A 56,966-nucleotide genomic window follows, 5' to 3' on the forward strand; every position below is an offset into this window, starting at 1 on the left:
GTAACGCGGCCTTGTACTGGGCATCCGCCTGCATGCCCCGGCTCAGCGCGGCGCGGGACTGGATCTTGGCCTGCTCAAGGGTCTGCATGTAGGCGATAAGCGCCCTGCCGCAGCTTTCGTGAGCCGGACCCAGACCGGCGGCCTGCTGCGGGAGGCGCGCAAGCCGCTGCTGGAACAGCGGAGCGTAGTCGCCCTGCATGCGCAGGTCCACGCTGTTGGTGGCGACCTGGGTCAGTCGGCTGGCGTGCTGCTCTGCGTACTGCGCCTCCCGCTGCAGTCGCGCCGCCAGGGTCTGGATGAGGGCGGGGTCGCCCGGGACCGGGTCCCGCGCCAGGTCGAGAACGCTCCAGTCCTCCATGGTCAGGCGCCCCGGCCGGTCAGCTGCCCGCGCCGCCCGCCAGTCGTGCGTCGAGTTCCTGGTGGCTGCGTACGACGTCGTTGAGGAACGCCGCCATTCCTTCGAGCCCCTGAATCATGTTGTGGGTGCCCGTCGTCCACTGTTGGTACGACTGCTGGAACTTGGACGACGCCATCTGGGTGCGGAACTCGCTGGCCACCAGCTGGTCGATCATGCCCTTGAGGGCCTGGAGCTTTTCGCTTATCTCGGTCTGCCCGCTGACCAGCCGTGACGCCGCCTGCTGCACACCGTCATAGCCGACACTGACATCCGCCATCGGTCTCTCCTCATATCTCCAGGGCTTGGTCGGCGAGGACCTGGTCGAGGTCGAGCGTGCCTTCCGCCAGGCCCGCGAAGAGTCCTGCGGCCATATCGACCGACGCTACGAGCTCGGTCCGGGCTGTGGTGACGGCGTTGAGGAATTCAGCGAGTGCTTCCGCGACCGGGCCGGCCACCGTACTCACGGCATTCGCCAAGGGCTGTGGAGCCGAGAGCCGGAGGTCGGAGCGCATGCGGGTCAACTCCCGCGCGACTAAATCCGCTTCCTGTGGATCGCAGGCGAATTTTTGAGCCATCGGCTCGGATCTCCCCCGTGAGACCTCAACTGCGCGTCAACAGTGGCTAATCTGCTGTCAGGTTAGCGTACGGGGCGCCGACCGGTAAGCGATCCGACAGGAGCGCGGTGGTGACGGGGACGGACTCCTCTCAGGGGCCGAGATTGGTCGCGGGGCGCTACCGGCTGGCGGAGGTGCTCGGGCGGGGTGGCATGGGGATCGTCTGGCGGGCCACCGACGAACTGATCGGCCGCACCGTCGCGGTCAAAGAACTCCGCCTTCCGCATGGGCTGTCCGCGCGGGAGCGGGCTGCGTTCGGTGAGCGGACACTGCGCGAGGCCCGGACCGCCGGGCGGGTCCGTCATCCCGGAGTCATCGCCATCCACGACCTCATACCGAGCACGGCACAGAGCGACGCCGCCTATGTCGTCATGGAGTTGGTGGAAGCGCCCTCCCTGGCAGCGGTGCTGGACCAGGACGGCGCCCTGCCCGAGCTACGCCTGGCTCGTCTGGGACTGCGATTATTGGAAGCACTGGACGCCGCACACTCCATCGGCTTGATACACCGGGACGTCAAGCCCAGCAACGTCCTGGTCCTGCCCGACAGCAAGGTGAAACTGGTCGACTTCGGCATCGCCCACGCCGTCGACGACACCCGCCTCACCCGGACCGGTGTCGCCGGCTCCACCGGTTACATCGCACCCGAACTGTTCGAGGGCCACTCCCCCACCCCCGCGGCCGACCTGTGGTCCCTCGGTGTCACGCTCCACCACGCGGCCACCGGCCGCAGCCCCTTCGAACGCGGCTCCACCGCGGCCACCATCCGCGCCGTCCTCCACGACGACCCTCCGCCGCTGGACCACCATCCCTTCCTCGCCCCGGTGATCGAGGGCCTCCTCGCCCGGGACCCGGAGAGGCGCATGGAGGGCGGCGCGGCGGCGGTGCTCCTCCGCGCCGCGATCACCTCGACCCGGGACGGGGACGCTGCCCCGGTCCGGCAGAGCATCCCACCGGACGAACCGGCCGACCGGCCGAGCACATGGCAGAACCGGCCCACCGGGGTCCCCACCAGCCCGCCCGGCACCGGGAGGTCAAGAGCTGCGGCGAGTACGACGGGACGGGTGCCCGCGAACCGACGGGCGGCCACCGGGCCAGCGGGGGAGCCCAACCCTGCTGCCGCCCCCCGTCGTCCGCAGGGACAGCCTGACGGTGGTGACAGCCGACCGGTGTCATGGGAGGACCGGCCTACCTCCGTCCGGAACACGGCACCACAGAGCAGGTCCATGGCACGATCACGGCCGGATGGACAGACGGCGACCTCCGCGGCGGATGATGACGCCGGACGCTACTTGGTCCATCCAGCGAAGGCTACGGAACGGATCGACCATTGGACGCTCGTCGTCCTGTGCGGGCTGGTCGTGTGGATCGGCTGGCGGCTGAACCAAGTCCTGGGGTGGGTGTGGCTCTTCGTCTTCCTCACTACGGGTGTGTCGGTCGTGTCGGTAGCCGCGACGGCCACCCTGTCCCCTCTGTGGTTCTTCAGTCTCGGCGCCGAGGGCATCAGGTTTCTCCGGGCCGGGCGCAGTACGTCACCGGACTCCCAGGTCGCCGTTGCATGGGAACACATCGATGAAGTCGTCCTCGTCCCCTGGCGCCATACCAGTCGGACCAGCCGGACCGCCATCACGATGCTCATGGCCGAGTCCACACCGACCGAGGTCAGGTGCAAACTCTTCCCGCCCGGCATCGGTCGCACCAGCAGCGGCTTTTTCCGGTGGCGTGTCGGCGAAGTACGCCAGTCGGTGGAGGAGCTGAACGTGGCGTTCCGTGTCGCCGCGCCACTCCGCACGATCATCAGGACCCCGTCCGAGCCTGACGCCGAGGACCTGAAGTATCACCGCCCTCGCCGCGTCCGGCAGACGGTGTTGTTCCTCGCGCTCGCGGGAATCCTCCTGGCGACGTACCTGTTTCACCCAGAGGGAGGACCGGTCCGTCTCACAGATACCGGATGGGGCGACGAGCTGGAATTCAGCCCCGACGGGATCACTGTGGCGAGCAGCGACTACAACGAGAGCATTCAGTTGTGGGACGTCGCCACCCGCGAGCAAACCGCCACTCTTGCCGGCCATACCGGCAAGATCCTGGCAATGCGGTTCTCTCCTGACGGGCGCCTGCTGACCACGGCGGCCGACGAAATCGGCGACAACACCATCAAGGTGTGGGACTTGAGCACGCACACCGAGCGTAGGACTCTGGCCCTGGGCGGAGAGGCGAGAGTGGTGTCGCTGGCCTTCAGTCCGGACGGTCGTGCCCTTGCCAGTGTGGACGACGACGGCACGATTGTGGTGTGGGACGTCCGATCCGGTCGGAGGACCGTGACCATACACGAGAGGACGACCGGTGCCTTCCCCGTCCGATTCGATGGGACCGGCCGTCTTCTGGGTGGCCTAGACAGCAAGAACCAGCCACATGAGTGGGATGTCGGCACCGGGAGCCGTGCGTCCACCACTACCGACGGAGTGTGGGCCCGAATCTCGGGCTCCGTCGTCTACATACTGGACGGTTCCGGGGCGCACAAGCGCGTGCTGACCGGCGGTGGCAGCGACATCAACGACCTCGACTGGGCGGGCGACATGCCCGAACGGACCGGGCTGCTGGCCACTGGCAGCGCGGACGGTGCGATCCGCGTCTGGCACACCGACAGCGGCCAGATCGCCCGCGAGCTGACCCTGGATTACGGCAATGGCAGCGCGGCCGAAGCCCTCGCCCTCAGCCCGGACGGGAAGACACTCGTCTACAAGAGCGGCTCGGATCTGTGGCTGTGGAAGACGGGGAACGATGCTTAGTCCGCCCCGTCTTATGGTCGTCCCCCATAGGTGTGCTGCAACGAGTTGACCGGCCATTCGCCGGCCGTCACGAACGTCCGCCGAGCGGGCCGGTGGGGACCGTCGTGCTGGTTGGCCTTCTCGCCGGGTAGGCCATCGGCCTGTGCTGTGCTTTGTAACAAATCCACGACCGTTCTTGAAGGCGCCACAGCCGACGGGGATGGACGACGGCATGGGGAGGTAGCGCGTGTTTCTCCGGTTGACCGTTCAGGACCCCGACGTGGGTACCCTTCAGGACGTCGAGGTGGTCGCCGGTCCGGACAGCAGTACGGCCGCACTGCTCGCGGCGTTACCGGTGGCAGTGCGTGGCAGGCGATGTTTCGTCGGAACGGTCCCGCTGGATCCCGGGGACAGCCTGGCCGACAGCCCTTTGACGCCGGGAGCGGTGATCAGCGTGGGGGCGCCGGGGCCCTCTTACCGCCTCGCGTCGGGTGACGGGGTCGGCATGCTGCGGGTGGCGGCCGGTCCGGACGCCGGGCTCATGGTGGCGTTGGCTCCCGGGACCCATATCGTGGCCAGGAACTCGACGGCCGCGGTCTGTCTGCGGGATCCGGACGTCTCCCGCCGCGAGCACGCCCGCCTCGAAGTCTCGCCGGACGGCCGGGTCTTCGTCGTGGACCGGGGATCCACCAACGGGACGTACGTCAACGGCCGCCGGGTCAACGACCGGACCGCGCTCGCTCCGGGCATGACCCTCCAGGTGGGCGCCGACGAACTGCAGTGGACGCCCACGCCCGCGGGAACCCAGCGGGCCACGCGCAGTGCGGACGGGCGACTGGACTTCGACCGGGTCTTCAGCCCCGCCCCGGCAGTCCCCCGTACCGAGGTGACCCTGCCGGTGCAGCAGACCGGGACGGACAACGCGGGACTGACCGAGTTGGCGACGCTTCTGCCGGCACTCGGCGCCGCGATCGTGGCCTGGACGACGCACCGGCCACAGCTGATGTGGCTCGCGATCCTGGGCCTGCTGGCCTCGCTGCTGATGAACCACAACCGGGACAAGCAGCGTGAACAACGCGGGGCTGCCCACGCGGCAGCGGTCAAGGCCGCCCAGGAGAAGATCGACGCCCACGTCGCCGAAGAACTGTGCGTGCGGCTGCTCCTGGCCCCTGATCCCGGCGAGATCTCCGACATGGCCACAGGTGCCCGCCCGGACCTGTGGTCGCGCAGAGCGGACTCGCCGCACGGCCTGACACTGCGCGTGGGGACCGCCGATCAGGCGGCGTTGGTGGATCTGCGCGGCGAACCGTGGGAGGGCTTCGAGTCCCCGCTGCTGCGGCAGGCGCCGGTCACACTGGACCTGCGATCCACCGGCGTGCTGGGAGTGATCGGCTCTCGTCGGCAGGTACAGGCGCTGACGGGCTGGCTGGTGATGCAACTGGCCGCCCTGCGGGGACCGGACGATCTACGCATCGTGGTGATCGCGGCCGACGGGCACGAGGGACTGGCCTGGACCCGGTGGCTGCCGCACGTGGACGCCGGGTCGGCGGCCGATGTTCCGTGCGTCATCGGCAACACCGGGACGACGCGCGCCGCGCGTGTCAAGGAGTTGCGGCAGCTCGTCGGCGCGCGCCGCGAGCAGCGCACCCGGGACTCGCGCACGCGGTTCGGTGACGAGGTCGTGGTCGTCCTGGACGGAGCACTGGCCCTGCGCGAACTGCCCGGCATGGACGAGGTGCTGCGGGACGGGCCGTCGGTCGGTGTCTACCTCGTCTGCGCCGACCGGCGCGGCATGAACGAGTGCCGCGGGCTGTGCGAGATGACCGGGAACACCCTCCGGCTCACCCGCACGCCCGAAGAGCACGCCCTCACCGTCACACCGCACACCCTGGACGAAGCCGCCGCCGAGCCGCTCGCCCGGGCCCTCGCCCCCATGCGGGACCGGCTCACCCTCGGCTCGTCGAGCAACGCTGTACCCGACTACGTGCGCTTCCTCGATCTGCTCGGCCTCGGCACACCGACGGCCCACGACATCCTCGCCCTGTGGGGGCACGGACAGGGACCACGCACCCGGGTGGTGCTCGGCGCGGACGCCGGGGGCCCGGTGACCGTGGATCTGGCCGGGCAGGGACCGCACACCATGCTCGGTGGCGCCACCGGAGCGGGAAAGAGCATTCTGCTCCAGACCCTGGTGACCTCGCTGCTGCTGGCCAACCGGCCCGACGAACTCAATCTGGTGCTCGTGGACTTCAAGGGGGGCAGCGCCTTCCTGCCCTTCCAGCACTGTCCCCATGTGGTCGCCCTGATCCGCTCCACCGGGGAGACCCCCGCCGACGTCTTCGACGCCACCGCCGCGGCCCGGGTGCTGGCCTCCGTACGCGCCGAGGTCAGCCGCCGCGAGTCCCTGCTCGCCCGGTACGACGGTGAGATCGACCGGTACTGGAGGAAGCGCGGCACCGACGCCTCACTGCCTCCGCTTCCGCGCCTGGTGATGGTGTTCGACGAGTTCGCCCGCGTCCTGGAGACCTCGCCGGACTTCCTCAAGGAACTGGTCAACGTCGCCGCCAAGGGCCGTTCGCTCGGCATGCACCTGGTCCTGGCCACCCAGTCCCTGCAGGGGAAGCTGTCACCGGAACTGAAGAACAACATCTCGCTCCGCGTCAGCCTGCGGCAGAACGAAGCCGCCGACAGCACCGAGGTGCTCGGTGTGCCCGACGCCGCCGCGATCCCCGGCTCGCTGCGCGGACGCGGCCTGATCCTGTGCACCACCGACGAGGCGCGCGTCCCGCAGGTCTTCCAGTCCGGATACCTGGGCTCCCCGCCGCCCTCCGGAGCGGCGCAGCCCGTCACCGTCCGCGTTCTGCGGTGGCACCAGCTCGGCGGTCCGCGTCCGGCCGGGCACCTGCCCCGCGTGGAGGCGCCCACCGACCAGGAGCTGGCGGTCACCGCCATCGAGGAGGCAGCCCGGCGCCGGGGACTCGTCGCTCCCTTCCGGCCGCTGCTGCCGCCCCTGCCCGTGGCGTTGACGCCGGGGGAACTCGCCGGTCGCCAGACCGCCGCGGCGCCCGACACGGCCGTGCCCTTCGGTCTGGCGGACGAGCCCGCGGAGCAGGCCCAGCCCGCCCAGTACCTCGATCTGGCCGGTACGGACCGGCTCATGGTCGCGGGCGGTCCCCAGTCGGGCCGCACCACGTTCGCCCGGACGCTCATCACCGGCCTCGTCACCCGGTTCCGGCCCGATCAGGCCCACCTCTACGTCATCGAGCACCACCCTGCCGGACTGACGGACTACGCCGAACTGCCGCACTGCGGCGGCGTGTTCTCACCCGCGGAACCGGACCGCATCCGGCGCCTGGTCACCTGGCTGGACGAAGAAGTCCACCGCCGCTCCACAGGCGGCCCCGCCCAGCAGGCGGACCGGCCGCGCATCGTGGTGATCGTCGACGGCTGGGAGCACTTCGAGGACCACGGCGACCCCGCCTTCACGGAGACCTCACTGCTGACCACGCTGCGCGGCATCGTCGCGGCCGGTGCCCCGCTCGGCGTGCACATCGTGCCGCTCGGCGGTCACGACATGCTCAACCACAAACTCCCCACCTATTACACCCACCGCCTGCTGCTGCCCTTCCCCAAGGAGGAGACCCGCCGAGCCCACCTGACCTCCCGCATGGCCAGTCCCCCCGCACTGCCCGGTCGCGCGATCGACGCCTCGACCGGGCGTCACGTGCAGATCTGCCGACCGGACGCGCTCCCCGCCGATCTGCCGTCCCGCTTCACCGATGCCGACCCCGCCCGTCTGCCCAGGCGGTTCCCGGCGTTGCCCACCCGGATCACGCTCACCGAGCTGCCGCTGCCCACACCGCCAGCCTCCCCCACCTGGATCCCCCTGGGTGTCGGCGGACCCGACCACGGCACGGTGGGCGTCGACCTCTTCGAGAGCGCCCACCTGCTGCTCCTGTCCGGTCCGCCCGGCTCGGGCCGCACCACCGCGACGGCCGCACTCGCCCACTCGCTACGCCGAGCCGGCATCGGCGTGCTCGCCGTCGCCCCGCCCCGCTCCCCCCTGCCCGGCCTGCTCCCCGACGACCCGGGCGTACGCATCCTCACCGGCATCTCGCACAAGGACACCGACCTCCGCGAGGCCGCCCAGGTCTTCGGTGACGACCCCTATGCCCTGGTGCTCGACGACGCGGACCACATCACGGTGCTCCCCACCCAGGAAGGATTCACCGACGCGCCCACCCTGCTCGACGACATCGCCCGCCCCTCGGCACGAGGCCGCCACGCCCTCGTCCTCAGCGCCGACGCGACGCCCGTCCTGACCGGCTTTCCGAGCCCCCTGACTCGCCTGATCAACACCGTCCTGGCGACGGGCCACCGGCTCCTGCTCACCCCCGCCGGACGCCCCGCCGCCGTGGCGCACAGCATCACGCTGGAACCGGACCAGTACTTCGCCGCGCCACCCGGACGGGGATATCTCTTCTCGGGCCGGGCACCGATTCTGCTCCAGCTGGCCGTGCCCCCCGACGTCTGAAGGACGCAATCGGCGTCCTCCGCAGCGCGCTCACCCAGCACCCACCGATCGTGCCGTTCCTGGGACACGGCGCTGGCGCAATGCTCGGCTGGGGCTCGACAACCGGCCGCGCGATCGCCATGACGCTCCGTCAGGGCCGGCGTCGAACGAGCGTCAAGGCGTTTCCCCAACCGCCCCTCACGCATGCCCGGCAGAGCGCTCCCGCGTTGCATCCCGCTAGCCGAAGCCGCAGGCGAGACACGGAGCGGGCAGCTCGGCGTAGGCGGTGTGCCAGGGCAGGTAGTTGGAGGTGCGCTGTTCGCCCCCGGTACGCCACAGCAGGTCGACATCCGGCATGTCGGGGTGGGGCAGGTGGCGGGCGAAGTCCCTTTCGCTGATGTGGTCGGGGTCGAGTTGTCCGTCGTGTACGTGGCGAGCGAGCGCGGCGGTGGTGCGGGTGATCTCGTCGCGGCCGCCGTAGTTGATGCACATGGTCAGCGTCAGGCTGATGCGGCCGCGGGTGGTGCGTTGGCGGCGGAGCAGGCCGACGACGTCGGTGGGGGGCTTGCCGGTGCGGCCGTGCCAGCGCCCATGATCACGGCGACGTGGACGGGCATCTGCTCGGCCGGGATTCGCGGGGGAGGGTACCCGGCGGGGTGGGGAGGTGGTGCGCTGAACGTACCGTTTCGCCCTGCCCGCGCGGCGGGCGGAGAACTGGAAACGCGACGCCGAGGAAGTCGACGCCATCCGGCTACCGGCCCGACCTGCACGACCTGGTCGGGTCCCTGGGCGTGCTCGACGGGGCCGGGCATCCCCTCGCCGCAGGGGCACGGAGCCATCCTGAAGCCCCGCGCCTGTACTTCGCCGGATACACCAATCCCCTCACGGGTGTCCTTCGCCAGGCGCCCCGCCCCGGTAGCCGTCATCGTCGACATTGTTCCTGCGGGCGATATCCATGATCGGGAGTCTCTCAGACATAGCCGGATAGTTCTATTGCGCCCAGAATCATCTACTTTCGTCCGGCGTCTTTATCGGCCGGCTTCGGCAACCGCCCACCTCGACGGCAGCGCGGTCGCCCGGTTCTGGCCGACGTCCATCGGCCGACTTTGCGGACCTGGCGTCGCTTTCGCCGGTGGCCTCAGCGCTGGGTGAGCATGCCTTCACGCAGGCGGCCCAGGGTCCGTGACAGGAGTCGGGAGACGTGCATCTGGGACACGCCCAGGTGTTCGCCGATCTGGGCCTGGGTGAGTTCCTCCACGAACCGCATGTGGATGATCTGCCGGTCTCGCTCGTCGAGTTCGGCGAGGAGCGGGGCGAGGGTGTGGAAGTCCTCCACCAGTTCCAGCGCCTGGTCTTCGGCGCCGATGAAGTCCTGCAGAGCGCTCTCGCCGTCCTCGCTGCCGCCGATCGCGGCGTCCAGGGAGGAGGAGTTGTAGCCGTTGGCGGCAAGTCGGGCTTCCCGTACCTCGTCCTCGGGCAGGCTCATCAGCTCCGACAGTTCCTTGACCGTGGGGGTGCGGCCGAGCCGGCTGCGCAGTTCCTCGGTGGCGCGGGCGAGCTGGACGCGGGCTTCCTGCAGCCGGCGCGGCACATGTACGGCCCAGGTGGTGTCGCGGAAGAACCGCTTGATCTCGCCCACGATGTAGGGGATCGCGAAGGAGGTGAACTCCACTTCGCGCGTCAGCTCGAACCGGTCGATGGCCTTGATCAGGCCGATCATGCCGACCTGGACGATGTCCTCCATCTCCTCCGCGCCACGGCTGCGGAAACGGCCGGCCGCGTACCGGACCAGGGACATGTTCATCTCGATCAGTGTGCTGCGGGCGTAGCTGTACTCGGGCGTGCCCTCTTCCAGGACCGTGAGCTGTTCGAAGAACAGCTTGGAGAGCTGGCGAGCGTCTTGGGGCGCAACCCGGGAGGGGTCGGCGACCTCCGGCAGCTCGCTCGTTCGTGCGTCCAGTGCCGCCGGAATGCTCATGAGCGCCATGCTGTGCCCCTCCCAAAGTTCGAGCCGACCGCTACCGCCTGCAAAACCGGCCGACGGCGCAGCGCCTACCCCGTCTTCCCGCACCTATACCTGTGCTGTGTTGAGCAGCCTCGCTACGTGGTCGTGGTCAGCCGGGCAGGTAGCAGCGAATGGTGGTGCCGTCGGGGCCGGTATGGACACGGACGAGGTCGGCGAGTTGGTGGACCAGCAGGAGTCCGCGGCCGCCGGGCTGCGTGGGATTCGGCGGGCGACGGCCGGCCAGCGGATCGGTCAACTGTCCGCCGTCGTGGACCTCGCAGACGATGCGGTCGCTCTCGGCCCAGATCCGCAGTGTCCCCGAGCCGGCGCCGTGGACGACGCTGTTGGTGGTCAGCTCCGCCACCACGAGTTCCAGGTCGCCCAGGCTCACACCGGACACGCCCAGGGCCCGCGCCCGGGACACGGCGAAGTCGCGAGTCTCGGGCAGTGTCGATGCGGCGAAGGTACAGGCCGCAGCATCGAGTGGAGCGAGCAGGGGCTCGTTGTAGCGAGCAATGATCTCTTCGGGGCTGTAGGCGGTGGATTGCCTCTCACCGTCGGCGTCGATGACGACCGGGTGGGTCGCCAGGGCGTCACAGAGCGCCTGCTGCCTTAGTTGCCCAGCGTCGTAGGGACAGAGGATGGTCACCGCGCGCCCGGTGAAAGCGGCATTGATCAGCGCTTCGTGCTGGACGCACGCCGGGTACTCGTCGGCGGAACGGCCCTGCCAGATCGGCTCGCCGATGATACGGACCCGGCGGGCGCCGGGTTGGGCGTCGGCGAACTTGCGCAGCACGTTGGCGATGATGCGGCCCGGGTTGCGGCCGGCCTGGGTCATGTCGATGAAACGGACCTGTGCCGCTCGCTCACCGAGCCCCTCGCGGATCAGCTTCAAACGATCCGGCGGAGCTGCGACGGCTGCGGGCTCACCGGCGTCCAGCCCTTCCCGCAGGAAGGGAACCGTTCCCGCGACGTACTGGTCGGTCCCCTCGTAGAAGAGCGCCGGGTGCACGAACGGCTCGTGCGAGGGCACTGTGGTCATCACGCAGCCACCTCGATCACGGTAAGCCCGGGCCAGAAGAGTTCGAGGATGCGCGGCAGCTGCGCCGGAGGTCGGTGAAGTACGATCCGCTGTCCCTCGGGGAGGCGCTGGGCGGTGACCGCAAGGTCCGTCACGCCGGCCACATCCACGAAGCAGACCCGGGACAGATCCACGTGATGCACGTCCGTGCCACGCTCGACCAGTTGCTGCAGCGCCTGCTGCCAGACCGTCCGTGTGTTCATGCTGATCTCCCCGATCGCCCCCAGCCCCGAACTGTCGGGCAACGGATTGATCTGCAGTACCGCCTCACGTGGCGGCGCGGCGGAGGGCCCGCCCACGCCAGGTGCGACATCCACGCTTTTGCCCCCAGTTCCCCGGGCTCGGCCGCACGGCGGCTCGTATCGATCGCCTTGCACGATACCCGGTCAGGCACGGCGGACGCCCAGTCCGGTCACGCGAGAGAATCGGGCCGGGCCTGACCTGCGCGGGTCCCGATGACGTGAGCGGGTGGAGCTCATGCGACCGAGTACGTGTCCTCCTGTAGTGGCGCCCATGCCAACTCGGGCTTGACGGGAGGGCGAGCTCAGGGAGCGAGGCTGAGTTCCGCCCAGACCGTTTTGCCGGGATGGCGCGGGGTGACGCCCCAGCGGTGCGCGAGCCGTTCGAGGATCTGCATGCCGAAGCCGCCGGGCTCGGTGTTCTTGGTGGCACGCATGCGCGGCCAGCGGTCGCTGTCATCGCTGACCGCGATGCGCAGCAGCCGGCCGTTCCAGGTGAGCCGGATCAGGGGTGGGCCGACGCCGTGGCGGATGGCATTGGTGATCAGTTCCGAGACGAGCAGTTCGGCGGTCTGGATCATCCGGTGCCGGTGCAGCGGACCGCCGAAACCTTCCACGCAGTCGCGGACCCAGTGCCGGGCGGCCGCGATGCTCGCCGTAACAGCGGGGAAACGCGACTCGCAGGATGGGATGGTCGGTTCGCCGTTCACGAGGTTCCTCCAGCCTTGGTGACGGCCCTGCTCTGCCGCCGGCTGGCGCTGCGTACAGCCGGTCGTAGTCGTCTGTCGGGTTACCCCTGCCTGCCTGGTGAACCATCTGTGTCCGTCGGGTGACGGGCTGATCCTGTGAAGGGTTGATCGCCCCTGTCGACGGGACTGGTGGTGGCGGGCTGGAGTGCGCTGGCAGAATCATTCCCGCACACGACATGAGGCCACGCCGGTCGCGCTGCCACCGGGGCCCGAGGACGAGGGAGCCGGCATGGAACGGATTTCGGATGTGGAGATTCCGCTGGACCGTGATGTGTTCCTGCGCACTCTGGTGCGTGAGTTGGCGACGTCGCTGGAGTCGGTGATCGGTCTGGAGGAGGCGTCCGGCTACGTCAGCCTGGTGGGGCAGGCCGTCGGCACGCAGATCGACGAGATGTACCTCAAGGCACTGGGAACCGACCGGCTCACGGGTGAGCAGGTCGCCGAGGCGCTGGTGGACCTCAAGCGCCGTATCAAGGGTGACTTCCACGTCATCGAGCACGACGAGACGAAGATCGTGCTGGGCAACCGGGTGTGCCCGTTCGCGGAGAAGGTGGTGGGCCGGGAGTCGATGTGCATGATGACGTCCAACGTCTTCGGCACTGTCGCCGCCCGCAATCTGGGCTACGCGCGGGTGGAACTGGAGGAGACCATCGCGCGCGGCGACGCGGGCTGCCGGGTGGTGGTGCACCTGGTGCCGGACGTGGATGTCGAGACGGTGAGTGGCCGTGAGTACTTCGGTGACCGGGCTGTGGCCCCATGACCCTTGGCCTCTTCCGGGCCATCACCAGACCGCTGCCCCATCCGGTGCTGTTGTGCGGGGCCGACGGCCGTGTGCTGGCGGCCAATCCGGCAGCCAGCCGCTGTGACGAACGGCTGCGCCCGGGCGTCAGCGTGTTCGATCTGCGGCCGGACGACACCCCGCAGCTGCGTCGGCAGCTGGCTGTGTGGCTACGCAGCGGCAGTCCCGTGCCCGGCGCGCTGGTCCTCAAGGACGCCGACGGCCGCACGCGGCGCTTCCGCTGTCACGGGGCGCGGGCCACGTGGTGGGACGGCCCGCAGCCGGCCCTGCAACTGCATCTCGTCGAGGCCGGGGCGTCGGACCGGTTCGTCGTGCTCAGCCAGCAGGTGGAGGCACTGAACCGGGAGGTGGCCTTCCGCCGGGCCACCGAAGTGGACCGGGCGCGGCTGCTGGCCGCCGAACAGGCCGCCCGTGCCCGGTTGCAGCACCTGTACGACCTGACCGCCGCCCTGGCCGGAGCGATCACACTCGCGGAGGTCTCCCGCGCTGTCAGCGAGGTGGCGCCGGCCGCCCTGGGGGCCACCGCGGCGGAGCTCTATCTGCACTCGTCACGGTTGGTACCGCCCCTACAGCCGGAGGACAACGGCCTTGCGGTCGGCGCGGGCGGCTGGACCGACCTGGACCGGCCCTCTTCCTCGGACGGCCAGCTCACTCGTGAAGCCGCGGACGCGGTTCCCCTGGCCCTGTCCCTGGAGGCGGACGGCGTCGACCTGGGCATGCTGATCGTCTACGGCTCAAACACCTCCACCGCTCCCGAGCATGTGACAGCGGTGGCCCAGCAGATCGCCCAGGCTCTGCGCCGGGCCGGTCTGCACGAGCACGAGCACCGGGTCGCCGAACGCCTGCAGCTCAGTCTGCTGCCCCAGCTGCCACACCTGCCCGGTCTGGAGACGGCCACCTGCTACGCCCCGGGAAGTGACCTGCTCTCGGTCGGCGGCGACTGGTACGACGTCTACGACGTGGACGCCGATCACATCGGCCTGAGCATCGGCGACGTCGCCGGTCACGGACTGCACGAAGCGACCGTCATGGCACAGATCACCGCCGCCCTGCGCAACATCGTGCCGCGCTGCGGCACCGACCCCGCCGCTGTCCTGGACGAACTCAACAGCTTCCTTGGTCGCTACCATCCGAGCCGCATGGCCACCGCCTGCTACTTGGTCTTCGAGCGCCGGACACGCACCCTGACCTACGCCAGCGCCGGCCATCCGCCGCCGCTGCTCATCCGCTCCGACGGCACCAGCTCCTACCTCAACGGCGCCACCTCACCACCTCTCGGCCCTGTCCGGAACGTCTGCTACCGAAAGGCCGACACCACCGTGACCGAGACCGACACACTGCTGCTGTACACCGACGGCCTGATCGAGCGCCGTCGCGAGGACCTCGCCATAGGAATGGAACGGCTGACCGAGTTCGCCCGTACCACCAGCGGCCTGAGCATCACCGAACTGTGCGACAGGTTCCTGCACCACCAGCCCGAAGCGGCGTTCCCCGACGACCGGGCCCTGCTCACCGTCCGCTTCCCCCACCGGCCAGGCCGCCCTCCACTCAGCGACAGCAGGGCATAGGGACGCCGAGGACAGCGTGAGCCCTTGCCCCCGGCACCCGCCTGATGCTCCGTCGGAAGCAGCGTCAAATGAGCGTCGGGACGGTTTCCCTTACGTCCCCAGGGACCGAGGAGAACGCGTCCATCACCTCGCGAGACGTCCCACGAAGCCGCAGGTCAAACCCACTCCCCGGCACCAGAGCGCGTTCCACGTCGTGTATTGCGGGGAACACGTCGAGCGCGCCTGAGCAACCCGGGAAATCTGCAGGTCAGAGCCCCTTTGCAGCAGGCTCCAGAATCGCCACGCACTCCACGTGATGCGTCATCGGGAACAGATCGAACGCCCGAAGCGTCCGCACCCGGTAGCCGCCCTCGCGGAAGTACCCCAGGTCCCGGGCCAGGGCGGCGGGGTCGCAGGCGACGTAGGCGATGCGGCGGGCGCCCAGGGAGGCGAGGTGGGCGACCGTGGCGCGGCCGGCGCCTGCGCGGGGCGGGTCGAGGACGATCAGGTCGACCTCCGTGATGCCGGTGCGCGGCAGGACCGACTCGACCTTGCCCTGCTCGATGCGGACCCGGGGGAAGTCGGCCAGGTTGTGCCGCGCGTCCTCCACCGCCCGCTTGCCGGACTCGATGCCGAGGACCGCGCCCTTCTCGCCGAGGCGGTCGGCGAGCGCACCGGCGAAGAGGCCGACGCCGCAGTAGAGGTCGAGGGCCATCTCGCCCTTGCGGGGCAGCAGGCCCTGCATGACGGCCTTGACGAGGGTGTCGGCCGCCTTCGGGTGGACCTGCCAGAAGCCGCCACTGCCGACCCGGTAGGTGTGGTCGTCGGCCCGCTCACGGACGAACGCGCGGCCGTGGACGCGGTGGATGCCGCCGTCCCGCTCGTCGACGCGCATGACGGAGACGGGCTTGTCGAGCTCGACCAGCGGCAGCCGGGCGCCGGGGCGCGGCTCCAGGATCACCATGCGGTCCTGGGACCCCGTCGCGGCGATCGCCTCGACGGAGGCCATGCCGGACCAGTCCCGGTCCTCGATGCCGAGTTCGCTGACGCCCTGCGCGGCGATCATGCAGTGGTCGATCGGCTCGACCTCGTGCGAGCGGTGGCGGCGCAGGCCGGCGTTGCCGTCCGCGTCGACCGCGTACTGCACCCGCGTCCGCCACTGGGGCACCTGGCCGGCCGGCAGCTTGTCGCCCTCGGCCGGGACCACGGTGCCGTCCCAGCCCGCCTCCTCCGGGGTGAGGCCGGCGAGCCGCTTGAGCTGCTCGGCGATCACCTCGCCCTTGAGCCGGCGCTGGGCGCCCGGCTTGGCGTGCTGCCAGTCGCAGCCGCCGCAGCGGCCGGGGCCGGCGAAGGGGCAGGGGGCCTCGATGCGGTCCTTGGACGCCTCCAGGATCTCCACCGCGTCGGCGCGCAGGAAGCGGGCGCCCTCCTCGCCCTCCGTCACCCGGGCCACGACCCGCTCGCCGGGCAGCGTGTGCCGGACGAACAGCACCTGGCCCTCGGAGGTGCGGGCGATGCAGTGGCCGCCGTGGGCGACGGGGCCGATCTCGACCTCGTACTCCTCGCCCACCAGAGACTTCGTCGGTTCTGCCTGCATGGTGGGGTGACTCCAGATCGAAGAGGGGGGCTCGGGCGTGCGGGGGAAGGCTCGGGCGGAGGGGCGCGCCGCTGCGGGAACGGCCGCGTACCGGTCGGGCCGGACAACAGCCCACCAGTCTACGGCCTTCCCACCGTGCCTCGGTCCTCGGCCGACGAACGGCCCGCGATCCGCGGCGGCGCCCTGAACCCCGGCGACAGCCGGCCCGGCCCCAGCGCCCCGGGCGCGACGGCCTCCGGCGCGCAGCGATGGGCGGACGTCCCTCGCCCGCCCCGCTCCGAGGCCGGCGCACGGCCCCCGCCCCGGCGGACGCACGCCGCACCCAGGCCGGCGCGCCAGTCCTGGGCCGGGCACGAGCAACGCCCGACCCAGCTCTCGGCCGGGCGCGGCCGGCGCTCGTCTCAGCTCTCGGCCGGGCGCGGTCGGCGCTCGTCTCAGTCCTTGGCCGACGGCTCCTTCGGGCGTTCCGCCGCCGGGCCGCGCCGGACCGCGCCGGGGGCGTTCCACTCCTGCCGCTTGCGGGCCCGCAGCTTGGCCGCTTCGGAGGACTGGAGCTGGTACGGCACCGAGGTCACCATGACGCCCGGGGTGAACAGCAGGCGGCCCTTGAGGCGCAGCGCGCTCTGGTTGTGCAGCAGGTGCTCGTACCAGTGGCCGACCACGTACTCGGGGATGATCACGGAGACCGCGTCGCGCGGGGATTCCTTGCGCAGGCTCTTGACGTACTCGATCACCGGGCGGGTGACCTCGCGGTACGGCGAGTCGAGGACCTTGAGCGGGACGTCGATGCCGCGCCGCTCCCACTCGTCGCGCAGCGCCTTCGTCTCGACCGGGTCGACGTTGACGGTCAGCGCCTCCAGGGTGTCGGAGCGCATCAGCTTGGCGTAGGCCAGGGCACGGAGCGTGGGGCGGTGGATCTTGGAGATCAGGACGACCGAGTGGACGCGGGACGGGCGGACCAGGTCGTCGCTCGGGCCCTCGGGCGCGGCGATCTCCTCGGCGACCCGGTCGTAGTGCTTCCGGATCGCGGTCATCGTCGCGTAGAAGATGCACATGCCGAGCAGGGCGACCCAGGCGCCGTGCGTGAACTTGGTGACCAGGACGACGACGAGCACCAGGCCGGTGAAGAAGGCGCCGAACGCGTTGATCGCGCGGGAGCGGACCATGTGGCGCCGCTTGGCGGGGTCCTTCTCGACCGCGAGGTGGCGGTTCCAGTGCCGGACCATGCCGGTCTGGCTGAGCGTGAAGGACACGAACACGCCGACGATGTACAGCTGGATCAGGCGGGTGGAGTCCGCGCCGTAGATGAACACCAGCAGGGTCGCCGCGCCGGCGAGCAGCACGATGCCGTTGGAGAAGGCGAGCCGGTCGCCCCGGGTGTGCAGCTGGCGCGGCAGGTAGCGGTCCTGGGCGAGGATCGAGCCGAGGAGCGGGAAGCCGTTGTACGCCGTGTTCGCCGCGAGGAACAGGACCAGGGCGGTGGCGGCGGCGAGGAGGATGAACAGGAAGCTGCCCTTGCCGAACACCGCCTCGGCGACCTGCGAGATCACCGGGTTCTGGACGTAGCCGGAGCCGAGCGGGGTGCCGTTGTGCAGCAGGTCGGTGGCCGGGTGCTCGGCCATGCGGACCTTCGTCACCATCGCGAGGGCGATGATGCCGCAGAACATGGTGACGGCGAGCAGGCCCATCATCGCGAGCGTGGTCGCAGCGTTCTTGGACTTGGGTTTACGAAAGGCGGGGACGCCGTTGGAGATCGCCTCGACGCCGGTGAGGGCCGCACAGCCGGAGGAGAAGGCGCGCAGCAGCAGGAAGACGAGCGCGAAGCCCGCGAGGCCCTGGTGCTCGGCCTTGATGTGGTAGTCGGCGGTGGGGGCGTGCATGGTGTCGCCGAGGACCAGGCCCCGGAAGGCGCCCCACGCGATCATGATGAAGACGCCGCCGACGAACACGTACGTCGGGATGGCGAAGAGCTTGCCGGACTCCTTCACGCCGCGCAGGTTCATCAGCGTCAGCAGGATGATCACGGCGGTCGCGCAGAACACCTTGTGCTCGACGACGAAGGGGACCGCGGAGCCGAGGTTCTCGATGCCGGAGGCGATGGAGACGGCGACGGTGAGGACGTAGTCCACGAGCAGGGCGCTGGCGACGGTCAGGCCGGCCTTGGGACCCAGGTTGGTGGTCGCGACCTCGTAGTCGCCGCCGCCGCTCGGGTAGGCGTGCACGTTCTGCCGGTAGGAGGCGACCACCGTGAACATCAGCACGACGACCGCGACGGCGATCCAGGGGCTGAAGTGGTACGCCGACACGCCCGCGATGGACAGGACCAGCAGGACCTCCCCCGGCGCGTAGGCGACGGAGGACAGCGGGTCGGAGGCGAAGACGGGCAGTGCGATGCGCTTCGGCAGGAGCGTTTCGCCCAGCCGGTCACTGCGCAGTGCGCGCCCGATCAGGATCCGTTTGGGCACGTCGGTCAGTTTGGACACGAGAGAGGATCGTAAGCCTTCGAACTGGCACCCGCCCACCCGGCGTGCTGGATCTGCCTCACGAGTGAAATCGGGGGCGCACGGAACTGCGGAATCCGTGGTTGGAGTGCCCACCATGCCTAGATGGCAAACCCCGCCTGTCATCGCACTTCGGAGGTTCCATGCCCGCGACCGCGGTGTTGATCGGGGCGCTCGTCGCCCTGACCGGCCTCGGAATCCTGACCTTGTGCAGCGTGCGCAGCATCACTCGCAGGAGCCTTCCGCCGCCTGCGGCACAGGGGTGCCCACCGCGCGGCGCCCGTGTGTAGCTTTGGGCGTCGGTCTGAGACCCTGATGCTGAGCAGTAACTTTTGGACACCGGAAGGACGGTCGTGCACATCGTCATCATGGGCTGCGGGAGAGTGGGTTCCGCTCTTGCCCAGACCCTGGAGCAACAGGGTCACACGGTCGCCGTGATCGACCAGGACCCCACCGCCTTCCGCCGGCTGGGCCCGGGCTTCGGGGGCCGCCGGGTCACCGGCGTCGGCTTCGACCAGGACACCCTGCGCGAGGCGGGCATCGAGGAGGCCGGCGCCTTCGCCGCCGTCTCCAGCGGTGACAACTCGAACATCATCTCCGCGCGCGTGGCCCGCGAGATGTTCGGCGTGGAGAACGTCGCCGCCCGCATCTACGACCCCCGCCGGGCCGAGGTGTACCAGCGTCTCGGCATTCCCACCGTGGCGACCGTCCGCTGGACCGCGGACCAGATGCTGCGCCGCCTGCTGCCCTCCGGTGCCGAGCCCCTGTGGCGCGATCCCACCGGCGGGGTGCAGCTCGCCGAGGTGCACGCCTCGCCGAAGTGGGTCGGCCACAAGATCAGCAAGCTGCAGGAGGAGACGGGCGTCCGGGTGGCGTTCCTGACCCGTCTGGGCGAGGCGATCCTGCCGACCTCGCAGACGGTGCTGCAGGAGGGCGACCTCGTGCACGTGATGATGCGGACGGACGACGTGGAGAAGGTCGAGGCGGCGTTCGCCGGTGGCCCGGAAGAGGAGGGCGGTCACTGATGAGGGTCGCCATTGCCGGGGCCGGTGCAGTCGGCCGCTCGATCGCGGGCGAGCTGCTGGAGAACGGCCATGAGGTCCTGCTGATCGACAAGGCGCCGACCGCCATCTCGGTCGAGCGCGTCCCGCAGGCGGAGTGGCTGCTCGCCGACGCCTGCGAGATCACCTCTTTGGACGAGGCGGCGCTGCAGCGCTGCAACGTCGTGATCGCCGCGACCGGCGACGACAAGGTGAACCTGGTCGTCTCGCTGCTCGCCAAGACGGAGTACGGCGTTCCGCGCGTCGTGGCCCGGGTGAACAACCCGAAGAACGAGTGGCTGTTCACCGAGGCCTGGGGCGTCGACGTCGCCGTCTCCACCCCGCGTCTGATGTCCGCCCTGGTCGAGGAGGCGGTGAGCGTCGGCGACCTGGTCCGGCTGCTGCGCTTCAGCCACGGCGACGCCAACCTCGTCGAGCTGACCCTGCCCGAGGAGTCGGCGCTGGCCGGCACGACGGTCGGCGACGTGGAGTGGCCGCAGGACACCTCCCTGGTCACGATCATCCGGGGCAACCGCGTGCTGACCCCGTCCAAGGAGGACTCCCTGGAGCCGGGCGACGAGCTGCTGTTCGTGGCCGCGCAGGCCCGGGAGGAACAGCTGGAGGAGCTGCTGTCGGTCCGCCGCGAGGAGGCCTGACACTTCTCACGGCGGTACGACGGTGAAGGGCGCCCTCGCTGCCGAGGGCGCCCTTTTCGTCGTACCGCCGAGCACCGACCGCGGCCGTGCCCGACGGCGTCGTACCGCGGCCGGCGGTGCTCTACGCCTCGCGGCGGTGCCGGCCGCTCGTCGTCTCGCCGCTCTCCGTGGCAAGGGCGGCGGCGGCCTTGCGCTCCTCCTCGGCCTTCTCCTCCGCCTCCATCTCCGCGAAGACGTCGATGGGTGCCGGGGCCTTCGCGAGGAAGACCCAGGTCAGCCAGACGGCGAGGAGGAACGGCGGGATCTTGAGGGCGACCAGGACCCAGCCGAGCTGGGTGGTGTCCGCCCACCAGTACAGCGGGAAGAGGACGGCGCACTTGGCGAGCAGGATCAGGCCCCAGGCCCAACTGGCCTTGGCGTACGCCTTCTTCCGGCCGGGGTTGCGGGTGCGCCAGGAGAGGTTCTCCTTGAAGACCGGGCCCAGGATGAGGCCGATCAGGGGCACCCCGGCGAGGGTCGTGATGATGTACGCCAGCGCCAGGCCCAGCGTGTAGAGCATGCCGGGGAGGTAGAAGTCCTTGGCGTTGCCGGTGAACATCGCGAACACGACGCCGAAGGCCACGCCGAAGACACCGCTGAAGGCGTGCTTGACCGTGTCCTTCATGGCCAGCCGGACCACGACCAGGATCAGGGACACCGCGAGCGCCGCGATCGCGGAGAGATGCAGGTCCTTGTCGATCGTGAAGATCGTGACGAAGAGCAGGCCCGGCACGACCGTCTCGACCATGCCGCGGACCCCGCCGAACGCCTCGAACAGCGCCGCCTCGGTCACCGCACGGGCGTCGTGAGGAGGTGTCTGGTCGGTGTCTTCGGTCGGCTTGTCGAGGGACGTCACCGGCTACTCCCGTCCGAGGGGTCGCAGTTCGTATTTCGGGTTGAACAGCACCCGGCGGCCCCGGCTCATCGAGATCCGGCCCGATGCGATCAGCTTGCGCCCCGGTTCTATGCCCACGATGGAGCGCCTGCCGAGCCACACCACGTCCAGCGCCGCGGAGCCGTCGAACAGCTCGGCCTCCAGGGCGGGGACTCCGGCACGCGGACGCAGGGTGACCGTGCGCAAGGTACCAGTTACGGTGACGATCTGCCGGTCCTGACAGTCGCCGATCTTCGTGCAGCCCGCCGTCTCGGCGTCCTCGCGCAGCTCCTCCGACTCCAGGTCCTCCTGCGACGAGGAGAGCCGGTCGAGCATGCGCCGGAACCGGCCGGCCGGCTTTTCGGAACGAGGAACAGCAGTCATACGTGAAGCGTACCGGGGAGCGCCGACAGGGCTGTAAGGCCGATCACTTCTCACGGGAGCGCCTCCTCGTCGGCGGGGCACGTCACCTCTCGAACCGGTATCCCATCCCCGGCTCGGTGATGAAGTGCTTCGGGTGCGAGGGGTCCGACTCCAGTTTCCGCCGCAGCTGGGCCATGTACACCCGCAGGTAGTTGGTCTCGGTCCCGTACGACGGCCCCCACACCTCCTGCAGCAGCTGCTTCTGGCTGACCAGCCGGCCGGTGTTGCGGACCAGCACCTCCAGCAGGTGCCACTCGGTCGGGGTGAGCCGGACGTCCCGGCCGGCGCGGTTGACCTTCTTCGCGGCGAGGTCGACGGTGAAGCCCTCGGTCTCGACGGTCGTCAGGTCGTCCTCGCCGGGCCCGACCGGCTCGGCCCGGCGGACGGCGGCCCGCAGCCGGGCCAGCAGCTCGTCCATGCCGAACGGCTTGGTCACGTAGTCGTCGGCGCCCGCGTCCAGCGCCTCGACCTTCTCGTCGGAGGAGTGGCGGGCGGAGAGCACCAGGATCGGCACCCGGGTCCAGCCCCGCAGGCCCTTGATCACCTCGACGCCGTCCATGTCGGGCAGGCCCAGGTCGAGGACGATGACGTCGGGGTGGCGGGACGCCGCGAGTTCGAGTGCGGTCCGGCCGTCGGGGGCCGCGTCGACCTCGTACTTGCGTGCCTTGAGGTTGATCACGAGGGCCCGCACGATCTGCGGCTCGTCGTCGACCACGAGCACCCGGGTCGTCATAGGACCTGCCTTTCCGGTTCTGCGATGTCCGTGCCCGCGTCAGGGGCTGCCGGACGCGATCCTGCGGCGCGCAGGCTCAGCACCATGGTGAGCCCGCCGCCCGGTGTGTCCTCGGCGTTGAGGGTGCCGCCCATGGCCTCCGCGAAGCCCCGGGCGACCGCGAGGCCGAGTCCGACGCCCGCGCCGCGCGGAGCGTCACCGTACCGCTGGAAGGGTTCGAAGATCCGGTCCTTGGCCTCGTCCGGCACACCCGGCCCGCGGTCCACCACACGCACCTCCACCCGGTCCGCGATGGCGCTCGCCGAGACCAGCACGCGCCGTCCGCGCGGGCTGTACTTGACGGCGTTCTCCACCAGATTGGCCACCGACCGCTCCAGCAGTCCGGGGTCGACGGCGACCATCGGCAGGGTCTCGGGCACGTCCAGCTCGACGCTGTCCTCGGGGACGCCGCCGAGGGCCATCGGTACGACCTCGTCGACGTCGATCTCGCGGATCAGCGGCGTGACCGTACCGGTCTGGAGCCGGGACATGTCCAGGAGGTTGCCCACGAGGTGGTCGAGCCGGTCGGCGCCCTCCTCGATGCCCTTCAGCAGCTCCGCCTGGTCCTCCTCGGACCAGGCCACGTCGTCGGAGCGCAGGGACGACACGGCGGCCTTGATACCGGCCAGCGGGGTGCGCAGGTCGTGGCTGACGGCGGCCAGCAGGGCGGTGCGGATGCGGTTGCCCTCGGCGAGCGTGCGGGCCCGGTCGGCCTCCTCCTGGAGGCGCCTGCGGTCGAGCACGACGGCGGCCTGGGCGGCGAACGCGGCGAGCACCCGGCGGTCCGCGGCGGGCAGTACCCGTCCGGTGAGCGCGAGCGCCATGTGGTCGCCGACGGGCATGTCGACGTCGGCGTCCTCGGGGCGCTCCAGCGGCGGCCCGAAGCCGGCACGGCCCGCGCAGGTCCACGGCGCGACATCGCTCTCCCGCTCCAGCAGGGCGGCCGACTCCATCGCGAAGGTCTCGCGGACCCGTTCCAGCAGCTCCTCCAGGCTGGTCTCGCCGCGGAGCACGTTCCCGGCGAGGAAGGAGAGGATCTCGGACTCGGCGCGCAGCCGGGCGGCCTGATGGGTGCGCCGGGCGGCGAGGTCCACCACCGAGGCGACCGACATGCCGACCCCGAAGAAGATCGCGATGGCGACGATGTTCTTGGGGTCGGCGATGGTCAGCCGGTGCAGCGGCGGCGTGTAGAAGTAGTTCAGCAGCAGCGAGCCGAACGCCGCCGAGGCCAGCGCGGGCAGCAGGCCGCCGAGCAGGGCCGCGGCGACGGTGACGGCCAGGAACAGCAGCATGTCGTTGGCGAGGCCGAGGTCGACGGTGTTCAGCAGCACCGCGAGGATCGCGGGGCCGGCCAGACCGACCGCCCAGCCCCACAGGATCCGGGCCCGCCCCAGCCGGGCACCACGGGCCACGGGCAGCCCGCGGCCCCTGGCGACCGCCTCGTGGGTGACGATGTGGACGTCGAGGTCGGGGCCGGAGTCCCGGGCGACCGTGGCGCCGACGCCGGGCCCGAAAACGTACTGCCAGGCCTTGCGGCGTGAGGAGCCCAGCACGATCTGGGTGGCGTTCACGCCCCGGGCGAAGTCCAGCAGGGCGGCGGGTATGTCGTCGCCGACCACGTGGTGGAAGGTGCCGCCGAGGTCCTCCACCAGGGTGCGCTGGACGGCCAGCTCCTTCGGGGAGGCCGCGGTCAGCCCGTCGCTGCGGGCGATGTAGACGGCCAGGACCTCACCGCCGGCGCCCTTCTCCGCCAGGCGCGCGGCGCGGCGGATCAGGGTACGTCCCTCCGGACCGCCCGTCAGGCCCACCACGATCCGCTCACGGGAGCCCCAGATCTTCGAGACCCGGTGCTCGCTGCGGTACTCGTTCAGGTACTCGTCGACCCGGTCGGCCACCCACAGCAGCGCCAGCTCGCGCAGGGCGGTCAGGTTGCCGGGCCGGAAGTAGTTGGACAGGGCCGCGTCGACCTTGTCCGGCTGGTAGATGTTGCCGTGGGCCATGCGGCGGCGCAGGGCCTGCGGGGACATGTCGACCAGCTCTATCTGGTCCGCCCGCCGCACCACCTCGTCCGGGACCGTCTCGCGCTGGCGCACCCCGGTGATCGACTCGACCACGTCGCCGAGCGACTCCAGATGCTGGATGTTGACCGTGGAGACGACGTCGACACCGGCCGCCAGCAGTTCCTCCACGTCCTGCCAGCGCTTGGCGTTGCGGCTGCCGGGGACGTTGGTGTGGGCCAGTTCGTCCACCAGGGCGACGGCGGGCGCCCGGCGCAGCACGGCGTCCACGTCCATCTCGCCGAAGGTGGCGCCCCGGTACTCCAGCTCCCTGCGCGGCACCTGCTCCAGGCCGTGCAGCATCACCTCGGTGCGCGACCGGCCGTGATGCTCCACGAAGGCCACCACGCAGTCGGTGCCCCGCTCGATCCGGCGGTGCGCCTCGGCGAGCATCGCGTACGTCTTGCCCACGCCCGGTGCCGCGCCGAGGTAGATCCGAAGCTTGCCGCGTGCCATGGTCCTATTGTCTTCCCGTACCGATTGCCTACGCAGCGTCGACCTTACGGCCAACAATTACGGCAATCGGGACAGGGGGAGGACCGGAAGGCAACTTTGACGCAACCCTGATGAGCCGATGAGCGCCCCCGGCGGGCGGCACGTTCAGTGCGCGACGATCTCCCCGTCGCGCAGCTCCAGCACCCGGTCGGCGAGATCCAGCAGGTTCGCGTCGTGCGTGGCGACGAGGGCGGTGACCCGCTCGCTGCGCACGACGGCCCGCAGCAGCTCCATCACGGCGTGGCCGGTCTCGGCGTCGAGCTGACCGGTCGGCTCGTCGGCGACGAGCAGGGCCGGGCGGTTGGCGAGGGCCCGGGCGATGGCGACCCGCTGCTGCTGGCCGCCGGACAGCTCTCCGGGCCGCTGGGCGGCGTGCCCGGCGAGTCCCACCAGGGAGAGCAGCAGCTCGACCCGCTCCTCGCGCTCGCGCGGGTCGGCGCGGCGCAGCCGCAGCGGTACGCCCACGTTCTCGGCGGCGCTGAGGATCGGGATGAGCCCGAAGGACTGGAACACGAAGCCGACGCGGTCCCGGCGCAGCCGCAGCAGCTCGTTCTCGCCCAGCGCGGCGAGATCCCGGCCCTCGACCTCGACACAACCCCGGTCGGGCGTATCGAGCCCGCCGACGATGTTCAGCAGGGTGGTCTTGCCGGACCCGGAACGGCCCTTGAGGGCGACGAGTTCGCCCCGCGGCACCGCGAAGGACACGCCGCGCAGCGCGTGCACGGCCGCGGCACCCCGCCCGTACGACTTGTGGACGTCCTCGACCCGGACCATGGTGTCGGTGACCACCCGCGTCACAGCGCCTCCCCCGTCGACGGGACGCCAGTATCACCGCTCGGAGCGGCGCCGCGGAAGGGGCGCGGGGAACCGCGCGAGCAACGACGACGAACCCGCACCCCGGCACGGAGGCCGGCCTCTCACGGCGCACCCCGTGAAAAACGGGCCGCGCCTCGAAGGCACGGCCCGTATCGACCCCGCTGAAGCCGGCGGAGCACCTAGCGGACCTCGGTGATCTCCGGGCCTCGCTGCAACTGCCCCATGCCGCCGGAGAATCGCGAGGACTCCTCCTGCTGCACGCCCTCGGGGACCATCTGCGCGTCGTTCGGCAGCTTGAGGACGATCGGGTCGCGCGGGGCCATCGGACCCTCGCCGCGGACCACGACCGTGTCCCGGAAGATCTGCTCCAGCAGCCCGGCGGCCTGCGGCTGCACGGCGCCCTGGCCGGAGATCACACCGCGCAGGAACCAGCGCGGGCCGTCGACGCCGACGAACCGGACGACCTGGAAGCCGCCGGTGCCGTCCGGCAGCTGCACCGGTACCTGGGCACGCAGTTCCCAGCCGAGCGGGCCCTCGACCTCGTCGACGATGCCACCCTGCTGGGTGATGCCGCCGCCGATCTCCTCGCGGACCTCGGACCAGATGCCCTCGCGCTTGGGCGCGGCGAACGCCTGGAGCTGGACGGCGCTGTCACGCAGCACGACGGTCGCGGCGACGATCGCGTCACCGGCGACCTCGACCCGCAGCTCCATGCCGTCGACACCCGGCACGAACAGACCGCCGAGGTCCACGCGACCCTCGGCCGGGTCGCGCACCTCGCTGCTGTCCCAGGGGCCGTCGGGCCGGGGCCCGGGCTCCAGCCGGACGCGCTCGCGCTCGCGCTCGGCCTCCTTCTCGTCCGCCTCGGTGTCGACGCTGTCGACGACCTGCTCGGCCTCGCCGGCCGCGTCCTCGGCGGCACCCTTCTTCTTGCGACGTCCGAACACGTCACTGTCCTTCCCGGTCGGATACGACCGAAGCGTATCGATTCCCACCCGTCGGACCGCCCTCGGCGGCCTGACCGCTTGTGCCGCTCTCGCCGCCCACCGCGGCATGGCCACCGGTGGACCCGAAGCCCCCTTCGGCCCGCGCCGAATCGGGAAGTTCCGCGACCTCCTGGAAGCGGACCCTCTCGACCTGCTGGACGACCAGTTGGGCAATCCGGTCGAAGCGCTCGAACCGCACGCTCTCGCGCGGGTCGAGATTCACCACGATCACCTTGATCTCCCCACGGTACCCGGCATCAACCGTCCCCGGGGCATTCACGAGGGCGACACCGCAGCGGGCGGCGAGGCCGGAACGCGGATGCACGAAGGCCGCGTACCCCTCGGGCAGGGCGATCGACACCCCCGTGGGCAGAACGGCCCGCTCACCGGGCGGCAGCTCGCAGGCCTCGGTGGTACGCAGATCGGCGCCGGCGTCCCCGGGATGCTCGTACGCCGGAAGCGGTACGTCCGGATCAACCCGCCGGATGAGCACGTCCAGGGGACCGCGGCCGGCGGGACTCGCTGAAGTCACGGGTTCACCTCGAAGGCGCGGGCACGCCGGATCTGGTCCGGGTCGTCCATGGCGGCCCGGATCTCTTCCTTGCGGCCGTGGTCGATGAAGTGGTCCACCTTGACCTCGATGAAGAGGGCGTCGGCGCGGACGGCGACCGGCCCGTCGGGGCCGCCGATCCGCCCGGTGGCGGTGGAGTAGATCTTCCGCCCGGCGACGGCGGTGACCTCCGCCTCCAGATACAGCGTGGTACCGACGGGCACCGGCCGCACGAAGTCCGTCTCCAGGCGGCCGGTGACGGCGATGGTCCGCAGCAGCCAGTTCAGCGAGCCCAGGGTCTCGTCCAGGGCCGTGGCCAGCACACCGCCGTGCGCGAGGCCGGGGGCGCCCTGGTGGGCGGGCTGCACGGTGAACTCGGCGGTCAACGAGACACCGTCGCCGGCGCGCGCCTCCAGGTGCAGTCCGTGGGACTGCCCGGGGCCGCATCCGAAACAGTGTTCGTAGTGGGCGCCGAGGAGTTCCCCGGGCGCGGGCGCGTCGGGGTGCCGTACCGGTTTCCCCGCGTCGGCGGGAGGCTGAAGAGCTGCGGAACTACCACTCACAGCCGCAGACCTTACCCGCCCGCCCGCCACCCGCCACCGCCCTGCCCGACAGCGCTCCGCGCCGTCTCCCCCCGAACACCCGCCACCCGCCACCGCCCCGCCCGACAGCCCTCGGCGCAGGCACCTCCCGCACCTCTCGCCACCCGGCATCGCCCCACCCGCCACCGCTTAGCGCGGGCTCCCCAGGTCGCCCGCCGCCACCCCGCCCGACAGCGCTCCGCGCAGGCTCCCCCTGGTTCCGGGGGAATCAGGATCCCGTGCCAAGCTTGGCCTCATGCAGCTCTCCGCCACCCCCTACGAAGAACGCCTCACCGCCCCCCGATCGTGGTGGCTGATCAGCTTCCTGGTGGGCGTCTCCTTCGCCCTGATCCTGCTCCCCTTCGGCACCCTGCCGCTGCTCGGCGGCCTGGTCGGCGGTACGGCCGCCGCGGCGGTGGTGGCCAGCGCCTACGGCTCCCTGCGCATCCGCGTCGTGGGCGACTCCCTGATCGCGGGCGAGGCGAAGATCCCGGTGTCGGCGCTGGGCGCGGCCGAGGTGATGGACGCGGAGGAGGCCCGGGCCTGGCGGACCTACAAGGCCGACACCCGCGCCTTCCTGCTGTTGCGCGCCTACATCCCGACGGCACTGCGCGTGGAGGTCACGGACCCCGAGGACCCCACGCCGTACCTGTACCTGTCGACGCGGGAGCCGGAGAAGCTGGCCGCGGCGATCGAGGCGGCGCGGGCGGCGAAGGCCTAGGGTCTTTCGTTCGGATCAGGCCGGATCAGGGAGCGGGGTCCGGTGCCGTGCATCGCAAGGCGGAGGAGGGCGCCATGGCGGAGCCATGGCGACCGACGACAACGCGGCGAGGCGCGGTGCCAGGGCCCGCGAGCCCGGCATGATCCAAACGAGAGGCCCTAGGACTCGTCGGGCAGCTCGCGCAGTCTCAGGGGCTCCGCCGGCTTCTCCAGCGGCGGCAGCTCCGGCAGCTCGTCCCACGGCACCTGGCTCTTGCGCAGGTCGGCCCGGATGCGGGCCGCGAGCCTCTTGGTGTCCCGGCGGTTCATGACCGCCCCGACCGCGGCACCGACCATGAACGGCATCAGGTTGGGCAGGTCGCGGACCATCCGCTTCATGATCTGCTGGCGCAGTCCGCGTTTCATCCGGCCGCCGAGGGCCGTGTCGTACGTCGACGGCTTCGTCACGTCGATGCCGCGCTCCTCCGACCAGGAGGACAGATACGCATTGCTGCGGGTCTTGAGGTTGCCCGGCGGACGTACGCCGTAGACCTCGTGCAGTTCGGCGATCAGCTTCAGCTCGATCGCGGCGACCCCGGTGATCTCCGCGGCCAGTTCGGTCGGCATGGCCGGCGGCACCGGCAGCATCGCCGCCGCCCCGATCCCGGCGCCGACGGTCGAGGTGCCGGCCGCCGCTCCCGCCACCAGCTTGTCGGCCAGTTCCTCGGGCCCGAGGCCGGGGAACTGTCTGCGCAGGGTCGCGAGGTCGCGTACGGGGACACGCGGGGCGATCTCGATGATGCGGTCCGCGAGGTACGCCAGACCCGCACGGGCCCGGCTACCGCCCTTACGGGCGCCTTCCCGGGCCAGATCCCGGGCCTTGTCACGCATCACCGCCGCCCGGCGCCGCGAGACGGGGGCGGGCTGCCGCACCGGTGCCGGCAGATCGTCCCGGTCGGCCGCCGGTCCGGGCGAGGCTCCCCCGCCGGGTGAGCCCCGCCCTTCGTCACGCGCGCCGTGCGAGCCGTCGATCGGCCCTTGGTCCGCTTTCCGCAGGGAGAAGCGGTGCTTCCGGGGAGGGGTCGAGCCAGACATGGCCGACCCGTCCTCAGTCGCAGTCGCGGCAGATCGGCTGACCGTTCTTCTCGCGGGCCAGCTGGCTGCGGTGGTGCACCAGGAAGCAGCTCATGCAGGTGAACTCGTCCTGCTGCTTGGGCAGCACCCGGACGGCCAGTTCCTCGTTCGAGAGGTCGGCTCCGGGCAGCTCGAGGCCTTCTGCGGCCTCGAACTCGTCGACGTCCACCGCGGAGGTGGACTTGTCGTTCCGTCGGGCCTTCAGCTCTTCAAGGCTGTCCGAGTCGACGTCGTCGTCGGTCTTGCGTGGAGTGTCGTAATCGGTTGCCATAGTCGCTCTCCCCCTCTGGGTGTCTGCGGTGTCTCCAGCGCACGTAACGCGTGAGAGGCCGGACTTGTGCCCGACCTGAGGCGGAGATTTTGCCTCACATCAAGGTCTGTTACTCAATCGACACCCAACCCGACCCCTCAAGAGTGATCGGCTTGGATGGCGGTGAGGACCGTACACGGTTCGAATGCCGCACCTCAAAGGCGCCTCACCGTGTACTTCCCGTGATCAAGAGCCCTGAAAACCAGGACTTTCCCGGCTTTCCACCTTCTGTCATGATCACCGTGCGTACATGGCCGGAATTCCGCCCATGTGATCGATCACACAGAAAGAAGCCCATCCGGCGGCAGAAAAATTCCGCGTGGAGCGAACACCGTCCGCGTGTGTCGGTTTCTGATCACAACGGCATCGTGACGCGCATCTCAAGGCCACCGCCCTCCCGTGGCCGGGCCAGGATGTGGCCGCCGTGCGCCCGGGCCACGGACCGGACGATGGACAGGCCGAGGCCGACGCCCTTGTCGCTGCCCGTGCGCTCCGTGCGCAGCCGCCGGAACGGCTCGAAGAGGTTGTCGATCTCGTACGCCGGCACCACCGGTCCGGTGTTCGACACGGTCAGCACCGCCTGCCCGTGCTGGACCTCGGTGTTCACCTCGACCCAGCCGTCCTCGGTGTTGTACCGCACGGCGTTCTGCACCAGGTTCAGCGCGATCCGCTCCAGCAGCACGCCGTTGCCCCGCACCATGGCCGGCTTGCGCACCCCCCGGATGGTCACGCCCTTGGCCTCGGCCTCGCCGTGCACCTGGTCGATGGCCTGTGTGGCGACCTCGGCCAGGTCGACCGGCTTGCGCTCGACGATCTGGTTGTCACTGCGGGCGAGCAGCAGCAACCCCTCGACCAGTTGTTCGCTGCGCTCGTTGGTGGCGAGCAGCGTCTTGCCGAGCTGTTGCAGTTCCACCGGCGCGTTCGGATCCGACAGGTGCACTTCCAGGAGCGTGCGGTTGATCGCGAGCGGGGTGCGCAGCTCGTGGGAGGCGTTGCCGACGAAGCGCTGCTGGGCCGTGAAGGCCCGCTGCAGGCGCTCCAGCATGTCGTCGAAGGTGTCCGCCAGCTCCTTCAGCTCGTCGTCCGGGCCGTCCAGCTCGATCCGGCGGGACAGGTCCGAGCCGGCCACCTGGCGGGCGGTGCGGGTGATCCGGCCGAGCGGGGACAGCACGCGGCCGGCCATCGCGTACCCGAACGCGAAGGCGATCACGGCGAGGCCCAGCAGGGCCAGCAGGGAGCGGCTGAGCAGGTTGTCCAGGGCCGTCTGGCGCTGGGCCTCCACGCAGTGGGCGATCGCGCTGTTGAAGTCCGTCAGCGGCTGGGTGGCGGTGATCGCCGGACAGTTGTCGCTGGTGACCTTGATGTCCGTGCCGCTGACGATCTTGAACAGGGGCTGGTTGCCGGTGCTGATCGCCTGTGCGGCGAGCAGGTAGATGATCGACAGCAGCAGGATGCCGGCGATCAGGAACATGCCGCCGTACAGCAGCGTCAGCCGTATGCGGATGGTCGGGCGCAGCCACGGGAAGGGCGGCTCCGGCTTCCTGGGGTCCCAGGTGGGCTTCGGCGGCGCCTGGGGCGGCGCGGGTGTCGCTGCCACGGGATCAGATCCGGTAGCCGGAGCCGGGGACGGTGACGATGACGGGCGGTTCGCCGAGCTTGCGGCGCAGCGTCATCACGGTCACGCGCACCACGTTGGTGAACGGGTCGGTGTTCTCGTCCCAGGCCTTCTCCAGCAGCTGCTCGGCCGAGACGACCGCGCCCTCGCTGCGCATCAGCACCTCCAGCACCGCGAACTCCTTCGGCGCGAGCTGCACCTCCTTGCCGTCGCGGAAGACCTCGCGGCGGTTGGGGTCGAGCTTGATGCCGGCGCGCTCCAGGACCGGCGGCAGCGGCACGCTGGTACGACGGCCGAGGGCGCGCACGCGGGCGATCAGCTCGCTGAACGCGAACGGCTTGGGCAGATAGTCGTCGGCGCCGATCTCCAGGCCCTCGACGCGGTCGCTGACGTCGCCGGACGCGGTGAGCATCAGCACGCGCGTGGGCATGCCCAGCTCGACGATCTTGCGGCAGACGTCGTCGCCGTGCACGAGCGGGAGGTCGCGGTCGAGGACGACCACGTCGTAGTCGTTGACGCCGATGCGCTCCAGAGCAGCCGCACCGTCGTACACGACGTCGACGGCCATGGCCTCCCGGCGCAGTCCGGTGGCCACCGCATCGGCGAGCAGTTGCTCGTCCTCGACGACGAGTACGCGCACGTCGCTTTCCTTCCTCTGTCCACCCGCGTAGCGCGCCGTGGGCGCGTGCGAGCAGGGCTGTCCGTGGGATTGTGACCTCCATCCTGCCCTTTTCGGCCATAAGTCGGCGGTAAGGCGGCCTGGGGGCCGAAGGGACGGGGGTTCCGGGGCGGGAATACGAGAATTTCTCCTCCGGTTGAGGTTTCCACGGGAGGGAGCGGGGGGAGGACGGCTTTACACCCCGCGATCACGCTCTGCATGTGCCGCAGCACCATGCGGTACTTCGCCATCCGCTTCGCAGAGCGGGCGCGGGTGTCCGGCACCGTCGCCGCCCGGCACGGCAGCGCTGGGCACCTGCGAGAGACGTGATCGCCCCTTCCCTCCGGCACACCCCCGTGCCACCGACCCACGACCCAGGACGAGGGGGCGCAGCATGGACGCTTTCACCGCAGGACTTCTGCAGCGCATAAAGGCGACCGAGTCCGACCTGTCGCGGGCTCGTGACGAGGGCGACGACTTCCTCGTAGAGGTGGAGCAGGGAGAGCTCGACGACCTGCGACGCCTCGCCGCCGAACACGGTGTGGAGGTCGGCGCGTCACGCGTCTGATCGGCCCGAAAGCGCAAGAAGGGACCCCGGCGAATCCAGCGCCGGGGTCCCTTTGCGTTCGCCGGGCCCCGCCGGGAGGACCGGGCCTGGCGGGCGGCCACGACGGCGGCGGCATGCGGTGCCGGCCCGGCGCGGCCCCCGGTCAGTCGTGCCAGGCTCCGAAGTCCTCCAGCAGCCGCTGGAGGGGCTCGAAGACGCCCGGCGCACCCGCGACGGTCAGCTCCCCCGACGGCCGTTCTCCGGGCCGCCCACCGGTCAGCGCGCCCGCTTCCCGGGCGATCAGGTCGCCCGCCGCGAAGTCCCACGCGTGCAGACCCCGCTCGTAGTACCCGTCGAGCCGGCCGCAGGCGACATCGCACAGGTCGACCGCCGCCGAGCCGCTGCGCCGGATGTCGCGCAGCAGCGGGACGAGCCGGCCGGCGATCCGGGCCTGGTGGGCGCGGACCTCGGCGACGTAGTTGAAGCCGGTGGAGACCAGCGCCTGGTCCAGCGGGGGCGCGGGACGGCAGGCGAGTGCCCGTTCGCCCGCCCACGCGCCCGTGGCCCAGGCACCGCCGCCGCGCACGGCGTGGTACGTCTCGCCGCGCATCGGGGCCGCGACGACCCCGACGACGGTCTCGCCGTCCTGCTCGGCGGCGACGGACACCGCCCAGGTCGGCAGGCCGTACAGGTAGTTGACGGTGCCGTCCAGCGGGTCGATCACCCAGCGGATGCCGCTCGTGCCCTCGACGGAGGCTCCCTCCTCGCCGAGGAAGCCGTCGTCGGGGCGCCGGCCGGAGATCAGATCCGTGATCAGCTTCTCCGCCGCGATGTCCATCTCGGTGACGACGTCGATCGGGCTGGACTTGGTCCGCGCCACGGCCAGGTCGGCGGGGCGGCCGTCCCGCAGCAGCTCTCCGGCGCGACGGGCGGCCTCCTGGGCCAGCTGAAGCAGGTCCCGGTGCAGGGCGTCGGTCACGGGTCTCCTCACGCGTAGGGGCTGTCGGCGCCCGCGGCGGCCGGGCGGGGGGCGCGGGCCGGGCAGCAGCCGACGGGGCAGAGCTGGTGGCTGGGGCCGAGGGCGCCCAGGGCGCAGGGGGTGACCTCCTGGCCGCGCTCCACGGCGGCCCGCTCCAGGACCAGCTCGCGGACGGCCGCGGCGAACCGCGGATCGGCGCCCACGGTGGCCGAGCGGCGCACCGGCAGGCCCAGCTCCTCGGCCTTGGCCGTGGCCTCGGTGTCGAGGTCGTAGAGGACCTCCATGTGGTCGGAGACGAAGCCGATGGGCGCCATGACGACGGCCGGGACGCCCGCCGCGTGCCGCTCCTCCAGGTGGTCGCAGATGTCGGGTTCCAGCCACGGGATGTGCGGGGCGCCGGAGCGGGACTGGTAGACGAGCTGCCAGGGGTGGTCGACGCCGGTGCGCTCGCGGACGGCGTCGGCGATCAGCCGGGCGACGTCCAGGTGCTGCTCGACGTAGGCACCGCCCTCGCCGTGGGCCTCGACGGGGCCGGAGGTGTCGGCGGCGGCGGTGGGGATGGAGTGGGTGGTGAAGGCGATGTGGGCGCCCGCGCGGACGTCCTCGGGGAGGTCGGCGAGGGAGCGCAGCACTCCGTCGATCATGGGTTCGACGAAGCCGGGGTGGTTGAAGTAGTGCCGCAGCTTGTCGATCTTCGGCAGCTCCAGGCCCTCGGCCTCCAGGGCGGCCAGCGCGTCGGCGAGGTTCTCGCGGTACTGGCGGCAGCCCGAGTAGGAGGCGTAGGCGCTGGTGGCGAGGACGAGGACGCGGCGGCGGCCGTCGGCGACCAGCTCGCGCAGGGTGTCCGTCAGGTACGGCGCCCAGTTGCGGTTGCCCCAGTAGACCGGCAGGTCCAGGCCGTGTTCGGCGAAGTCCTTGCGCAGGGCGTCCAGGAGGGCGCGGTTCTGGTCGTTGATGGGGCTGACCCCGCCGAAGAGGAAGTAGTGCTGCCCGACTTCCTTCAGGCGTTCCTTCGGGATGCCGCGCCCGCGCGTGACGTTCTCCAGGAACGGGACCACGTCGTCCGGGCCTTCGGGGCCGCCGAAGGAGAGCAGGAGCAGGGCGTCGTACGGGGTGGCATCGAGCGCGTCTGGCATGACTCGATCCTCCCACCCGGTACGACAGCGCGGAGACAGCCGGATGAAGAGTCGGATTACTGAGGGTTCAGGGCAGTTTGTACAGCCGTTCGGAGCAGTGCAATTAGGGTCACCTAACTTGTAAGCTGTATCGGCTGCCTTCGCGCCTTACCGAGCCGTTTCGGAGTTCCCGTGCCCAGCCCCTACAGAGCCCTGTTCACCGAGCCGGGCACCAAGGCCTTCTCCGCCGCGGGATTCGTCGGCCGGATGCCGCTGTCGATGATGGGCATCGGCGTGGTCACGATGGTCTCCCAGCTGACCGGCCGGTACGGCCTCGCGGGCGCCCTGTCGGCGACCGTGGCGCTGTCCGCCGCCGCGATCGGACCCCGCATATCCCGGCTCGTGGACCAGCACGGACAGCGCCGGGTACTGCGCCCGGCGACCCTGGTCGCCCTGATCGCGGCGACCGGGCTGCTGCTCGCCGCCCACTTCCGGTGGCCGGACTGGACCCTGTTCGTCTGCGCCGCCGGGATCGGCTCGGTGCCGAGCCTGGGCGCGATGATCCGGGCCCGCTGGGCGGCGCTCTACCGGGGCACGCCGAAGCTGCACACCGCCTACTCGTTCGAGTCGGTCGTGGACGAGGTCTGCTTCATCTTCGGGCCGATCATCTCCATCGGCCTGTCCACCACCTGGTTCCCGGAGGCGGGCCCCCTGCTGGCCGCCTGCTTCCTTGCGGCCGGCGTCTTCTGGCTGACCGCCCAGCGCGCCACCGAGCCGGAACCGCACCCGCGCGCGCGGCAGGGCGGAGGCAGCGCCCTGCGCTCGGCGGGACTCCAGGTACTGGTGGCGACCTTCGTCGCGACCGGCACGATCTTCGGAGCCGTGGACGTGGTCACCGTCGCCTTCGCCGACGAGCGTGGCGACAAGGGCGCCGCGAGCGTCGTCCTGGCGCTGTACGCGGCCGGCTCCTGCGTGGCGGGCGTGGTCTTCGGGCTGCTGCGCTTCAGCGGGGCACCGGAACGCCGCTGGCTGCTGGGCGTGGCGGCGATGGCCGTGAGTATGATCCCCCTCCTACTGGTCGGAAACCTGCCACTTCTGGCCGTGGCGCTGTTCGTTGCGGGGCTGTCCATCGCGCCGACGATGATCACGACGATGTCCCTCATCGAAGAGCACGTACCTCGCGCGCAGCTCACCGAAGGCATGACCTGGGTGAGCACCGGCCTCGCGGTCGGCGTCGCGCTCGGCTCGTCCGCGGCCGGCTGGGTGATCGACGCAGCCGGGGCACGGGCCGGGTACGGGGTTCCGGCGGTGTCCGGGGCCGTCGCGGTCGTGGTCGGTTTCCTCGGGTACCGCCGGCTGCGCAGGCCGGCCGCGGGTCGGGGAGGCAGCGTTGAGCAGCACGGCGAGCGGGAAGAACGGCACCTGGCGTAACTGGGGCGGCAACGTCTCCGCCCGGCCCGCCCGGCAGGTCGCACCGGCCTCGGTGGAGGAGCTGGCCGCGGTGGTGCGCCGGGCCCGGGAGGACGGCCTGAAGGTGAAGGCGGTCGGAACCGGGCACTCCTTCACCTCGATCGCCGCCACCGACGGTGTGTTGATACGCCCTCACCTCCTGACCGGCATACGCACCGTCGACCGGGAATCCATGACGGTCACGGTGGAGGCGGGCACCCCGCTCAAGAGACTCAATGCCGCTCTCGCGCGCGAGGGCCTGTCGCTCACCAACATGGGCGACATCATGGAGCAGACCGTCTCCGGGGCCACCAGCACGGGCACGCACGGCACCGGCCGCGAGTCCGCCTCCATAGCCGCCCAGATCAAGGGCCTGGAACTCGTCACGGCCGACGGCACGGTGCTCACCTGCTCCGAGAAGGAGCACCCCGACGTCTTCGCCGCCGCCCGCATCGGCCTCGGCGCCCTGGGCGTCGTCACCGCGATCACGTTCGCCGTGGAGCCGCTCTTCCTGCTCACCGCGCGCGAGGAGCCGATGCCCCTGGAGCGGGTCCTCGCCGAGTTCGATCAGTTGTGGGCCGAGAACGAGCACTTCGAGTTCTACTGGTTCCCGCACACCGGCAACACGAACACCAAGCGGAACAACCGCAGCGCCGGTCCCGAGCAGCCGGTGGGGCAGCTGGCCGGCTGGTTCGAGGACGAGTTCCTCTCCAACGGGGTCTTCCAGGCCGCCCAGTGGCTCGGCCGCGCCGCTCCCGCCACGGTCCCCGCCATCGCCCGGATCTCCAGCAAGGCCCTGTCCGCACGCACGTACACGGACATCCCCTACCGGGTCTTCACCTCGCCGCGCCGGGTGCGCTTCGTGGAGATGGAGTACGCCGTCCCGCGCGCGGCCCTGGTGGAGACGCTGCGCGAACTGCGGACCATGGTGGACCGCTCGGGCCTGCGGGTCAGCTTCCCGGTGGAGGTGCGCACCGCACCGGCCGACGACATCACCCTGTCCACCGCCTCCGGCCGGGACAGCGCCTATGTCGCCGTGCACATGTTCCGGGGCACGCCGTACCAGGCGTACTTCACGGCCGCCGAGCGCATTCTCACCGCGCACGAGGGGCGCCCGCACTGGGGCAAGGTGCACACCCGGGACGCGGAGTACTTCGCCCGCGTGTACCCGCGCTTCGGCGAGTTCACCGCTCTGCGGGACCGTCTTGATCCGGAGCGGCTGTTCCAGAACGACTACTTGCGGAGGGTCCTGGGGGCGTAGGCGTCGAGGCGGACGCGCTGGGCGCACCGGACGCGCCGGGCGTGCTGGGCGCGGGGGCCTGCGCGGCCGGGCCGCCGGTCGACCCCTCGCCCGGATCCTCGCTCGCCGTGCCGCTCGGCGAGTCACCGGGCGTGGGGGGCGTCCCCCGGGTCGGACCGCCGCCGGCGCCGCCGGACGGTGTCCGCCGCGGGGACGGTTCACCCGAAGGGGCGGGTGCGTCACCGTGCTTGCCGGCGGACGAGCCCCGGCCGCTGACCGCGTCGCTGACCGACGTGCCCGTACCGCCGCTGAAACTGTTGCCGGAGACCAGCTCGTAGGTGGTGATGCCGGCCATGGTGACCCCGAAGACCAGGGCGGCGGCGACCAGCGGACGGCGCCGGCTCCTCACCCGCGCGCGGTAGACGGTGCCCTCGGTGAACTCGCCGGGCGAGGGCGGCGCTTGCCCCCTCGGCCGGGCCGGCACCGCGGTCTTCTCCCGGAACTGCTCCCCCGTCCGTTTGAAGAAGTGCTGGAACAGCGTGCCTCCACAGGTGGCGACGACGCTGACCACCCCGGCACCGAGGATCGTGCCGTACACCCCGAAGTACGAAGCCATTTTCGCCGCCACGACCGCCGCCAGGGCACTGCCGGCGACCTGGGGGACGCTCAGATCGATCCGCTTCCTACCCGTATCGGGTGTCTCACGCATACCCGGAACTTGCCTGCCTTTCCCGTACTTGATCGACATTGCTCGACCGACTGCACGAGAAGGGGACGTACAGACGAAACCATTAGTTCCGTTTCTGGCGATTGCGTGAAGTTCGCCACGTTCATGATCGACAAAACCGGTTGCGGGCGCCCAAGTCGCGCCCCTCACCAGAAGTTGGGCGGCGCGCCCATCCACGCACGTGGTCCGAATGGAGTACTGTTGCGAGCCCTGGGTCCGGTCTCCCACCAGGGTGCCCGCGGCCTTGCAGGACCGCCGGGAGGGGGCTAGTTGCACAGGGTGACGGAGTTGGTCACTTAGCGTGGCGAACAGGTAACCGTGCCATAACGGCGGTCCCGGGCCCGTGCCCGACACGCCGGGCAACTCGGCAAGGTTGTGGCAGGCTGCACCCGGGCAGGCCACACTCGACTAGCGGAAGCAGCGACGCACGTGACGTCGGCAGGCACCACCCGGGAGGTCCCCATGCCCGAACTGCGTGTCGTGGCCGTCTCGAATGACGGCACACGGCTGGTGCTCAAGGCTGCCGACTCCACGGAGTACACACTTCCGATCGACGAACGGCTCCGCGCCGCCGTACGCGGCGACCGGCCCCGCCTCGGCCAGATCGAGATCGAGGTCGAGAGCCATCTGCGCCCGCGTGACATCCAGGCGCGTATACGTGCCGGTGCCACCGCGGAAGAGGTCGCGCAGCTCGCCGGCATCCCCGTCGACCGGGTACGCCGGTTCGAGGGGCCCGTGCTGGCCGAACGCGCCTTCATGGCCGAGCGGGCCCGCAAGACCCCGGTCCGCCGCCCCGGTGAGAACTCCGGCCCGCTGCTCGGCGAGGCCGTGCAGGAGCGGCTGCTGCTGCGCGGTGCCGAGAAGGACACCATCCAGTGGGACTCCTGGCGCCGCGACGACGGCACCTGGGAGGTGCTCCTCGTCTACCGGGTCGCGGGCGAACCGCACTCGGCGAGCTGGACGTACGACCCGCCCCGGCGGCTCGTACAGGCGGTCGACGGCGAGGCGCGCTCGCTGATCGGCGAGTCCGACGATCTCGCCGTGCCGGAGCCGAGCTTCCCGTTCGTCCCGCGGATCGCCCGGCTGCCGCGCGAGCGTTCGATGGACCGCGCTCTCGAACGGTCCGAGCGGGAGCGGCCCAGCCTGCCCGCGCAGCCGTCGGAGCCGGCCGAGGAGAGCACCGGCGAACGCGACTCGCTGACCAGCCTGCTGGAGGCCGTGCCGAGCTTCCGGGGCGACCTGGTGGTCCCGGAACGCCCGGCGGAGCCCTCGGAGGAGCCCGAGGACGAACCCGCCGCCGAGGAGCCGCCGGCGCCCGCCGCCTCGGCCGGCTCCGCCTACGCGGACGTCCTCATGCCGCGCTCCGTGGGCAGCCACCGCGACCGGCTCGTCGGCGCGACCGACCGCCAGGCCGAGGCCGACGGCGTCCGCCCCGGCCGCCGTGCCGCCGTGCCGAGTTGGGACGAGATCGTGTTCGGCACCCGCCGCAAGAAGCAGGAGTAGGTCTTCGTACAGCCGTCGGAGGGGGGCACGCGCGCGTGCCCCCCTCCGACGGCTGTCCCGCTACTGCGGGTCCGCTCCCACCGCCACCGGCCGGGACGGGTCGGCGGACCACTCGGACCAGGAACCGACGTACAGGGCCGCGGGGATGCCCGCCACCGCCAGCGCGAGGACCTCGTGGGCGCCGGAGACGCCCGAACCGCAGTACACGCCCACCTCGGCGTCCTCGGACACCCCCAGAGCCTTGAAGCGGTCCCTCAGCTCCGCCGCGGGCAGGAAACGGCCGTCGGGTCCCACGTTCTCCGTCGTGGGCGCCGACACAGCGCCGGGGATGTGCCCGCCGACCCGGTCGATCGGCTCCACCTCACCGCGGTACCGCTCCCCCGCGCGCGCGTCCAGCAGCACACCCGTGCGGGCCAGTGCCGCCGCCGCGTCGGCGTCCAGCAGCCCCGCGGCCGCCGGCGCCGGCGCGAAGTCGCCCTCCGTCACCGCCGGCGCGTCCGTGGACAACTCGCCCTGCCAGGACGGCAACCCGCCGTCGAGCACCCGCACGTCCGGGTGACCCGTCCAGCGCAGCAGCCACCACGCGCGCGCGGCCGCCCAGCCCTGGCCGCCGTCGTAGACGACGACCGGACGGGCGGCCGACACGCCCGCGCGTCGCATCGCGGCGCCGAACACCGCGAGGTCGGGCAGCGGATGGCGGCCGTGCGCGCCCGGCGGCGAGGCGAGTTCCAGGTCCAGGTCGACGAAGACCGCGCCGGGGACGTGCCCGGCCGCGTACTCGGCCCGGCCGTCGAAGGCCGGCGCGCCCGCCGCCTTCGCCACGCTGAGCTGCCAGCGCACGTCCAGCAGCACGGGCGGGGTGTCGCCGGCCAGCTCTTGTGCGAGTTCGGGTGCGGTGATGATGGCTGTCATGGCGTCCATCCTTACGCCAGGGGTGGCCGCCGCGTCCAGGTCGGGCTACTCTGCTCGGCCGGACAGGCTCGATCACGAGGCGTATGGGATCGAGCACGGACTGTACAGCCGACGGACACCCGTCGGCCATCGTCAGGAAGCGGCGAAAGACGGCAGATCGGGCATCCTCCCGGAGGTACAGCCGAGCGGCGCGGTACGCACCGCGGCACCGCGGAGGATGCGGGCACCGGCACGGGCGTACCCGCCAGCGGCGTGGACACCCCTGCCGGGGAGCGGAAGCGACACGGCCACCGTGAGGGGCCGGGGAGAGAGTGATCGATGACCGAGGCACGGGAGTCGGCCGGTCCGCACGCGCGGCGCGTGCCCGGCACGCCCTGCTGGGCGAGCCTGATGGTGCACGGGCTGGATGCCATCGAGGAGTTCTACGGTGAGCTGTTCGGCTGGGAGTTCCGGCCGGGCCCGCAGCAGCTCGGCCCGTACGTGCGGGCGCTGCTGGACGGGCGGGAGGTGGCGGGTATGGGCCAGCTGCCGCCGGACCACCGGCTGCCGGTCGCCTGGACGCCGTACCTGGCCTCGGACGACGTGGACCAGACCGCCGACACGGTGCGGCTGTGCGGCGGCACGGTGGCCGTCGGCCCGCTCGACGCCGCCGAGGCGGGCCGGATGGCGATCGCCTCCGACCCCTCCGGAGCGGTGTTCGGGATCTGGCAGGGCTCCGCACACCTCGGCACGGCGATCACGGGTGTGCCCGGCACACCCGTCTGGGACGAACTGCTCACCTTCGAGACGGAGAGCGTCGCCAAGTTCTACAAAAGCGTGTTCGGTTACGAGGAGGAGCCGGTGGTCTCCGCCGACTTCGACTATGTGACCCTGCATCTGGAGGGCCGTCCGGTGGCCGGGCTGCACGGCATGGGCCACGGTCTGCCCCGGGACCGGGGGCCGCACTGGCAGACGTACTTCGAGGTCGCCGACATCGACACGGCGCTACGGCAGGTCGCCGACCTGGACGGCCGGATCCTCAGGCCGGCCCACGACAGCCCGCACGGGCGGGTGGCGACGGTGGCGGACCCGGAGGGCGCCGAGTTCTCGGTGGTGCAGAACCCGCACTGAGCCCTCAGGAGGACGGGACCGGCAGCACGTCCGGGGACAGGGCCGCCGCGTGGGCCGACGCGGCGGTCATCCGGCGCCGGTGGTGGCGCCGGCACAGCACCTCGTAGCCGACCTCGCCCGCGGACTGGTTGACGTCGCCGACGACCACCTGGGCGCCCTCCACCACCATCTCGCCGTCCACCGTGCGGGCGTTGTGCGTGGCGCGGGCGCCGCACCAGCACAGCGCCTCCACCTGGAGCACCTCGATCCGGTCGGCCAGTTCCACCAGCCGCTGCGAGCCGGGGAACAGCTTGGAGCGGAAGTCGGTGGTGATCCCGAAGGCGAACACGTCCAGGCCGAGATCGTCCACCACGCGCGCGAGCTGGTCGATCTGCCCGGGCGCGAGGAACTGGGCCTCGTCCGCGATCACATAGTCGGCCCGGCCGCCCTGCGAGAGATGGTCCACCAGATACGCGTACAGGTCCTGGCCGTCCTCGACCTCCACCGCGTCGGTGACCAGGCCCAGCCGGGAGGACAGCTTCCCCTCGCCCGCGCGGTCGTCCCTGGTGAAGATCATTCCGGCCAGGCCGCGCGCGGAGCGGTTGTGCTCGATCTGCAGAGCCAGCGTCGACTTCCCGCAGTCCATCGTTCCGGAGAAGAACACCAGCTCGGGCATGAGGATGTGAGCACCTTTCGGCAAGTCGCGGGGATGGGAGGGAGGAGGTTCAGGAGCGTACTTCGAGCAGCGGGACGAGCTGCTCCGCCGGGGTCATCGAGCCGTGGTTGCCGACCAGCGAGGACTCCTTCGGCTCGCGCTCGGAGGCGATCAGCAGGACGTCGTCGTGCGCCGCGGCGACCACGTCCCCGATCCGCGGGTACACCCGCTCGTCCACGCTCGGCCCGAACCAGCCGGCCGCGATCGCCTCGTCCCGCGAGGCCACCCAGAACTGCTCCCCGAGCACCTCGCGCCAGCAGGTCAGGACGTCGTTCTCGGCCCCCGGCACCGCGTACACGTGCCGGGCCCGGCCCTCGCCGCCCAGCAGGGCGACTCCGGCGCGCAGCTCCCAGTCCTCGTCGAAGTCGATGCGGTGCTGCTCGTCGAACGGCACGTCGACCATGCCGTGGTCGGCGGTGACGTACAGGGCACTGCGCGGCGGCAGCTGCTCGGCGAGGCGCTGGGCGAGCCGGTCGACGCACATCAGCTGGCCGCGCCAGGTGTCGGAGGCGACGCCGTAGCGGTGCCCGGAGCCGTCCAGCTCGGCGTAGTACGTGTAGACCAGCGAACGGTCGCCGGCGGCCAGTTGCCGGGCCGCTAGGTCCATGCGCTCCTCACCGGTCAGCCGGCCGACGAAGGTGCCGCCGCTGAGCGCGACCTTGGTGAGCGGGGTGCGCTCGAAGGCGGGCGAGGACACCTGGGCGGCGTGCACCCCGGCCCGCTGCGCGAGCTGGAAGACCGTGGGGTAGGGCTGCCAGGGGCGCGGTTCCGTGTACGGCTGCCAGCGGAGCTGGTTCATCAGCTCGCCGGTGGCCGGGTTGCGCACGGCGTACCCGGGCAGGCCGTGGGCGCCGGGCGGCAGACCCGTGCCGACGGAGGCGAGCGACGTGGCGGTGGTCGCCGGATAGCCGGCGGTGAGCGGGCGGCCGGTGCCGCCGCGGGAGCTGCCGAGCAGGGAGGTCAGGAACGGGGCCTCGTCCGGGTGGGCCCTGAGCTGCTCCCAGCCGAGCCCGTCGATCAGGAAGACGCAGACCCGGTCGGCGGCGGTCAGTTCCTCGATCGTGGCGGTCAGACCGGGCACACCCATGCCGGCGGCCAGGGTGGGCAGCAGGTCGGCCAGGGAGCCGCTGCCGTACTCGGGCAGCGGCGCGGTGTCGAGGGCGAGGGGTTCCGGGTGGTCCCAGGCGGAGAGCTGCGACATCAGCGGGCGAGGTCCGCGGTCGCCTCCGAGATGGCCTGCGCGAAGGCGAGCGCCTGGCGCACCGTCTCCGGGCCGTCCCCGGCCTCGCTGACGCGCAGGCTGAGGTCGTCCGCCGTGGAACTGCCGGTGTAGCCGTGATCGGCGTCGCAGTTGGGGTCGCCGCAGGCGGCGGGCTCCAGGTCGATGCGGCTGACCGCACCCCATCCGATGGTGAGCACGACCTCGCGGGGCAGCGTGCCCGGCGTGTACTGCTCCGGGTTCGCGACCACCCGGCTGACCACGACCGACGAGACCCGGTCGAGCCGCACGGACTCGGTGGAGGTGGTGGCGTACGGCGTCGGGGAGGTGCTGTCGGCGGCCTGCTCGTCGGTGTGGCTGACGATGAAGCGGTTGCCGGTGAGGACCAGCACGGTGACGTGCCGGCGCACCTCGTTCTGGTCGAACGTCGTCTCCTGGTGGACCAGGTACGACCGGATGGGCTCGCCGCCCACGGCGGCCTCCACCGCCTCGGCCACGAGGGCCGGGTAGTAGCCGCTGCGCTCGATCGCCGCGCGCAGCCCCTGGGTCGTCGTACTGGTCTTGGCCATGGCGTCCATCCTAATCCGTGGGCAAGGGCGGTCCGGGCCAGTCGTGGGCACTCGGGCGGCCTCCCCGCCCGGGTGCGGGTGCCGCCGGACGAGCCCCGGCCGCTCGGCGGCGCCCCGGCGGGAGAGGGGTTCCCGGCCGCCGGTGTCCGGCGGTCTGCGCATGGCCCCCTCCCCCGTTCCGCGGCCGGCAGCGCGTTCAGTAGGCCGGCAGCGTGCGCGGGCCGAGGTCGTCGCGGGCGGGCGGGGGCGCGAGCCGTACGGTGGCGCCGAGGACGCTCACGCCCTGGGGGGCGACGACGACCGGCTCCAGGGTGACCGCGACCACCTCCGGGTGGTCGTCGACCAGCCGGGACACCCGCAGCAGCAGTTCCTCCAGCGCGGGGGTGTCGACGGGCGTGGAGCCGCGCCAGCCGAACAGCAGGGGTGCGGTGCGGATGGACCGCACCAGCGAGGTCGCCTCCCGGTCGGTGACGGGGACCAGCCGGTGGGCCATGTCCCCGAGCAGTTGCGAGGCGGCCCCGGCCAGGCCGAAGGACAGCACGGCCCCGGCCGCGGGGTCGATCACCGCGCGTACGACGGTGTCGACGCCCCGGGGCGCCATGGCCTGCACCACCGGCCGCAGCTCCGCCGGCTGTCCGAACAGCTCGGTCAACTCGGCGTACGCCCTGAGCAGTTGTTCCTCGTCCGCGAGGTCCAGGCGGACACCGCCCAGGTCGGCGCGGTGCCTGAGGTGCGGGGCGGTGGCCTTGAGGGCCACCGGGTAGCCGAGGGCGCGGGCGGCCTCGGCGGCGGCCTCCGGGGTGGCCGCGGGCAGCGCCCGGCGGACGTGGACGCCGTATCGGCCGAGCAGCTCACAGGTCTGCTCGTCGGAGATCGTGAGCCCTTCCCCGCGCGCGAGCAGCTCGCCGATGAGCCGCGCGGCACCCTTCTCGTCGATGTCGTCGAACTCGGGCACCTTGCCGGGGTCGGTCGCCTCCCGCTGCCACTGCGCGTACTTCACGGCCTCCGAGAGAGCCCGGACGGCACGCTCGGCGGCGGGGTAGGCGGGGATGAGGTGGGTGCCCTCGGGAGGGGCCGTGAGCAGGGCGGGGCCGCCCGTGCCGACCGCTTCGCCCATGCTGCCCGGTGCCTTGCCGGCGGCCCGCGGAGCCGTGCTGGCGGCGGCCGACAACGCCTCGGCGAGCCCTCCCAGCTCCACATGCACCACCAGCACGGGCTTCCCCGGCACCGCGGCCGCGGCCGACCGCAGCGCCTCGGCCAGCTCGGCGTCCCCGGGCGACCCTTCCCCGATCGCGGGGATCGCCGTCACGACGACGGCGTCGTTCGTGCCGTCGGCCAGCGCGGCGGCGAGTGCCCGGCCGAAGTCCTCCGCCGTCGCGCCGGTCGTCAGGTCCACCGGCCGCGCCGGCCGCAGCCCCTCGGCGACACATCGGTCGTACGTCAGCACGCCCAGCGACTCGGAGTTGCCGATGATGGCCACGCGCGGACCGGCGGGCAGCGGCTGCCGGGCGAGCAGCAGCCCCGCGTCGACCAGCTCGGTGATCGTGTCGACCCGGATCACGCCGGCCTGCCGGAGCAGCGCGGAGACGGTCGCGTGGGGCAGCCGGGTGGCCCGTACCGCGTGCCCCTGGGGTGCCGTGCCGGTGCCCTGCACCACCACCAGCGGCTTCGCCGCCGCCGTCCGCCGCGCGAGGCGGGTGAACTTGCGGGGGTTGCCGATGGACTCCAGGTACATGAGGACGACGTCGGTCTCGGGGTCGTCGTACCAGTACTGCAGGACGTCGTTGCCGGAGACGTCGGCGCGGTTGCCGGCGGACACGAAGGTGGACACACCCGTGACCCCGGTGACTCCGCCGCCGCGCCGGTGCAGCCGGGACAGCAGGGCGATGCCGATGGCGCCGGACTGGGTGAACAGCCCGATGCGGCCGGGGCGGGGCAGCTCGGGGGCGAGCGAGGCGTTCAGCCGGACGTCCGCGGCGGTGTTGACGACCCCGAAGGCGTTCGGGCCGATGATCCGCATGCCGTACGCGCGCGCGGCCCGGACGAGGGCCCGCTGCCGTTCCCGTCCCTCGGGCCCGCTCTCGGCGTATCCGGCGGAGAGCACGACCAGTCCCTGGACGCCGTGCTCCCCGCACGCGGCGACCACCGCCGGCACCTGTTCGGCCGGTACGGCGACGACGGCGAGGTCCACGTGCCCGTCGATGTCCCGCACCGAGCGGTACGCGGGCACCCCGTCGACCTCCTTGAGATCCTCCGGGAATGCCTTGTTCACGGCGTGCAGCGGGCCCTCGTAGCCGGCGTCGCGGATGTTGGCGAGGACGCTGCGGCCCACCCCGCCGGGGGCGCGGCCGACGCCGACGACCGCGACGGAGCCGGGCGCGAGGAGCCGACGTACCGAGCGGGCCTCGGCGCGCTGCTCCCGCGCGCGCTGGACGGCGAGGGAGCGGTCGGTGGGTTCGAGGTCGAACTCCAGGCGGACGACGCCGTCCTCGAAGCTGCGCTTCTGGGTGTAGCCGGCGTCCGTGAACACCTTGATCATCTTGGTGTTGGCGGGCAGCACCTCGGCGGCGAAGCGCCGGATGCCCCGCTCGCGCGCGACGGCCGCGATGTGCTCCAGCAGGGCGGAGGCGACCCCGCGGCCCTGATGGGCGTCCTGCACCAGGAAGGCGACCTCGGCCTCGTCGGCGGGGCCGGAGGCGGGCAGACCGTCGGCGCCGATGCGGTCATAGCGTACGGTGGCGATGAACTCGCCGCCGATGGTGGCCGCGAGTCCCACCCGGTCCACGAAGTCGTGGTGCGTGAAGCGGTGGACGTCCTTGGCGGAGAGCCGTGGGTACGGCGCGAAGAAGCGGTAGTACTTCGACTCGTCCGAGACCTGCTCGTAGAAACTGACCAGGCGGTCGGCGTCATCAACGGTGATGGGCCTGATGCGCGCGGTGCCACCGTCGCGCAGCACCACGTCCGCCTCCCAGTGGGCGGGGTACTGGTGCCGGTCCTGCCGGTCCGCCGAGGTCTGCATGGGCCCCAGAGTACGGCTCGCGTAGGACAACGGCGCGAGGCAGTCTGTGGAGGACGACAAGCCGGACCGAGGCCGCGGTCCGGCTCCACACCGCGAGGGGACCTCGGTCCTTTCCGGGCACGCTTCACGATGTGGGAAACTGGTCTAGACAACCCTGAACACCGAAGGGCAGCAACACATGGCTGAGCGCCGCGTCAACGTCGGCTGGGCCGAGGGCCTCCACGCCCGCCCCGCCTCCATCTTCGTCCGAGCCGCCACGGCCGCAGGCGTCCCGGTGACGATCGCCAAGGCCGGGGGCAACCCCGTCAACGCGGCCTCCATGCTGGCCGTCCTGGGCCTGGGCGCCCAGGGTGGCGAGGAGATCGTCCTCGCCTCCGACGCCGAGGGGGCGGACGCCGCCCTCGACCGTCTGGCCAAGCTGGTCTCCGAGGGCCTGGAGGAGCTGCCCGAGACCGTCTGAGCGACCACCGCACAGAACGCCGGAGCCGCGTTCGCCCGCCGGGGCGGCGCGGCTTCGCCGTGTCCGGACCCGGGTTTATGCCGGACACACGCCCACCGCGCGGAACTCGCAACGGAATTCCGCGCACGCCTGAATTAGGGCAGCAAAAACCGCGCCCCACAGAATTATTCTTCTTTGTATACGGCGCCCTTGTTAAAGCCGCGGACTCGACATGTTTACGGCATGTTGCGAAGTCCTCACACGCTCCACGGCACCGGAAAAACGCAGCCGGTGCACCCCCGTCGCGCGCTCCGCGTGCAGCGCCGTCAGTGCCCGCGCCCGCTCCCCGTCCCCGCGCGCCACCGCGTCCACGATCGCCCCGTGCTCGGTCCAGGACTCCATCGGGCTCGGCGGCGCGTCCACCGCGTACATCCAGGCGATCTTGTGCCGCAGCTGAGTGAGCATCGAGGTCAGCGAGGGGCTGCCGGATGCCTGGGCGAGCGTCTCGTGGAACCAGCCGCCCAGCGAGCGCAGATCCTCGCTGTTGCCCCGCCTGGCCCGCTCCTGGCCCAGCCGGACCAGGCCGCGCAGCACCTTCAGATGGGCCTCGGTGCGCCGCTGGGCGGCCCGGGCGGCGCCCAGCGGCTCCAGCAGCACCCGCATCTCCAGCAGGTCGGCCGCCTCCTGCTCGGTCGGCTCGGCCACGCACGCGCCCGCGTGCCGGCGCGTCACCACGAAGCCCTCGGCCTCCAGGGTGCGCAGGGCCTCGCGCACCGGGACGCGCGAGACGCCGTAGCGGCGGGCCAGGACTTCCTCGGTGAGACGGCTGCCGCGCTCGTAGACACCGGCGACGATGTCGTCCCGGACAGCGGTGCACACCGAGTGCGCCGGAATACGCATGACCGACCTCCGCCTTAATCCCCGTGAAACGCCGACACTGGACGCCTGTTCCGTGACTCTATTCCAATGAGCGGGAATTTCCGATGGCGGGTCGTAATCCGTGGATATTTTTTGGACAGCGGGTCCGGCGGACACCTCGAAAAACGGCGAAAGCCCCGGCTCGACGAGCCGGGGCCTCGGACGGTCGTGCGTCGGGCGTCAGACGTGCACTCCGTGGTTGCGGAGATAGGCGACGGGGTCGACGTCCGAACCGTACTCGGGGGTCGTGCGCGCCTCGAAGTGGAGGTGCGGGCCGGTGACGTTGCCCGTGGCGCCGGACAGGCCGATCTGCTGGCCCGGGACGATCTTCTGGCCCACCGCGACACCGATCGAGGACAGGTGCCCGTACTGGGTGTACATGCCGTCGGCCATGCGGATCACGACCTGGTTGCCGTACGCGCCGCCCCAGCCCGCGGAGACGACCGTGCCGGAGCCCACCGCGTGCACGGACGTGCCGCTGGCCGCGTGGAAGTCGATGCCGGTGTGCGAACCGGAGGACCACAGGGAGCTACTGGCCTGGTAGGCCGTGGAGACGAACGAGTGCGCGATCGGGGCCACGAAGGCGTTGAGCCGCTTGCGCTCGGCCTCCCGGGCGGCGCGGGCCTTGGCCGCACGCACCTCCTGGGCCCGCCTGGCGGCTTCCTTCGCCGCGGCCTCCTCGGCCGCCTTCTGCTCGGCGGCCTGCTGCTGGGCGGCGGCCTGGGCGTCGATCTCCTCGGCGACGTCGCCGGTGGCGGCCAGGACCGGGGTGAGGCCGGTCTGCTCCGCGGGGCTCTCGGCGGCGAGCGCCGGGGAGGCGGCGAGGGTGCCGATCACACCCGTGGTGGTGAGGGCCGCGATACCGGCCGCCTGAGCGGTGGTCCGCTTGACCCGGCCGGGCTTGCGGTGCTTCCCGGTGGCGCACATGAACGCCATGAAGTGGCTGGTCCTTTCCTTCCCTCTCGCCTACCGGGTTAGCTGACGGGTTCGGAGCAGGAAGGTCTCCTACGGGTCCCCCCGCTCTCGCGCGGGCACCCGATTCACCCCAGGGACTGCGTGGGTCCCCGGCTCCCCTGGCTCGCGCCGTACGGGGACTCGGCGATGACTGTCCGGTGCCGCGGGCGCGGCGCACTGCCTGACGAACAGCCCGCATGACGCTACGGCGGCCCGCTTTCAATCCTCAAACGCAAGCGGCTTTTTGTAGCGCATCCCACAGGGCAGACAGGCAACCTCTCCCGCAAAACGGGCATCTGGAGGAACGAGTGGAACAGCAGGGGCCCTGACGACCCGTAGGTCGCCAGGGCCCCGTGCGCGCGTGCCGTTACTCGGCCGACACCACGCTCACTTCACCGATGCCGAGCGCCTCGACCGGTGCCTTGATCTGGGCCGCGTCGCCGACGAGGACCGTCACCAGGCGGTCCACGGGGAAGGCGTTCACGACGGCGGCGGTGGCCTCCACCGTGCCCGTGGCGGCCAGTTGCCGGTAGAGCGTCGCCTGGAAGTCGTCGGGCAGATGCTGCTCGACCTGGTCGGCCAGCGTGCTCGCGACGGCGGCCGCCGTCTCGAACTTCAGCGGCGCCACGCCGACGAGGTTCTGCACGGCGACGTCCCGCTCGGCGTCGGTCAGGCCGTCCGCCGCGACGGTGCGCAGCACCTTCCACAGGTCGTCCAGCGCCGGGCCCGTGTTCGGGGTGTCCACGGAGCCGCTGATGGCGAGCATCGCCGCGCCCGTGCCGTCCGGCGCGGACCGCAGGACCTGCCCGAAGGAGCGCACGCCGTAGGTGTAGCCCTTCTCCTCGCGCAGGACGCGGTCCAGGCGGGAGGTGAGGGTGCCGCCGAGGCAGTACGTGCCGAGCACCTGGGCGGGCCACACCCGGTCGTGCCGGTCGGGGCCGATCCGGCCGATGAGCAGCTGCGTCTGGACCGCGCCGGGCCGGTCCACGATGACCACGCGCCCGGTGTCGTCGGCGGTCACCGGCGGCACCGGCCGGGGCTCGCCCGGGGTGCCGGTCCAGGCGCCCAGGGTGTCCCCCAGCAGCGCGTCCAGGTCCACGCCCGTCAGGTCGCCGACGACCACCACGGTGGCCGTGGCGGGCCGCACATGGCGGTCGTAGAAGGCGCGTACGGCCGCCGCGTCGATCTTCTCGACCGTCTCCTCGGTGCCCTGGCGGGGACGGGACATGCGCGCGGTCGCCGGGAACAGCTCCTTGGCGAGTTCCTTGGCGGCCCGGCGGGCGGGGTTGGCCAGCTCGTGCGGGATCTCGTCCAGGCGGTTGCGGACCAGCCGCTCGACCTCGCTCTCGGCGAAGGCGGGCGCGCGCAGGGCGTCGGCGAGCAGGCCGAGGCCCCTGGCCAGGCGGGAGGCGGGGACCTCCAGGCTGATCCGGACGCCGGGGTGGTCGGCGTGCGCGTCGAGGGTGGCGCCGGCGCGCTCCAGCTCGGCGGCGAACTCCTCGGCGGAGTGCTGGTCGGTGCCCTCGGAGAAGGCCCGCGCCATGATCGTGCCGACGCCGTCCAGCCCGGCCGGCTCGGCGTCCAGGGGCGCGTCCAGCAGCACCTCCACGGCGACGACCTGCTGGCCGGGGCGGTGGCAGCGCAGCACGGTCAGGCCGTTGTCGAGCGTGCCGCGCTCGGGGGCCGGGAACGCCCACGGCTTGGCGGCACCGGGCTGCGGCTGGGGGTGGAACTCCATGGTGGCGAGCTCGGTCACTTGGCCGTCTCCTCGTTCTCGTGGCCGGCCTCTACGATCGCTTCCGACTCGGGGTCCTCGGGGACGTCCGCGTCCTCGACCGACTCCGGGGACTTCGGCTCGTAGACGAGGACCGCGCGGTTGTCGGGGCGCAGACGGGCCTTGGCGACCTCCTGGACCTCCTCCGGCGTCACCTCCAGGACCCGCTCGACGGCCGTCAGGGCGAGCTGCGGGTCGCCGAACAGGACGGCGTAGCGGCACAGTTCGTCGGCGCGGCCGGCGACCGTGCCGAGCCGGTCCAGCCACTCGCGCTCCAGCTGGGCCTGGGCGCGCTCCATCTCCTCGGGCGTGGGGCCCTCCGCGGCGAACCGGGCCAGCTCCTCGTCGATGGCGGCCTCGATGACCGGCACCTCGACGTCACCGGAGGTCTTCACGTCCAGCCAGCCCATGGAGGGCGCGCCGGCCAGGCGCAGCAGGCCGAAGCCGGCCGCGACGGCCGTACGGTCGCGGCGCACCAGCCGGTTGTACAGGCGGGAGGACTCGCCGCCGCCGAGGACGGTCAGGGCGAGGTCGGCCGCGTCGCACGCGCGCGTGCCGTCGTGCGGGAGCCGGTAGGCGGCCATCAGGGCGCGCGCCGGGACCTCCTCGACGACGACCTCGCGCAGCTGCTCGCCGACGACCTCCGGCAGGGTGCCGTCGCGGGGCGCGGGCTTGCCGTCGTGGGACGCGATCGAGCCGAAGTACCGCTCGATCCAGGCGAGGGTCTGCTCGGGGTCGATGTCGCCGACCACCGAGAGGACCGCGTTGTTCGGCGCGTAGTAGGTGCGGAAGAACTGGCGGGCGTCCTCCAGGGTGGCCGCGTCCAGGTCCGCCATCGAGCCGATCGGCGTGTGGTGGTACGGGTGGCCCTCCGGGTAGGAGAGGGCGGTCAGCTTCTCGAAGGCGGTGCCGTACGGCACGTTGTCGTAGCGCTGGCGGCGCTCGTTCTTGACGACGTCCCGCTGGTTCTCCATGGACTCGTCGTCCAGGGCGGCCAGCAGCGAGCCCATGCGGTCGGCCTCCAGCCAGAGGGCCAGCTCCAGCTGGTGCGCGGGCATGGTCTCGAAGTAGTTGGTGCGCTCGAAGCTGGTGGTGCCGTTCAGCGAGCCGCCGGCACCCTGCACCAGCTCGAAGTGGCCGTTGCCCTTGACCTGCGCGGAGCCCTGGAACATCAAGTGCTCGAAAAGGTGAGCCAGGCCGGTACGCCCCTTGACTTCGTGCCGGGAACCGACGTCGTACCAGAGGCAGACCGCCGCCACCGGGGTCAGGTGGTCCTCGGAGAGCACCACGCGCAGACCGTTGGCCAGCCGGTGCTCGGTCGCTGTCAGGCCCCCGGAGCCTGCCTCGGCCGTGGTCGTGTGACCCATGGGCATGTACGTCCCTTCGCAAGCGGAGGCGGTCGTCGAAACCGCGGTTTTCCTGCCGTTCCTGCCACTGTATGCAAAGCGTGCGGGGCCACGGCGAAGTTCCCGCGGGACGTACGCCCAGAGCGGATCGCGTAGCCTGCGCCGGACCCGGCTCCGGTGGCCCCGGAGCCCGCCCGGACCGGGTCGCGGCACGGCTTGTCGGTGCCTCGGTCCACAATGGTCCGCATCAGATCCGTCCCACGCTTCAGCAAGGAGCCAGGCAGCGATGGCCCGCCGCAGCACGAAGACCCCGCCGCCCGACGATTCGTTCGAGGAGAGGATCCTCGACATCGACGTCGTGGACGAGATGCGTGGCTCCTACCTTGAGTACGCGTACTCGGTCATCTATTCGCGGGCCCTGCCGGACGCCCGTGACGGCCTCAAGCCGGTACACCGCCGGATCGTCTACCAGATGAACGAGATGGGCCTGCGCCCCGAGCGCTCGTACGTGAAGTGCGCGCGTGTCGTCGGCGAGGTCATGGGCAAGCTGCACCCGCACGGCGACGCGTCGATCTACGACGCCCTGGTGCGCATGGCGCAGCCCTTCTCCATGCGCGTGCCGCTGGTCGACGGCCACGGCAACTTCGGCTCGCTGGGCAACGACGACCCGCCGGCCGCCATGCGGTACACCGAGTGCCGGATGGCCGAGGCGACGAGCCTGATGACCGAGTCGATCGACGAGGACACGGTCGATTTCGCGCCGAACTACGACGGCCAGGAGCAGGAGCCGGTGGCCCTGCCCGCCGCTTTCCCGAACCTGCTGGTCAACGGCTCCTCGGGCATCGCGGTCGGTATGGCGACGAACATGCCGCCGCACAACCTGCGCGAGGTCGTCTCCGCCGCCCGCCACCTGATCCGGTTCCCGAACGCCGACCTGGACGCGCTGATGAAGCACGTCCCGGGCCCCGACCTGCCCACCGGCGGCCGGATCGTCGGCCTGGACGGCATCCGGGACGCGTACGCGACCGGTCGTGGCACCTTCAAGATCCGCGCGACGGTCTCGATCGAGACGGTCACCGCCCGCCGCAAGGGCCTGGTGGTCACGGAGCTGCCGTTCACGGTCGGCCCCGAGAAGGTCATCGCGAAGATCAAGGACCTGGTCAACGCCAAGAAGGTCCAGGGCATCGCCGACGTCAAGGACCTCACCGACCGCGAGCACGGCCTGCGTCTGGTCATCGAGATCAAGAACGGCTTCGTGCCGGAGGCGATCCTGGAGCAGCTGTACAAGCTGACGCCGATGGAGGAGTCCTTCGGCATCAACAACGTCGCCCTGGTCGACGGCCAGCCGCTCACCCTGGGACTGAAGGAGCTGCTGGAGGTCTATCTGGACCACCGCTTCGACGTGGTCCGGCGCCGCAGCGAGTTCCGCCGCGGCAAGAAGCGCGACCGGCTGCACCTGGTCGAGGGCCTGCTGACCGCGCTGGTCGACATCGACGAGGTCATCCGGATCATCCGGTCCAGCGAGAACTCCGCGCAGGCGAAGCAGCGCCTGATGGAGCGCTTCTCGCTGAGCGAGGTGCAGACGCAGTACATCCTCGACACACCGCTGCGCCGGCTCACCAAGTTCGACCGGATCGAGCTGGAGGCGGAGAAGGACAAGCTCACGGCGGAGATCGAGGAGCTGACCCGGATCCTGGAGTCGGACGCGGAGCTGCGCAAGCTGGTCTCGGCCGAACTGGCCGCCGTGACGAAGAAGTTCGGCACCGACCGGCGCACGGTGCTGTTGGAGGCCGGGGGTGCTCCGGCCGCCACCGTCCCGCTCCAGGTGGCCGACGACCCGTGCCGGGTGCTGCTGTCCTCGACGGGGCTGCTGGCCCGTACGGCGACCGACGAGCCGTTCCCGGAGGCGGCGGGCGGCAAGCGGGTCAAGCACGACGTGATCGTCTCGGCGGTGCCGGCGACCGCGCGCGGGGTGATCGGCGCGGTGACCTCGGCGGGCCGGCTGCTGCGGATCAACGTGGTCGACCTGCCGCAGCTGCCGGAGCCTGCGGGCGCGCCGAACCTCTCCGGAGGCGCCCCGCTGGCGGAGTTCGTCTCCCTGGAGGGCGACGAGACGGTGGTCGGCCTGACCACGCTGGACGAGTCGTCCCCGGGTCTGGCGCTCGGCACCGAGCAGGGTGTGGTCAAGCGTGTGGTGCCCGACTACCCGTCCAACAAGGACGAGTTGGAGGTCATCACGCTCAAGGAGGGCGACCGGATCGTCGGCGCGGTGGAGCTGCGCACCGGCGAGGAGGACCTGGTGTTCATCACGGACGACGCGCAGCTGCTGCGCTTCCAGGCCTCCATCGTCCGCCCGCAGGGCCGCCCGGCGGGCGGTATGGCGGGGATCAAGCTCACCGAGGGCGCGAAGGTCATCTCCTTCACTGCGGTCGACCCGGCCGCCGACGCGGTGGTGTTCACGGTGGCGGGCTCGCGCGGCACGCTGGACGACTCGGTGCAGACGACGGCCAAGCTGACCCCGTTCGACCAGTACCCCCGCAAGGGCCGGGCCACGGGTGGCGTGCGCTGTCAGCGGTTCCTGAAGGGCGAGGACTGTCTGTCGCTGGGCTGGGCGGGCCCGGTTCCCGCGCGCGCGGCGCAGAAGAACGGCACCCCGGTGGAGCTGCCGGAGCCGGACCCGCGGCGGGACGGCTCGGGCACCTCGCTGCCGAAGACGGTGTCCGTGGTGGCGGGGCCGGTCTTCTAGGCCGGCGGCTCCTGCGGGTCGGCCTCCGCTTCGTCCGGCCCCTGCACGTAGCGCAGGACGCCCCACATGCCGTGCTCGTCGGCGTGCGGGGCGTCGTTCCCGCACTCCTCCAGCTCCTTGCCGAGGGCGTCCGCGGCGATGCCGGAGCCGATGAGCACGAGCTGGGTGAGGCGGGCCTCGCCGGGCGCCCAGGGCTCCGGGTAGAAGCGCAGGAACCGGCCGACGGCGTGCACGGCGTACCGGTTGACGGGGTCGTACGGCCCGAAGTCGACGTATCCCTTGATCCGGTACAGCCCCTCGGGCCGGCTGTCCAGGAACCGCATGAGCCGGCGGGGTTCCAGGGGCACCTCGGAGGTGAAGGACAGGCTGTCGTAGCCGGTGTGCAGATGTCCGGCGTGGCCGGGCCCGTCCTCCCCGTCCGTGTGGAGGTCGTCGAAGGAGAGCTGGCCGACACGCTCCTCGTCGGGCCGGCAGTCGAAGAGGAACTCGGGGTCGATACGGCCGTAGGTGGCGGGGACGACGGCCGCGCGGTCGGTGAGCGAGCGGACGAGCCCCAGCACCCGGTCGGCGTCGTCGGCGCGATCGAGTTTGTTGACGACGACCAGGTCGGCGAGGGCGAGGTGGCGGTCGATCTCGGGGTGCCTCGCGCGGGTGTCGGCGAACTCGGCGGCGTCGACGACCTCGACGAGGCCGCCGTAGACGATGCGCGGATGTTCGCTGGCGAGCACCATGCGCACGAGTTCCTGGGGCTCGGCCAGTCCGCTCGCCTCGATGACGATCACATCGATGCCGGTGGTGGGAGCGGCGAGCCGGTCCAGGTAGAGGTCGAGTTCGCTCGCGTCGACGGCGCAGCACAGGCAGCCGTTGCCGAGCGAGACGGTCGAGTCGCCGAGGGCGCCCGCGACGGCCATGGCGTCGATCTCGATGGCCCCGAAGTCGTTGACGATGGCCCCGATCCGGCTGCCGCCGCTGCGGTGCAGCAGGTGGTTGAGGAGCGTGGTCTTCCCGGAACCCAGGAATCCGGCGAGCACGACGACCGGGATCTGCTGCGGAGTGCGGCTGTGTCCCAAGCTGTTCCCCAACGCGCGACCTCTCTGACGTACCGGCGCGCACCGGCTCACGGCCCGGTGCGCGACGTGTGTGGACCGGGCGTCCAGCATACGAGCGGGGGGAGAAACGCCCGCGGGGAGCGGT

At 71.4% G+C, this 56,966-nt stretch carries 49 protein-coding genes and 1 riboswitch (1 of these 50 cut by a window edge); of the genes, 14 read left to right on the top strand and 35 right to left on the bottom strand.

Going from position 1 to position 56,966, the window contains the following annotated elements:
• The 3 genes in view from ACZ7KF_RS01760 to ACZ7KF_RS01770 are tightly spaced (at most 19 nt apart) and all read right to left on the bottom strand, a layout consistent with a single transcriptional unit that may run on beyond the window.
• A protein-coding gene (locus ACZ7KF_RS01760) for a DUF6531 domain-containing protein (RefSeq protein ID WP_471068307.1) crosses the window boundary here: on the bottom strand, positions 1–358 show its 5' end (the start). The gene continues 3,935 nt to the left of window position 1, outside the view; only the first 358 of its 4,293 coding nucleotides appear in the window; it begins with the start codon at positions 356–358; the stop codon falls past the left edge of the window.
• A gap of 19 nt (positions 359–377) precedes the next feature.
• On the bottom strand, positions 378–674 hold the full coding sequence (locus ACZ7KF_RS01765; RefSeq protein ID WP_397938989.1) for a WXG100 family type VII secretion target: 297 nt from the start codon (positions 672–674) through the stop codon (positions 378–380).
• Between the two features lie 10 nt (positions 675–684).
• Positions 685–972, bottom strand: coding sequence for a hypothetical protein (locus ACZ7KF_RS01770; protein WP_471068310.1), 288 nt, complete (start codon positions 970–972; stop codon positions 685–687).
• 110 nt (positions 973–1,082) lie between these two features.
• Between ACZ7KF_RS01770 and ACZ7KF_RS01775 the strand changes: the two genes are divergently transcribed.
• Both ACZ7KF_RS01775 and ACZ7KF_RS01780 read left to right on the top strand, forming a co-directional pair.
• Entirely contained in the window at positions 1,083–3,797 is a 2,715-nt protein-coding gene (locus ACZ7KF_RS01775) for a WD40 repeat domain-containing serine/threonine protein kinase (RefSeq protein ID WP_471068313.1), read from the top strand.
• A gap of 259 nt (positions 3,798–4,056) precedes the next feature.
• Positions 4,057–8,310 (top strand): FtsK/SpoIIIE domain-containing protein, encoded by a 4,254-nt coding sequence (locus ACZ7KF_RS01780; protein ID WP_471068315.1) that lies wholly within the window; start codon positions 4,057–4,059, stop codon positions 8,308–8,310.
• A gap of 216 nt (positions 8,311–8,526) precedes the next feature.
• Here the strand turns inward: ACZ7KF_RS01780 and ACZ7KF_RS01785 are convergent, their stop codons facing one another.
• The 5 genes from ACZ7KF_RS01785 to ACZ7KF_RS01805 all read right to left on the bottom strand — a co-directional run bounded on the left by ACZ7KF_RS01785 (position 8,527) and on the right by ACZ7KF_RS01805 (position 12,324).
• Entirely contained in the window at positions 8,527–9,036 is a 510-nt protein-coding gene (locus ACZ7KF_RS01785) for an undecaprenyl diphosphate synthase family protein (protein WP_471068318.1), read from the bottom strand.
• A 391-nt stretch (positions 9,037–9,427) separates the two neighbouring features.
• Entirely contained in the window at positions 9,428–10,276 is an 849-nt protein-coding gene (locus tag ACZ7KF_RS01790) for an RNA polymerase sigma factor SigF (protein ID WP_471068321.1), read from the bottom strand.
• 127 nt (positions 10,277–10,403) lie between these two features.
• Positions 10,404–11,336 (bottom strand): anti-sigma factor RsbA family regulatory protein, encoded by a 933-nt coding sequence (locus ACZ7KF_RS01795; protein WP_471068323.1) that lies wholly within the window; start codon positions 11,334–11,336, stop codon positions 10,404–10,406.
• Entirely contained in the window at positions 11,336–11,692 is a 357-nt protein-coding gene (locus ACZ7KF_RS01800; RefSeq protein WP_392851041.1) for an STAS domain-containing protein, read from the bottom strand. Before ACZ7KF_RS01800 ends, ACZ7KF_RS01795 begins: the two co-directional genes overlap by 1 nt.
• Before the next feature lie 227 nt (positions 11,693–11,919).
• Positions 11,920–12,324: an ATP-binding protein gene (locus ACZ7KF_RS01805; protein ID WP_471068325.1), complete on the bottom strand. Its 405-nt coding sequence runs from the start codon at positions 12,322–12,324 to the stop codon at positions 11,920–11,922.
• A 268-nt stretch (positions 12,325–12,592) separates the two neighbouring features.
• Between ACZ7KF_RS01805 and ACZ7KF_RS01810 the strand changes: the two genes are divergently transcribed.
• A complete protein-coding gene (locus ACZ7KF_RS01810) occupies positions 12,593–13,123 on the top strand; it encodes a methanogen output domain 1-containing protein (RefSeq protein ID WP_471068328.1) in 531 nt (176 codons plus the stop codon).
• Positions 13,120–14,730, top strand: a complete 1,611-nt coding sequence (locus ACZ7KF_RS01815) for a SpoIIE family protein phosphatase (RefSeq protein ID WP_471068330.1) — start codon at positions 13,120–13,122, stop codon at positions 14,728–14,730. Before ACZ7KF_RS01810 ends, ACZ7KF_RS01815 begins: the two co-directional genes overlap by 4 nt.
• Positions 14,731–14,977: 247 nt before the next feature.
• Here the strand turns inward: ACZ7KF_RS01815 and ACZ7KF_RS01820 are convergent, their stop codons facing one another.
• The gene (locus ACZ7KF_RS01820) at positions 14,978–16,306 is read right to left on the bottom strand and encodes a class I SAM-dependent RNA methyltransferase (protein ID WP_471068332.1); all 1,329 of its coding nucleotides are present in this window, start codon (positions 16,304–16,306) and stop codon (positions 14,978–14,980) included.
• A gap of 434 nt (positions 16,307–16,740) precedes the next feature.
• Positions 16,741–18,789, bottom strand: coding sequence for an APC family permease (locus ACZ7KF_RS01825; protein ID WP_471068334.1), 2,049 nt, complete (start codon positions 18,787–18,789; stop codon positions 16,741–16,743).
• A gap of 371 nt (positions 18,790–19,160) precedes the next feature.
• Between ACZ7KF_RS01825 and ACZ7KF_RS01830 the strand changes: the two genes are divergently transcribed.
• Together ACZ7KF_RS01830 and ACZ7KF_RS01835 are read left to right on the top strand one after the other, a co-directional pair.
• A complete protein-coding gene (locus tag ACZ7KF_RS01830) occupies positions 19,161–19,832 on the top strand; it encodes a potassium channel family protein (RefSeq protein ID WP_225827021.1) in 672 nt (223 codons plus the stop codon).
• Positions 19,832–20,503, top strand: a complete 672-nt coding sequence (locus ACZ7KF_RS01835; RefSeq protein ID WP_471068337.1) for a potassium channel family protein — start codon at positions 19,832–19,834, stop codon at positions 20,501–20,503. Before ACZ7KF_RS01830 ends, ACZ7KF_RS01835 begins: the two co-directional genes overlap by 1 nt.
• Before the next feature lie 121 nt (positions 20,504–20,624).
• Here ACZ7KF_RS01835 and ACZ7KF_RS01840 read toward each other — a convergent pair whose 3' ends face one another.
• The 8 genes from ACZ7KF_RS01840 to ACZ7KF_RS01875 form a co-directional block, all read right to left on the bottom strand.
• Complete coding sequence (locus ACZ7KF_RS01840) at positions 20,625–21,398, bottom strand: DUF3159 domain-containing protein (RefSeq protein ID WP_471068340.1); 774 nt, start codon at positions 21,396–21,398, stop codon at positions 20,625–20,627.
• A 3-nt stretch (positions 21,399–21,401) separates the two neighbouring features.
• Entirely contained in the window at positions 21,402–21,800 is a 399-nt protein-coding gene (locus ACZ7KF_RS01845) for an OB-fold nucleic acid binding domain-containing protein (protein WP_208034873.1), read from the bottom strand.
• A gap of 82 nt (positions 21,801–21,882) precedes the next feature.
• Positions 21,883–22,572 (bottom strand): response regulator, encoded by a 690-nt coding sequence (locus tag ACZ7KF_RS01850; protein WP_471068343.1) that lies wholly within the window; start codon positions 22,570–22,572, stop codon positions 21,883–21,885.
• On the bottom strand, positions 22,569–25,124 hold the full coding sequence (locus tag ACZ7KF_RS01855) for an ATP-binding protein (RefSeq protein ID WP_471068346.1): 2,556 nt from the start codon (positions 25,122–25,124) through the stop codon (positions 22,569–22,571). The genes ACZ7KF_RS01850 and ACZ7KF_RS01855 overlap by 4 nt, the downstream gene beginning before the upstream one ends.
• A 144-nt stretch (positions 25,125–25,268) precedes the next feature.
• Positions 25,269–25,961, bottom strand: a complete 693-nt coding sequence (locus ACZ7KF_RS01860) for an ABC transporter ATP-binding protein (RefSeq protein WP_471068349.1) — start codon at positions 25,959–25,961, stop codon at positions 25,269–25,271.
• 197 nt (positions 25,962–26,158) lie between these two features.
• Positions 26,159–26,926 (bottom strand): DUF3710 domain-containing protein, encoded by a 768-nt coding sequence (locus tag ACZ7KF_RS01865; protein ID WP_471068351.1) that lies wholly within the window; start codon positions 26,924–26,926, stop codon positions 26,159–26,161.
• A 1-nt stretch (position 26,927) separates the two neighbouring features.
• Positions 26,928–27,497, bottom strand: a complete 570-nt coding sequence (gene dut / locus ACZ7KF_RS01870) for a dUTP diphosphatase (protein WP_471068354.1) — start codon at positions 27,495–27,497, stop codon at positions 26,928–26,930.
• Complete coding sequence (locus tag ACZ7KF_RS01875; protein ID WP_471068357.1) at positions 27,494–28,078, bottom strand: PaaI family thioesterase; 585 nt, start codon at positions 28,076–28,078, stop codon at positions 27,494–27,496. The genes dut and ACZ7KF_RS01875 overlap by 4 nt, the downstream gene beginning before the upstream one ends.
• A gap of 274 nt (positions 28,079–28,352) precedes the next feature.
• Here ACZ7KF_RS01875 and ACZ7KF_RS01880 point away from each other — a divergent pair, with 274 nt between their 5' ends.
• On the top strand, positions 28,353–28,817 hold the full coding sequence (locus ACZ7KF_RS01880) for a DUF3093 domain-containing protein (RefSeq protein WP_471068360.1): 465 nt from the start codon (positions 28,353–28,355) through the stop codon (positions 28,815–28,817).
• A gap of 158 nt (positions 28,818–28,975) precedes the next feature.
• On the opposite strand, the gene ACZ7KF_RS01885 is transcribed toward ACZ7KF_RS01880, so the two are convergent.
• The 4 genes from ACZ7KF_RS01885 to ACZ7KF_RS01900 all read right to left on the bottom strand — a co-directional run bounded on the left by ACZ7KF_RS01885 (position 28,976) and on the right by ACZ7KF_RS01900 (position 32,494).
• Complete coding sequence (locus tag ACZ7KF_RS01885) at positions 28,976–29,890, bottom strand: hypothetical protein (RefSeq protein ID WP_471068363.1); 915 nt, start codon at positions 29,888–29,890, stop codon at positions 28,976–28,978.
• Positions 29,891–29,903: 13 nt separating this feature from the next.
• Positions 29,904–30,200, bottom strand: a complete 297-nt coding sequence (locus ACZ7KF_RS01890; RefSeq protein WP_005481602.1) for a DUF4193 domain-containing protein — start codon at positions 30,198–30,200, stop codon at positions 29,904–29,906.
• A gap of 394 nt (positions 30,201–30,594) precedes the next feature.
• Positions 30,595–31,836, bottom strand: coding sequence for a sensor histidine kinase (locus ACZ7KF_RS01895; protein ID WP_471068366.1), 1,242 nt, complete (start codon positions 31,834–31,836; stop codon positions 30,595–30,597).
• A 4-nt stretch (positions 31,837–31,840) separates the two neighbouring features.
• Entirely contained in the window at positions 31,841–32,494 is a 654-nt protein-coding gene (locus tag ACZ7KF_RS01900; protein ID WP_003993508.1) for a response regulator transcription factor, read from the bottom strand.
• Between the two features lie 412 nt (positions 32,495–32,906).
• On the opposite strand from ACZ7KF_RS01900, the gene ACZ7KF_RS01905 reads away from it, so the two are divergent.
• Positions 32,907–33,080: a hypothetical protein gene (locus tag ACZ7KF_RS01905; protein ID WP_184969904.1), complete on the top strand. Its 174-nt coding sequence runs from the start codon at positions 32,907–32,909 to the stop codon at positions 33,078–33,080.
• Positions 33,081–33,222: 142 nt separating this feature from the next.
• On the opposite strand, the gene ACZ7KF_RS01910 is transcribed toward ACZ7KF_RS01905, so the two are convergent.
• Together ACZ7KF_RS01910 and ACZ7KF_RS01915 are read right to left on the bottom strand one after the other, a co-directional pair.
• Complete coding sequence (locus tag ACZ7KF_RS01910; RefSeq protein WP_471068368.1) at positions 33,223–34,038, bottom strand: inositol monophosphatase family protein; 816 nt, start codon at positions 34,036–34,038, stop codon at positions 33,223–33,225.
• Between the two features lie 8 nt (positions 34,039–34,046).
• The gene (locus ACZ7KF_RS01915) at positions 34,047–35,174 is read right to left on the bottom strand and encodes a ferrochelatase (protein WP_471068371.1); all 1,128 of its coding nucleotides are present in this window, start codon (positions 35,172–35,174) and stop codon (positions 34,047–34,049) included.
• Positions 35,175–35,345: 171 nt separating this feature from the next.
• Here ACZ7KF_RS01915 and ACZ7KF_RS01920 point away from each other — a divergent pair, with 171 nt between their 5' ends.
• Positions 35,346–36,584: an MFS transporter gene (locus ACZ7KF_RS01920; RefSeq protein WP_471068372.1), complete on the top strand. Its 1,239-nt coding sequence runs from the start codon at positions 35,346–35,348 to the stop codon at positions 36,582–36,584.
• Entirely contained in the window at positions 36,544–37,863 is a 1,320-nt protein-coding gene (locus ACZ7KF_RS01925) for a D-arabinono-1,4-lactone oxidase (RefSeq protein ID WP_471068375.1), read from the top strand. Before ACZ7KF_RS01920 ends, ACZ7KF_RS01925 begins: the two co-directional genes overlap by 41 nt.
• On the opposite strand, the gene ACZ7KF_RS01930 is transcribed toward ACZ7KF_RS01925, so the two are convergent.
• The gene (locus ACZ7KF_RS01930; protein ID WP_471068377.1) at positions 37,787–38,551 is read right to left on the bottom strand and encodes a hypothetical protein; all 765 of its coding nucleotides are present in this window, start codon (positions 38,549–38,551) and stop codon (positions 37,787–37,789) included. The genes ACZ7KF_RS01925 and ACZ7KF_RS01930 overlap by 77 nt on opposite strands.
• 480 nt (positions 38,552–39,031) lie before the next feature.
• Here ACZ7KF_RS01930 and sepH point away from each other — a divergent pair, with 480 nt between their 5' ends.
• Positions 39,032–40,072, top strand: a complete 1,041-nt coding sequence (gene sepH, locus ACZ7KF_RS01935) for a septation protein SepH (RefSeq protein ID WP_471068378.1) — start codon at positions 39,032–39,034, stop codon at positions 40,070–40,072.
• Between the two features lie 60 nt (positions 40,073–40,132).
• Here the strand turns inward: sepH and ACZ7KF_RS01940 are convergent, their stop codons facing one another.
• Entirely contained in the window at positions 40,133–40,984 is an 852-nt protein-coding gene (locus tag ACZ7KF_RS01940) for a sulfurtransferase (protein ID WP_471068380.1), read from the bottom strand.
• 318 nt (positions 40,985–41,302) lie between these two features.
• Here ACZ7KF_RS01940 and ACZ7KF_RS01945 point away from each other — a divergent pair, with 318 nt between their 5' ends.
• Positions 41,303–42,094: a VOC family protein gene (locus ACZ7KF_RS01945; RefSeq protein WP_471068382.1), complete on the top strand. Its 792-nt coding sequence runs from the start codon at positions 41,303–41,305 to the stop codon at positions 42,092–42,094.
• A gap of 4 nt (positions 42,095–42,098) precedes the next feature.
• On the opposite strand, the gene ACZ7KF_RS01950 is transcribed toward ACZ7KF_RS01945, so the two are convergent.
• The 4 genes from ACZ7KF_RS01950 to ACZ7KF_RS01965 form a co-directional block, all read right to left on the bottom strand.
• Positions 42,099–42,749, bottom strand: a complete 651-nt coding sequence (locus tag ACZ7KF_RS01950) for a thymidine kinase (RefSeq protein ID WP_471068385.1) — start codon at positions 42,747–42,749, stop codon at positions 42,099–42,101.
• Positions 42,750–42,798: 49 nt separating this feature from the next.
• Positions 42,799–43,989 (bottom strand): alkaline phosphatase family protein, encoded by a 1,191-nt coding sequence (locus ACZ7KF_RS01955; protein WP_471068386.1) that lies wholly within the window; start codon positions 43,987–43,989, stop codon positions 42,799–42,801.
• Positions 43,989–44,576, bottom strand: a complete 588-nt coding sequence (locus ACZ7KF_RS01960) for a DUF5998 family protein (protein WP_471068389.1) — start codon at positions 44,574–44,576, stop codon at positions 43,989–43,991. Before ACZ7KF_RS01960 ends, ACZ7KF_RS01955 begins: the two co-directional genes overlap by 1 nt.
• A 196-nt stretch (positions 44,577–44,772) precedes the next feature.
• Complete coding sequence (locus ACZ7KF_RS01965) at positions 44,773–47,595, bottom strand: bifunctional acetate--CoA ligase family protein/GNAT family N-acetyltransferase (RefSeq protein ID WP_471068391.1); 2,823 nt, start codon at positions 47,593–47,595, stop codon at positions 44,773–44,775.
• Positions 47,596–47,773: 178 nt separating this feature from the next.
• Here ACZ7KF_RS01965 and ACZ7KF_RS01970 point away from each other — a divergent pair, with 178 nt between their 5' ends.
• Positions 47,774–48,055, top strand: a complete 282-nt coding sequence (locus ACZ7KF_RS01970) for an HPr family phosphocarrier protein (protein WP_014675499.1) — start codon at positions 47,774–47,776, stop codon at positions 48,053–48,055.
• A gap of 192 nt (positions 48,056–48,247) precedes the next feature.
• On the opposite strand, the gene ACZ7KF_RS01975 is transcribed toward ACZ7KF_RS01970, so the two are convergent.
• The 4 genes from ACZ7KF_RS01975 to ACZ7KF_RS01990 form a co-directional block, all read right to left on the bottom strand.
• On the bottom strand, positions 48,248–48,934 hold the full coding sequence (locus ACZ7KF_RS01975; protein ID WP_471068394.1) for a GntR family transcriptional regulator: 687 nt from the start codon (positions 48,932–48,934) through the stop codon (positions 48,248–48,250).
• Positions 48,935–49,132: 198 nt separating this feature from the next.
• Positions 49,133–49,888 carry a M23 family metallopeptidase gene (locus tag ACZ7KF_RS01980; protein ID WP_471068396.1) on the bottom strand — a complete coding sequence of 252 codons (756 nt, stop codon included), beginning with the start codon at positions 49,886–49,888 and terminating at the stop codon, positions 49,133–49,135.
• Between the two features lie 12 nt (positions 49,889–49,900).
• Positions 49,901–50,063: riboswitch (cyclic di-AMP (ydaO/yuaA leader) on the bottom strand.
• Between the two features lie 210 nt (positions 50,064–50,273).
• The gene (locus tag ACZ7KF_RS01985; protein WP_471068397.1) at positions 50,274–51,662 is read right to left on the bottom strand and encodes a M16 family metallopeptidase; all 1,389 of its coding nucleotides are present in this window, start codon (positions 51,660–51,662) and stop codon (positions 50,274–50,276) included.
• Positions 51,659–53,053, bottom strand: a complete 1,395-nt coding sequence (locus tag ACZ7KF_RS01990; protein WP_471068400.1) for a M16 family metallopeptidase — start codon at positions 53,051–53,053, stop codon at positions 51,659–51,661. Before ACZ7KF_RS01990 ends, ACZ7KF_RS01985 begins: the two co-directional genes overlap by 4 nt.
• A 259-nt stretch (positions 53,054–53,312) precedes the next feature.
• Between ACZ7KF_RS01990 and ACZ7KF_RS01995 the strand changes: the two genes are divergently transcribed.
• Positions 53,313–55,772, top strand: coding sequence for a DNA gyrase/topoisomerase IV subunit A (locus ACZ7KF_RS01995; protein ID WP_471068403.1), 2,460 nt, complete (start codon positions 53,313–53,315; stop codon positions 55,770–55,772).
• On the opposite strand, the gene ACZ7KF_RS02000 is transcribed toward ACZ7KF_RS01995, so the two are convergent.
• Entirely contained in the window at positions 55,769–56,842 is a 1,074-nt protein-coding gene (locus tag ACZ7KF_RS02000; protein ID WP_471068406.1) for a CobW family GTP-binding protein, read from the bottom strand. The genes ACZ7KF_RS01995 and ACZ7KF_RS02000 overlap by 4 nt on opposite strands.
• Positions 56,843–56,966: the final 124 nt, after the last annotated feature.

Source organism: Streptomyces sp. NPDC038200 (assembly GCF_055600785.1).

Coding starts and splice junctions, on each gene's coding strand:
- ACZ7KF_RS01765 (WP_397938989.1), bottom strand. CDS start 674: ATGGCGGATGTCAGTGTCGGCTATGACGGTGTGCAGCAGGCGGCGTCA.
- ACZ7KF_RS01770 (WP_471068310.1), bottom strand. CDS start 972: ATGGCTCAAAAATTCGCCTGCGATCCACAGGAAGCGGATTTAGTCGCG.
- ACZ7KF_RS01785 (WP_471068318.1), bottom strand. CDS start 9,036: ATGGCGTCGACTTCCTCGGCGTCGCGTTTCCAGTTCTCCGCCCGCCGC.
- ACZ7KF_RS01790 (WP_471068321.1), bottom strand. CDS start 10,276: ATGGCGCTCATGAGCATTCCGGCGGCACTGGACGCACGAACGAGCGAG.
- ACZ7KF_RS01795 (WP_471068323.1), bottom strand. CDS start 11,336: ATGACCACAGTGCCCTCGCACGAGCCGTTCGTGCACCCGGCGCTCTTC.
- ACZ7KF_RS01810 (WP_471068328.1), top strand. CDS start 12,593: ATGGAACGGATTTCGGATGTGGAGATTCCGCTGGACCGTGATGTGTTC.
- ACZ7KF_RS01815 (WP_471068330.1), top strand. CDS start 13,120: ATGACCCTTGGCCTCTTCCGGGCCATCACCAGACCGCTGCCCCATCCG.
- ACZ7KF_RS01820 (WP_471068332.1), bottom strand. CDS start 16,306: ATGCAGGCAGAACCGACGAAGTCTCTGGTGGGCGAGGAGTACGAGGTC.
- ACZ7KF_RS01835 (WP_471068337.1), top strand. CDS start 19,832: ATGAGGGTCGCCATTGCCGGGGCCGGTGCAGTCGGCCGCTCGATCGCG.
- ACZ7KF_RS01845 (WP_208034873.1), bottom strand. CDS start 21,800: ATGACTGCTGTTCCTCGTTCCGAAAAGCCGGCCGGCCGGTTCCGGCGC.
- ACZ7KF_RS01850 (WP_471068343.1), bottom strand. CDS start 22,572: ATGACGACCCGGGTGCTCGTGGTCGACGACGAGCCGCAGATCGTGCGG.
- ACZ7KF_RS01855 (WP_471068346.1), bottom strand. CDS start 25,124: ATGGCACGCGGCAAGCTTCGGATCTACCTCGGCGCGGCACCGGGCGTG.
- ACZ7KF_RS01880 (WP_471068360.1), top strand. CDS start 28,353: ATGCAGCTCTCCGCCACCCCCTACGAAGAACGCCTCACCGCCCCCCGA.
- ACZ7KF_RS01885 (WP_471068363.1), bottom strand. CDS start 29,890: ATGTCTGGCTCGACCCCTCCCCGGAAGCACCGCTTCTCCCTGCGGAAA.
- ACZ7KF_RS01890 (WP_005481602.1), bottom strand. CDS start 30,200: ATGGCAACCGATTACGACACTCCACGCAAGACCGACGACGACGTCGAC.
- ACZ7KF_RS01905 (WP_184969904.1), top strand. CDS start 32,907: ATGGACGCTTTCACCGCAGGACTTCTGCAGCGCATAAAGGCGACCGAG.
- ACZ7KF_RS01915 (WP_471068371.1), bottom strand. CDS start 35,174: ATGCCAGACGCGCTCGATGCCACCCCGTACGACGCCCTGCTCCTGCTC.
- ACZ7KF_RS01930 (WP_471068377.1), bottom strand. CDS start 38,551: ATGCGTGAGACACCCGATACGGGTAGGAAGCGGATCGATCTGAGCGTC.
- sepH (WP_471068378.1), top strand. CDS start 39,032: ATGCCCGAACTGCGTGTCGTGGCCGTCTCGAATGACGGCACACGGCTG.
- ACZ7KF_RS01940 (WP_471068380.1), bottom strand. CDS start 40,984: ATGACAGCCATCATCACCGCACCCGAACTCGCACAAGAGCTGGCCGGC.
- ACZ7KF_RS01945 (WP_471068382.1), top strand. CDS start 41,303: ATGACCGAGGCACGGGAGTCGGCCGGTCCGCACGCGCGGCGCGTGCCC.
- ACZ7KF_RS01950 (WP_471068385.1), bottom strand. CDS start 42,749: ATGCCCGAGCTGGTGTTCTTCTCCGGAACGATGGACTGCGGGAAGTCG.
- ACZ7KF_RS01955 (WP_471068386.1), bottom strand. CDS start 43,989: ATGTCGCAGCTCTCCGCCTGGGACCACCCGGAACCCCTCGCCCTCGAC.
- ACZ7KF_RS01960 (WP_471068389.1), bottom strand. CDS start 44,576: ATGGCCAAGACCAGTACGACGACCCAGGGGCTGCGCGCGGCGATCGAG.
- ACZ7KF_RS01965 (WP_471068391.1), bottom strand. CDS start 47,595: ATGCAGACCTCGGCGGACCGGCAGGACCGGCACCAGTACCCCGCCCAC.
- ACZ7KF_RS01970 (WP_014675499.1), top strand. CDS start 47,774: ATGGCTGAGCGCCGCGTCAACGTCGGCTGGGCCGAGGGCCTCCACGCC.
- ACZ7KF_RS01975 (WP_471068394.1), bottom strand. CDS start 48,934: ATGCGTATTCCGGCGCACTCGGTGTGCACCGCTGTCCGGGACGACATC.
- ACZ7KF_RS01980 (WP_471068396.1), bottom strand. CDS start 49,888: ATGGCGTTCATGTGCGCCACCGGGAAGCACCGCAAGCCCGGCCGGGTC.
- ACZ7KF_RS01990 (WP_471068400.1), bottom strand. CDS start 53,053: ATGCCCATGGGTCACACGACCACGGCCGAGGCAGGCTCCGGGGGCCTG.
- ACZ7KF_RS01995 (WP_471068403.1), top strand. CDS start 53,313: ATGGCCCGCCGCAGCACGAAGACCCCGCCGCCCGACGATTCGTTCGAG.